The 49912-nt window shown below is 62.4% G+C and carries 64 protein-coding genes, 1 tRNA gene and 1 pseudogene (1 of these 66 running past the window's edge); 33 read left to right on the top strand and 33 right to left on the bottom strand.

The window, feature by feature from the left end:
• The 8 genes from grxD to leuC all read right to left on the bottom strand — a co-directional run.
• On the bottom strand, positions 1-221 hold the 5' portion of the coding sequence (gene grxD, locus GRI48_RS12835; protein ID WP_160677008.1) for a Grx4 family monothiol glutaredoxin. It extends 112 nt beyond the left edge of the window; 221 of the gene's 333 nt are visible here — the first part of the coding sequence; it begins with the start codon at positions 219-221; the stop codon falls past the left edge of the window.
• A 32-nt stretch (positions 222-253) separates the two neighbouring features.
• The gene (locus GRI48_RS12840; RefSeq protein ID WP_160677011.1) at positions 254-490 is read right to left on the bottom strand and encodes a BolA family protein; all 237 of its coding nucleotides are present in this window, start codon (positions 488-490) and stop codon (positions 254-256) included.
• A 10-nt stretch (positions 491-500) separates the two neighbouring features.
• Positions 501-824: a DUF1476 domain-containing protein gene (locus GRI48_RS12845; RefSeq protein ID WP_160677014.1), complete on the bottom strand. Its 324-nt coding sequence runs from the start codon at positions 822-824 to the stop codon at positions 501-503.
• Between the two features lie 73 nt (positions 825-897).
• Positions 898-1896 (bottom strand): NADPH:quinone oxidoreductase family protein, encoded by a 999-nt coding sequence (locus tag GRI48_RS12850; protein WP_160677018.1) that lies wholly within the window; start codon positions 1894-1896, stop codon positions 898-900.
• A complete protein-coding gene (gene leuD / locus GRI48_RS12855; RefSeq protein WP_160677021.1) occupies positions 1893-2495 on the bottom strand; it encodes a 3-isopropylmalate dehydratase small subunit in 603 nt (200 codons plus the stop codon). The genes GRI48_RS12850 and leuD overlap by 4 nt, the downstream gene beginning before the upstream one ends.
• On the bottom strand, positions 2495-3337 hold the full coding sequence (locus GRI48_RS12860; RefSeq protein WP_160677024.1) for an N-acyl homoserine lactonase family protein: 843 nt from the start codon (positions 3335-3337) through the stop codon (positions 2495-2497). Before GRI48_RS12860 ends, leuD begins: the two co-directional genes overlap by 1 nt.
• Before the next feature lie 22 nt (positions 3338-3359).
• The gene (locus GRI48_RS12865; protein WP_160677027.1) at positions 3360-3518 is read right to left on the bottom strand and encodes an isopropylmalate isomerase; all 159 of its coding nucleotides are present in this window, start codon (positions 3516-3518) and stop codon (positions 3360-3362) included.
• 51 nt (positions 3519-3569) lie between these two features.
• Positions 3570-5012: a 3-isopropylmalate dehydratase large subunit gene (leuC, locus tag GRI48_RS12870; protein WP_160677030.1), complete on the bottom strand. Its 1443-nt coding sequence runs from the start codon at positions 5010-5012 to the stop codon at positions 3570-3572.
• Positions 5013-5112: 100 nt separating this feature from the next.
• Between leuC and GRI48_RS12875 the strand changes: the two genes are divergently transcribed.
• Both GRI48_RS12875 and GRI48_RS12880 read left to right on the top strand, forming a co-directional pair.
• The gene (locus tag GRI48_RS12875; RefSeq protein WP_160677033.1) at positions 5113-5514 is read left to right on the top strand and encodes an acyl-CoA thioesterase; all 402 of its coding nucleotides are present in this window, start codon (positions 5113-5115) and stop codon (positions 5512-5514) included.
• Positions 5515-5528: 14 nt separating this feature from the next.
• Positions 5529-6050 carry a sterol desaturase family protein gene (locus GRI48_RS12880; protein WP_160677036.1) on the top strand — a complete coding sequence of 174 codons (522 nt, stop codon included), beginning with the start codon at positions 5529-5531 and terminating at the stop codon, positions 6048-6050.
• A gap of 13 nt (positions 6051-6063) precedes the next feature.
• On the opposite strand, the gene GRI48_RS12885 is transcribed toward GRI48_RS12880, so the two are convergent.
• The 10 genes from GRI48_RS12885 to GRI48_RS14210 all read right to left on the bottom strand — a co-directional run bounded on the left by GRI48_RS12885 (position 6064) and on the right by GRI48_RS14210 (position 9882).
• A complete protein-coding gene (locus tag GRI48_RS12885) occupies positions 6064-6414 on the bottom strand; it encodes a YbaN family protein (protein WP_237451960.1) in 351 nt (116 codons plus the stop codon).
• 12 nt (positions 6415-6426) lie between these two features.
• Positions 6427-6834 carry a SufE family protein gene (locus tag GRI48_RS12890; RefSeq protein ID WP_160677039.1) on the bottom strand — a complete coding sequence of 136 codons (408 nt, stop codon included), beginning with the start codon at positions 6832-6834 and terminating at the stop codon, positions 6427-6429.
• 26 nt (positions 6835-6860) lie between these two features.
• The gene (locus GRI48_RS12895) at positions 6861-7106 is read right to left on the bottom strand and encodes a hypothetical protein (protein WP_160677188.1); all 246 of its coding nucleotides are present in this window, start codon (positions 7104-7106) and stop codon (positions 6861-6863) included.
• A 31-nt stretch (positions 7107-7137) separates the two neighbouring features.
• Positions 7138-7419 carry a hypothetical protein gene (locus GRI48_RS12900; protein WP_160677042.1) on the bottom strand — a complete coding sequence of 94 codons (282 nt, stop codon included), beginning with the start codon at positions 7417-7419 and terminating at the stop codon, positions 7138-7140.
• The gene (locus GRI48_RS12905) at positions 7419-7757 is read right to left on the bottom strand and encodes a hypothetical protein (protein WP_160677045.1); all 339 of its coding nucleotides are present in this window, start codon (positions 7755-7757) and stop codon (positions 7419-7421) included. The genes GRI48_RS12900 and GRI48_RS12905 overlap by 1 nt, the downstream gene beginning before the upstream one ends.
• On the bottom strand, positions 7757-8068 hold the full coding sequence (locus GRI48_RS12910) for a hypothetical protein (RefSeq protein ID WP_160677048.1): 312 nt from the start codon (positions 8066-8068) through the stop codon (positions 7757-7759). The genes GRI48_RS12905 and GRI48_RS12910 overlap by 1 nt, the downstream gene beginning before the upstream one ends.
• 27 nt (positions 8069-8095) lie before the next feature.
• Complete coding sequence (gene pspC / locus GRI48_RS12915; protein WP_160677051.1) at positions 8096-8473, bottom strand: envelope stress response membrane protein PspC; 378 nt, start codon at positions 8471-8473, stop codon at positions 8096-8098.
• Entirely contained in the window at positions 8470-8772 is a 303-nt protein-coding gene (pspB, locus tag GRI48_RS12920; RefSeq protein ID WP_160677054.1) for an envelope stress response membrane protein PspB, read from the bottom strand. Before pspB ends, pspC begins: the two co-directional genes overlap by 4 nt.
• Positions 8773-8776: 4 nt before the next feature.
• A complete protein-coding gene (gene pspA, locus GRI48_RS12925; RefSeq protein ID WP_419956970.1) occupies positions 8777-9547 on the bottom strand; it encodes a phage shock protein PspA in 771 nt (256 codons plus the stop codon).
• Between the two features lie 137 nt (positions 9548-9684).
• A complete protein-coding gene (locus tag GRI48_RS14210) occupies positions 9685-9882 on the bottom strand; it encodes a hypothetical protein (protein WP_202389368.1) in 198 nt (65 codons plus the stop codon).
• Positions 9883-10000: 118 nt separating this feature from the next.
• Here GRI48_RS14210 and pspF point away from each other — a divergent pair, with 118 nt between their 5' ends.
• From pspF to rbfA, 8 genes are all read left to right on the top strand, one after another.
• Complete coding sequence (gene pspF, locus GRI48_RS12930; protein WP_160677060.1) at positions 10001-11032, top strand: phage shock protein operon transcriptional activator; 1032 nt, start codon at positions 10001-10003, stop codon at positions 11030-11032.
• A gap of 175 nt (positions 11033-11207) precedes the next feature.
• Complete coding sequence (locus GRI48_RS12935; protein ID WP_160677063.1) at positions 11208-12062, top strand: hypothetical protein; 855 nt, start codon at positions 11208-11210, stop codon at positions 12060-12062.
• Positions 12063-12271: 209 nt separating this feature from the next.
• Positions 12272-12844, top strand: a complete 573-nt coding sequence (gene rimP / locus GRI48_RS12940) for a ribosome maturation protein RimP (RefSeq protein WP_160677066.1) — start codon at positions 12272-12274, stop codon at positions 12842-12844.
• Positions 12844-14502 carry a transcription termination factor NusA gene (gene nusA, locus GRI48_RS12945; RefSeq protein WP_160677069.1) on the top strand — a complete coding sequence of 553 codons (1659 nt, stop codon included), beginning with the start codon at positions 12844-12846 and terminating at the stop codon, positions 14500-14502. The genes rimP and nusA overlap by 1 nt, the downstream gene beginning before the upstream one ends.
• Positions 14483-15259 (top strand): DUF448 domain-containing protein, encoded by a 777-nt coding sequence (locus GRI48_RS12950; RefSeq protein ID WP_160677072.1) that lies wholly within the window; start codon positions 14483-14485, stop codon positions 15257-15259. The genes nusA and GRI48_RS12950 overlap by 20 nt, the downstream gene beginning before the upstream one ends.
• 16 nt (positions 15260-15275) lie before the next feature.
• Positions 15276-17792: a translation initiation factor IF-2 gene (gene infB / locus GRI48_RS12955; protein WP_160677075.1), complete on the top strand. Its 2517-nt coding sequence runs from the start codon at positions 15276-15278 to the stop codon at positions 17790-17792.
• The gene (locus GRI48_RS12960) at positions 17789-18235 is read left to right on the top strand and encodes a PaaI family thioesterase (protein ID WP_337190835.1); all 447 of its coding nucleotides are present in this window, start codon (positions 17789-17791) and stop codon (positions 18233-18235) included. The genes infB and GRI48_RS12960 overlap by 4 nt, the downstream gene beginning before the upstream one ends.
• Positions 18235-18630, top strand: a complete 396-nt coding sequence (gene rbfA, locus GRI48_RS12965; protein ID WP_160677078.1) for a 30S ribosome-binding factor RbfA — start codon at positions 18235-18237, stop codon at positions 18628-18630. Before GRI48_RS12960 ends, rbfA begins: the two co-directional genes overlap by 1 nt.
• Positions 18631-18645: 15 nt before the next feature.
• On the opposite strand, the gene GRI48_RS12970 is transcribed toward rbfA, so the two are convergent.
• Together GRI48_RS12970 and GRI48_RS12975 are read right to left on the bottom strand one after the other, a co-directional pair.
• Positions 18646-19185: a YceI family protein gene (locus GRI48_RS12970; protein ID WP_237451961.1), complete on the bottom strand. Its 540-nt coding sequence runs from the start codon at positions 19183-19185 to the stop codon at positions 18646-18648.
• An 82-nt stretch (positions 19186-19267) separates the two neighbouring features.
• The gene (locus GRI48_RS12975; RefSeq protein ID WP_160677084.1) at positions 19268-20878 is read right to left on the bottom strand and encodes an AbgT family transporter; all 1611 of its coding nucleotides are present in this window, start codon (positions 20876-20878) and stop codon (positions 19268-19270) included.
• A 96-nt stretch (positions 20879-20974) separates the two neighbouring features.
• Between GRI48_RS12975 and GRI48_RS12980 the strand changes: the two genes are divergently transcribed.
• From GRI48_RS12980 to GRI48_RS13020, 9 genes are all read left to right on the top strand, one after another.
• The gene (locus GRI48_RS12980; protein WP_160677087.1) at positions 20975-21553 is read left to right on the top strand and encodes a thymidine kinase; all 579 of its coding nucleotides are present in this window, start codon (positions 20975-20977) and stop codon (positions 21551-21553) included.
• Positions 21546-22097, top strand: a complete 552-nt coding sequence (locus GRI48_RS12985) for a GNAT family N-acetyltransferase (RefSeq protein ID WP_160677090.1) — start codon at positions 21546-21548, stop codon at positions 22095-22097. The genes GRI48_RS12980 and GRI48_RS12985 overlap by 8 nt, the downstream gene beginning before the upstream one ends.
• 28 nt (positions 22098-22125) lie before the next feature.
• A complete protein-coding gene (locus GRI48_RS12990) occupies positions 22126-22809 on the top strand; it encodes a site-2 protease family protein (protein WP_160677093.1) in 684 nt (227 codons plus the stop codon).
• An 82-nt stretch (positions 22810-22891) separates the two neighbouring features.
• Complete coding sequence (locus GRI48_RS12995) at positions 22892-23278, top strand: hypothetical protein (protein ID WP_160677096.1); 387 nt, start codon at positions 22892-22894, stop codon at positions 23276-23278.
• Between the two features lie 48 nt (positions 23279-23326).
• Positions 23327-24328 (top strand): tRNA pseudouridine(55) synthase TruB, encoded by a 1002-nt coding sequence (truB, locus tag GRI48_RS13000; protein WP_160677099.1) that lies wholly within the window; start codon positions 23327-23329, stop codon positions 24326-24328.
• Positions 24329-24333: 5 nt separating this feature from the next.
• Entirely contained in the window at positions 24334-24603 is a 270-nt protein-coding gene (gene rpsO, locus GRI48_RS13005) for a 30S ribosomal protein S15 (protein ID WP_160677101.1), read from the top strand.
• A 177-nt stretch (positions 24604-24780) separates the two neighbouring features.
• Positions 24781-27087 carry a polyribonucleotide nucleotidyltransferase gene (gene pnp, locus GRI48_RS13010; RefSeq protein ID WP_160677104.1) on the top strand — a complete coding sequence of 769 codons (2307 nt, stop codon included), beginning with the start codon at positions 24781-24783 and terminating at the stop codon, positions 27085-27087.
• A 102-nt stretch (positions 27088-27189) separates the two neighbouring features.
• On the top strand, positions 27190-28260 hold the full coding sequence (locus GRI48_RS13015; RefSeq protein ID WP_337190836.1) for a sensor histidine kinase: 1071 nt from the start codon (positions 27190-27192) through the stop codon (positions 28258-28260).
• Positions 28247-28927 carry a spermidine synthase family protein gene (locus GRI48_RS13020; RefSeq protein ID WP_160677110.1) on the top strand — a complete coding sequence of 227 codons (681 nt, stop codon included), beginning with the start codon at positions 28247-28249 and terminating at the stop codon, positions 28925-28927. Before GRI48_RS13015 ends, GRI48_RS13020 begins: the two co-directional genes overlap by 14 nt.
• Here GRI48_RS13020 and GRI48_RS13025 read toward each other — a convergent pair.
• Positions 28924-29448: a DUF1993 domain-containing protein gene (locus GRI48_RS13025; protein ID WP_160677113.1), complete on the bottom strand. Its 525-nt coding sequence runs from the start codon at positions 29446-29448 to the stop codon at positions 28924-28926. The two genes, GRI48_RS13020 and GRI48_RS13025, sit on opposite strands and share 4 nt — an antisense overlap.
• Before the next feature lie 67 nt (positions 29449-29515).
• Positions 29516-30193: a GcrA family cell cycle regulator gene (locus GRI48_RS13030; protein ID WP_160677116.1), complete on the bottom strand. Its 678-nt coding sequence runs from the start codon at positions 30191-30193 to the stop codon at positions 29516-29518.
• 68 nt (positions 30194-30261) lie between these two features.
• On the opposite strand from GRI48_RS13030, the gene GRI48_RS13035 reads away from it, so the two are divergent.
• Entirely contained in the window at positions 30262-31158 is an 897-nt protein-coding gene (locus GRI48_RS13035) for an ABC transporter permease (RefSeq protein ID WP_160677119.1), read from the top strand.
• A 16-nt stretch (positions 31159-31174) separates the two neighbouring features.
• On the opposite strand, the gene hspQ is transcribed toward GRI48_RS13035, so the two are convergent.
• Positions 31175-31555 (bottom strand): heat shock protein HspQ, encoded by a 381-nt coding sequence (gene hspQ, locus GRI48_RS13040; protein WP_160677194.1) that lies wholly within the window; start codon positions 31553-31555, stop codon positions 31175-31177.
• A gap of 181 nt (positions 31556-31736) precedes the next feature.
• On the opposite strand from hspQ, the gene GRI48_RS13045 reads away from it, so the two are divergent.
• Positions 31737-31826, top strand: a tRNA-Ser gene (locus GRI48_RS13045).
• 390 nt (positions 31827-32216) lie between these two features.
• Here GRI48_RS13045 and GRI48_RS13050 read toward each other — a convergent pair.
• From GRI48_RS13050 to GRI48_RS14455, 5 genes and pseudogenes are all read right to left on the bottom strand, one after another.
• Entirely contained in the window at positions 32217-33788 is a 1572-nt protein-coding gene (locus tag GRI48_RS13050) for a recombinase family protein (RefSeq protein ID WP_160677122.1), read from the bottom strand.
• Positions 33788-34192 (bottom strand): DUF2924 domain-containing protein, encoded by a 405-nt coding sequence (locus GRI48_RS13055; protein WP_160677125.1) that lies wholly within the window; start codon positions 34190-34192, stop codon positions 33788-33790. Before GRI48_RS13055 ends, GRI48_RS13050 begins: the two co-directional genes overlap by 1 nt.
• Positions 34189-34482, bottom strand: a complete 294-nt coding sequence (locus GRI48_RS13060; RefSeq protein ID WP_160677128.1) for a DUF3489 domain-containing protein — start codon at positions 34480-34482, stop codon at positions 34189-34191. The genes GRI48_RS13055 and GRI48_RS13060 overlap by 4 nt, the downstream gene beginning before the upstream one ends.
• 216 nt (positions 34483-34698) lie before the next feature.
• Positions 34699-34803 (bottom strand): annotated as a pseudogene (locus GRI48_RS13065) (integrase core domain-containing protein); the annotation flags it as partial.
• A gap of 210 nt (positions 34804-35013) precedes the next feature.
• On the bottom strand, positions 35014-35145 hold the full coding sequence (locus GRI48_RS14455) for a hypothetical protein (RefSeq protein ID WP_272916765.1): 132 nt from the start codon (positions 35143-35145) through the stop codon (positions 35014-35016).
• A gap of 1 nt (position 35146) precedes the next feature.
• Here GRI48_RS14455 and GRI48_RS14530 point away from each other — a divergent pair, with 1 nt between their 5' ends.
• The 10 genes from GRI48_RS14530 (at position 35147) to GRI48_RS14460 (ending at position 43274) form a co-directional block, all read left to right on the top strand.
• Positions 35147-35317, top strand: a complete 171-nt coding sequence (locus GRI48_RS14530) for an AlpA family phage regulatory protein (protein WP_160677131.1) — start codon at positions 35147-35149, stop codon at positions 35315-35317.
• A 245-nt stretch (positions 35318-35562) separates the two neighbouring features.
• Positions 35563-36201, top strand: a complete 639-nt coding sequence (locus tag GRI48_RS13080) for a GntR family transcriptional regulator (RefSeq protein WP_160677134.1) — start codon at positions 35563-35565, stop codon at positions 36199-36201.
• 76 nt (positions 36202-36277) lie between these two features.
• A complete protein-coding gene (locus GRI48_RS13085) occupies positions 36278-36574 on the top strand; it encodes an alcohol dehydrogenase catalytic domain-containing protein (RefSeq protein ID WP_160677137.1) in 297 nt (98 codons plus the stop codon).
• Positions 36575-36621: 47 nt separating this feature from the next.
• Complete coding sequence (locus GRI48_RS13090) at positions 36622-37575, top strand: 3-carboxyethylcatechol 2,3-dioxygenase (protein ID WP_160677140.1); 954 nt, start codon at positions 36622-36624, stop codon at positions 37573-37575.
• The gene (locus GRI48_RS13095) at positions 37572-39383 is read left to right on the top strand and encodes an FAD-dependent monooxygenase (protein WP_160677143.1); all 1812 of its coding nucleotides are present in this window, start codon (positions 37572-37574) and stop codon (positions 39381-39383) included. The genes GRI48_RS13090 and GRI48_RS13095 overlap by 4 nt, the downstream gene beginning before the upstream one ends.
• Before the next feature lie 50 nt (positions 39384-39433).
• Positions 39434-40315, top strand: a complete 882-nt coding sequence (locus GRI48_RS13100) for an alpha/beta fold hydrolase (RefSeq protein ID WP_160677146.1) — start codon at positions 39434-39436, stop codon at positions 40313-40315.
• 29 nt (positions 40316-40344) lie between these two features.
• On the top strand, positions 40345-41100 hold the full coding sequence (locus GRI48_RS13105) for a 2-keto-4-pentenoate hydratase (protein ID WP_160677149.1): 756 nt from the start codon (positions 40345-40347) through the stop codon (positions 41098-41100).
• A complete protein-coding gene (locus tag GRI48_RS13110; RefSeq protein WP_160677152.1) occupies positions 41097-42041 on the top strand; it encodes an acetaldehyde dehydrogenase (acetylating) in 945 nt (314 codons plus the stop codon). Before GRI48_RS13105 ends, GRI48_RS13110 begins: the two co-directional genes overlap by 4 nt.
• Positions 42038-43090, top strand: coding sequence for a 4-hydroxy-2-oxovalerate aldolase (gene dmpG / locus GRI48_RS13115; protein WP_160677155.1), 1053 nt, complete (start codon positions 42038-42040; stop codon positions 43088-43090). The genes GRI48_RS13110 and dmpG overlap by 4 nt, the downstream gene beginning before the upstream one ends.
• A gap of 49 nt (positions 43091-43139) precedes the next feature.
• On the top strand, positions 43140-43274 hold the full coding sequence (locus GRI48_RS14460) for a hypothetical protein (RefSeq protein WP_272916766.1): 135 nt from the start codon (positions 43140-43142) through the stop codon (positions 43272-43274).
• Between the two features lie 77 nt (positions 43275-43351).
• Here GRI48_RS14460 and GRI48_RS13120 read toward each other — a convergent pair whose 3' ends face one another.
• The gene (locus tag GRI48_RS13120; protein ID WP_160677158.1) at positions 43352-43831 is read right to left on the bottom strand and encodes a hypothetical protein; all 480 of its coding nucleotides are present in this window, start codon (positions 43829-43831) and stop codon (positions 43352-43354) included.
• 320 nt (positions 43832-44151) lie between these two features.
• Between GRI48_RS13120 and GRI48_RS13125 the strand changes: the two genes are divergently transcribed.
• The gene (locus GRI48_RS13125; RefSeq protein WP_160677161.1) at positions 44152-44811 is read left to right on the top strand and encodes a hypothetical protein; all 660 of its coding nucleotides are present in this window, start codon (positions 44152-44154) and stop codon (positions 44809-44811) included.
• Positions 44812-44816: 5 nt separating this feature from the next.
• Complete coding sequence (locus GRI48_RS13130; RefSeq protein WP_160677164.1) at positions 44817-45326, top strand: hypothetical protein; 510 nt, start codon at positions 44817-44819, stop codon at positions 45324-45326.
• A gap of 24 nt (positions 45327-45350) precedes the next feature.
• Here GRI48_RS13130 and terL read toward each other — a convergent pair whose 3' ends face one another.
• From terL to GRI48_RS13150, 4 genes are read right to left on the bottom strand one after another with little or no spacing between them, the layout of a single operon-like run.
• A complete protein-coding gene (gene terL, locus GRI48_RS13135; RefSeq protein ID WP_160677167.1) occupies positions 45351-46901 on the bottom strand; it encodes a phage terminase large subunit in 1551 nt (516 codons plus the stop codon).
• Positions 46901-47392 carry a DUF5681 domain-containing protein gene (locus GRI48_RS13140; protein ID WP_160677170.1) on the bottom strand — a complete coding sequence of 164 codons (492 nt, stop codon included), beginning with the start codon at positions 47390-47392 and terminating at the stop codon, positions 46901-46903. Before GRI48_RS13140 ends, terL begins: the two co-directional genes overlap by 1 nt.
• 3 nt (positions 47393-47395) lie before the next feature.
• On the bottom strand, positions 47396-48715 hold the full coding sequence (locus GRI48_RS13145; protein ID WP_160677173.1) for a DNA modification methylase: 1320 nt from the start codon (positions 48713-48715) through the stop codon (positions 47396-47398).
• 54 nt (positions 48716-48769) lie between these two features.
• A complete protein-coding gene (locus tag GRI48_RS13150; protein WP_160677176.1) occupies positions 48770-49372 on the bottom strand; it encodes a hypothetical protein in 603 nt (200 codons plus the stop codon).
• Between the last annotated feature and the right edge of the window lie 540 nt (positions 49373-49912).

Raw genomic sequence — 49912 nt, forward strand, 5'->3', positions numbered from 1 at the left:
AGTTGCGGGATCGTCGGCCAGTCGGAATAGCTCTTGATGGCCTGGCGGATTTCCATGTCCTGCAGGACGTCGACGCTGTCGTAAGCGACGCCGCAATGGTCGAGGATGGCGACCGCACGGCTGGAAAAGCCGCACTGCGGGAAAAGTGGCGTGCCCTTCATGAACAGGACTACGTCGTTGGAACCGACGATATCGTCGATGCGGGTGGAAACGTCTGACATGGCTGGCCTCTCTTAAGGCGTGAACTGGTGCCTCAGGAGGTGGGAACGCCGGTGGTGAGTTGCAAGGCGTGAAGCGTGCCGCCCATCTTTCCGCCAAGCGCATCGTAGACCATCCGGTGCTGCTGGATCCGGCTCTTGCCCGCAAATGCAGGGGAGACGACATGCGCGGCGTAATGGTCGCCATCGCCTGCGAGGTCGCGGATTTCGACCTCGGCCTGCGGTAGCGAGGCCTTGATCATGCCTTCGATTTCTGAAGCCGACATTGCCATCGCGCGCGCCTTACGACTGTTCCATCAATTGGCGACGGGCCTGCACGGTCATCTCTTCGAGCTTGGCGCGGATATCGGCTTCGCTCACGTCGCATTCCGCAGCCGTCAGGTCGCCGAGCAGCTTGCGGATCACGTCCTCGTCACCCGCTTCCTCGAAGTCGGCCTGCATGACCGCCTTCTTGTAGGCGTCGGTTTCTTCCTCGGTCAGGCCCATCAGCCCGGCAGCCCATTCGCCAAGCAGGCGATTGCGACGCGCCGCCACCTTGAAGGCGGTTTCCTCGTCCATGGCGTACTTGGCTTCTTCGCCTTTGCGGCGATCGGTGAAATCGGTCATCGAATGCTCCCTTGTCTCGTACCTCTCGCGATAGGCCCGGCGGGCCTTCGCGACAAGGTGCGCGCGGCGATGGTCAGTCCATCGTCACGACGAGCTTGCCGACAGCCTCGCGATTCTCGAGCTTGGCGATCGCCTCGCCCCCGCGTTCGAGCGGGAAGGTCTCGGAAACCAGCGGGCTGATCCGCCCTTCCTTGAGCATGGTGAGCAACTCGTCGACCTGTGCGCGATACAGTTCCGGCTCGCGCGCCGTGAACGCGCCCCAGAACACGCCCGCGATGTCGCAGCTCTTGAGCAGCGTCAGGTTGAGCGGCATCTTCGCGATGCCCGCCGGGAAGCCGACCACCAGGAAACGGCCCTCCCAGGCGATCGAGCGCAGTGCAGGCTCGGAATAGTCCCCGCCGACGATGTCGTAGACGATATTGGCGCCTTCGGGTCCGCAGGCCGCCTTGAACGCGTTGGCGAGTTCCTTCGAAGTGTCCTTGTCGAATGGTGCGCGCGGATAGATCACGACCTCGTCCGCGCCGGCCTTGCGGGCGACTTCGCCCTTTGCCTCGGTCGAGACAGCGGCGACGACGCGCGCGCCGAATGCCTTGGCGAGCTCGACCGCCGAGAGGCCCACGCCGCCGGCAGCGCCGAGCACCAGGACGGTGTCGCCTTCCTTGATGTGGCCGCGATCCTTCAGCCCGTGGATCGTGGTCCCATAGGTCATCAGCAGCGATGCGGCCTGCTCGAACGAAACGCCTTCGGGGATCTTGAACACCCGTCCGGCATCCATCACGACCTTTTCGGCAAGGCCGCCGTTGCCCGTACCGCCGAGCACCTTGTCGCCGACCTGCCAGCCTTCGACGCCTTCGCCGACCGCTTCGACCACGCCCGCGATCTCGCCGCCGGGCGAGAAGGGGCGGGGCGGTTTGAACTGGTACATGTCGCGGATGATCAGCGTATCGGGGAAGTTGATCGCGCAAGCCTTCACGTCGACCAGCAGCTGGCCCTTGCCGGGCATGGGAACTTCGACTTCGTCGAGGGTCAGGGTTTCGGGTCCTCCGACCTCGTGGCTGCGCAGGGCTTTCATGCGGCTTTCTCCGTTGCATCGGCGATCCAGGGATAGCTGGCCGCCTGTGTGTGTTCGTATTTCGTGATAGCTTCGTCACGCGCGAGCGTGAGGCCGATTTCGTCCAATCCCTCGATCAGGCATTGCTTGCGGAAGGGATCGATTTCGAATGTGAAGCGGTCCTGGAAGGGGGTGGTGACGGTCTGGCTCTCGAGATCGATGCTGACCGGATCGGTCTGCGCCACCTCCATCAATCGGTCGATCGCTTCCTGCGGGAGGGCGACGGTCAGAACGCCGTTCTTGAAGGCGTTGCCCGAAAATATGTCCGAGAAGCTCGGCGCGATGACCGCTTTCACGCCCATGTCGAGCAGCGCCCAGGCGGCGTGCTCGCGGCTCGATCCGCAGCCGAAATTGTCGCCCGCGATCAGGATCGGCGCGCCGGCGAATTCGGGATCGTCGAAGATATTGCCCGGCTCGCTGCGGACCGACTCGAACGCTCCCTTGCCGAGACCTTCGCGGGTGATGGTCTTGAGCCAGTGGGCCGGGATGATGACATCGGTATCGACGTTCTTCGCGCCGTAGGGGATGGCGCGGCCATCGATGGTGGAGACTGGGGTCATTACTTCGCGGACTCCGGGAATGCGGGCAGCCGGTCGATATGGCGCGGATCGTGCTGGATGACGACGGTGGCATCAAGCGCGCCGGCCATGCTATCGAATCGGGCCATCGATGCGAGCGTGTCCGCACGGTCGGTATTGAACTGGGGCACGCCGCGGTTCTCGATCTGCTCGACGAAATGGTAGAGGTCGCCGGTCAGCAGCACGTCGCCCTTCTGCGGCAGGCGCACCAGCAGCGAACTGTGACCCGGGGTGTGGCCCGGCGTGGACTTGATGACGACGCTGCCATCGCCGAACACGTCGTGGTCCTTGGGATAGGTCGTCAGTTTGGGTTTTTCGGCGGTCGTCCACGCAGCGAAAATGGCCGGATCGGCGACCGGACCGGAGGCGGGCGGATTGGTGACCGCCTGCAAGTCACGCTCGTTGATCAGCAGCGTCGATTGCGGAAAATCGGGCAGCTGGCCGATGTGATCGAAATGGTAGTGGCTGACACCGACGTAGTCGATATCGGCAGCCGTCAGGCCGAGGTCGCCGAGCTGGTCGACGATCGAGCGCTTCACGGTGACTGTGAAGGGGCCTTGGGTCATGCTGTTGCCGACCAGCGCGCCGGGCAGGCCCGCATCCCACACCATGTAATCCTCGCCGTGCCGGATCAGGTAGCAGCTGTCGGTAAGCGTACGGGGCTGGCCATCGTAGAGATGCGCGTCGGAAAAGCTCTCCGCATCGCTCAGCTGCAGTTCGCCGCAGCCCAGCCGCCACATCTCGAGGTCGGGCGTAGTGGCATCCTGCGCGAGAGCGGGCACGGCCAGCGCCAGCGCAACGGTTCCGATCGCGAATCTCAGCATGATGTCTCTCCCCTCGTGACCTCTAGTCGGTTTCGGGTGGTTCGCCCGACGGGATCGGTCCGGGCTGCTCCGGAGCGTTCTTTTTCTTGCGCGAGCCCGCATAGAGCAGCGCGGCGGCAATGGCAGCGGATCCGATGGCAGCGCCGGCGAGGGCGGCCTTTCCGGCAAGGTTCTTGGTCATGCGCTTACCATGGTTCGGCGCTCGCGCGCTGGCAAGGGGTAGCTGAAGCGATCAGCCATCGACCGGGGTTAGCGTTCGCACATCGGCGAGGCGTCCGGTCACCGCGGCGGCCGCGGCCATTGCGGGCGAGACGAGGTGCGTGCGCGCACCCGGGCCCTGCCTCCCGACGAAATTGCGATTGCTGGTCGAGGCGCACCGCTCGCCCGGCGGAACCTTGTCGGGGTTCATGCCGAGACAGGCCGAACAGCCCGGCTCGCGCCATTCGAAACCGGCGTCGAGAAAGACCTTGTCCAGCCCCTCGGCCTCTGCCTGCCGCTTGACGAGCCCGGAGCCGGGGACGGCGATCGCCCATTTGACGTTCGCCGCCTTGCGCCTGCCCCGCAGGACATCGGCGGCGGCTCGCAGATCCTCGATCCGGCTGTTGGTGCAGCTGCCGATGAAGATATTCTCGACCGGGATCTCGGCGATCTTCTGGCCTGGCTCGAGCCCCATGTAATCGAGACTCTTGCGGGCGGCCTGCTGCTTGCTCGGGTCGGCGAAACTTTCGGGCGCGGGGACCACGCCACCGATCGCGACCGTGTCTTCCGGACTGGTGCCCCAGGTCACCGTGGGTTCGATCTCGCCCGCGTCGATGCGCAGGACCTTGTCGAACGCCGCGCCCGGATCGGTCATCAGCGTCTTCCAGTAGGCGACGGCCGCATCCCACTCGGCTCCCTTCGGCGCCATCGGACGGCCTTTCAGATAGGCGAAGACCGTGTCGTCGGGCGCGATTAAACCGGCCCTCGCGCCCGCCTCGATGCTCATGTTGCAAACCGTCAGCCGACCCTCGACGCTCATCTGTTCGAACACCTTGCCGCGATATTCGATGACATGGCCGGTGCCGCCTGCCGTGCCCAGCGCGCCGACGATGTGCAGGACGAGGTCCTTGGGCGTGATGCCGGGGCCGAGATCGCCGGTGACCTCCACCGCGAGCGTCTTCGATTTCTTGAGCAGCAGCGTCTGGGTGGCGAGGACATGCTCGACCTCGCTGGTGCCGATCCCGAAAGCGAGAGCGCCGATACCGCCGTGGGCCGCGGTATGGCTGTCGCCGCACACGATCGTGGTGCCGGGCAGGGAGAAGCCCTGTTCCGGCCCGACGACATGGACGATGCCCTGCTCGGCATCGGTCGCATCGATGTAGCGGACGCCGAAATCGGGCGCGTTGCGCTCGAGCGCTTCGAGTTGCGCCGCGCTCATCGCGTCTTCGATCGGCAGGCGATTGCCCTGCGCATCCACCCGGGGAGTGGTGGGGAGATTGTGATCGGGGACGGCCAGCGTCAGGTCGGGGCGGCGCACTGGGCGGCCTTGCTGCCGCAGCGATTCGAAAGCCTGCGGGCTGGTGACCTCGTGGACGAGGTGCCGGTCGATATAAATCAGGCTGGTCCCGTCGTCGCGGGTTTCGACGACGTGGGCATCCCAGATTTTTTCGTAGAGCGTGCGGGGCTTGCTGGCCATGGGCGCAAATGTGCCGCTCGCTGGCGATGCGCGCAAGAAATTGCGGGGTAAGAAAAAGCTTGTCACGCTATGGAAAGGTTTTCATGGCTAACTGACACTCATGTCAGCAAAACCATTTGCCTTTCCGATTCAGGTCGCCCCTGAAGATATCGACTTCATGGGCCACGTGAACAACGCGCGCTACCTCAACTGGGTGCAGGACGCCGTGCTCGCGCACTGGCGCAAGCTCGCGCCTGCCGACGAGGTCGCGACCAAGGCGTGGGTCGCGCTGAAGCACGAGATCACCTATCGCCGCCCCGCGTTCCTCGAGGACGACGTGATCGCGCAGACTGTGCTGGAGAAGTTTCACGGCGCGCGCGCTTTCTACTCCACCGTCATTCGCCGCGGAGAGGAAGTGCTGGCGGAAGTCCAGTCCAGCTGGTGCTGCATCGATGCCGAGACCCTGCGCCCCGCGCGGATCGGCGAACATCTGCGCGCCTTCTTCCTTCCCGACGGCGAGTAGCCTATATTCCGGGCATGCCCGACTGGTTCGTCCCCCTGCTGATCGTAATCGCCACCATCCTCGCGATGGAATGGGTCGCGTGGGCGAGCCACAAGTACATCATGCACGGCTTCGGCTGGGGCTGGCATCGCGACCACCACGAACCGCACGACAATCTGTTGGAGAAGAACGATCTCTACGCCATCGTCGGCGCGGCGATGAGCATCTCGATGTTCGCGCTCGGCAGCGAATGGGTGATGGGCACCGACGCCTGGTGGCCGGCGACGTGGATCGGCCTCGGCATCATGGGTTACGGGATCATCTATACGCTGGTCCACGACGGCCTCGTTCACCAGCGTTATTTCCGCTGGGTGCCCAAGCGTGGTTACGCCAAGCGGTTGGTCCAGGCGCACAAGCTCCACCATGCGACCATCGGCAAGGAAGGCGGGGTCAGCTTCGGCTTCATACTCGCGCGCGAGCCGGCCAAGCTGAAAGCGGAACTCAAACGCCAGCGCGAAAGCGGCGTGGCCGTGGTCCGCGACGCCGCCGGAATCTGACGATCGCCGCGGCTCATTCGTTGCGGGTGGTGATCCAGCTCCCGGCGATCACCAGGATCGCGATCGAAATGTAATACCACGGCTCGCCGAGCGTCATGTAGGTAAACACCGCGCCCACCGCCATTGCGCCGATCGCCATGAGCTTGGCCGGGCGAGAGATTGCCCGCCGCTCGTTCCAGTCGCGCACCTGCGGTCCCCAGTGCGGATGGTCGAGGATTTTCTTCTCCCACTTCGGATTGCTCCGCGCGAAACAATAGACCGCGACGAGCAGGAAGGGCACGGTCGGCATGATCGGCAGCACCGCGCCGATTGCGGCCAGGACGACCGCGAATACCCCTCCGGCAAAGTAGAGCTGGCGCATCATGGGACGATGGGTTCAGCTGGCAGCCAGTCGCGCGGCGTGTTCCTGCACCAGCGCGATCATGTTGGGCACGCCTTGCGTCCGGTTGGACGAGAGCTGGTTCCTGAGGTCGAAGGGTTCCAGCGCGGCCGGGACATCCATCGACGCCACTTCGGCGGCGGGCCTGTCCTGCACCGCGGCGATGACCAGCGCGACGATCCCCTTCGTGATCGCGGCGTTGCTGTCGGCGAGGAAATGCAGGGTTTCGCCCTGTTCGGTGGGATAGACCCAGACGCTGGCAGAACATCCGCGTACCAGCGTCGCATCGGTCTTCAGCGCGTCGGGCATCGGATCGAGCTCGCGGCCCAGTTCGATCAGCAGGCGATAGCGCTCGTCCCCTTCGAGGAATTCGTATTCTTCGGCAATGTCGTCGAGGCTTCGCATATCTCGCGCCACTTAGGCGTTGCGGCTCACAAATCCACCCCGCTCGCGATGGCTTCGAGCTTGCGGATGCGTTCTTTCAGGTCGGCAAGTTCGATGCGGGCTGCGCCGACGCTCGATCCGCCCTGCATTTCCGGCTCCATCTGGCGGGGCCGCTGCTCGATTTCCTCTCGCTTGAGAGCGAGCCAGCCCTGCCAGGCGCGCAGCAGGGCGGCGCTGACGATGACGAGGCCGACGATGGCCGCGCTGGCGATGATGATGGTCGGTTCGAACATTTCCCTCATGTCCTCCTGATGCCTTGACCTGTCAGCTGTCCTGCTTGTCGCGCAGGGCTTCGATCTCTTCGGAAATCCGCCGCGTCTCGCGCGCGTCGAGCGAGTTGCCGTCGGTTGCGATCTTCTCGAGGACCGCGATCCGTTCGCGCAATTGCTCGATTTCGCGCTGTGCCTCGCGGTCGCTCTTGGGCACGGCCGTCTCGTTGCCGACCATGTCGCGCGTGATGCCGTTTTCGGCACGGTGGCGCGACTTGATGATCTCCGCGACGGCAATGATGCCGACGATCAGTACGATGGCAGTCCAGAAGCTCATCAGTTCGCCTCCTGCCGATCGCGCAGGCGGTCGAACTCGTGGGTGAGCTGGAAACCGCTGTCGGTGACGATCCGTTCGACGTTCGCGAGACGATCCTTCATCGAGCCGATTTCGGCGCGGAGTTCGGCGTTCTCCTGCGTCAACAGGCGCACGCGTTCAGTGGTTTCGCCGTCGGACGACGGGCGCAGCGACTGCCCCCACATCCCTTCGAGCGGATAACCGTGCTTGATCTTGAGGCGTGTCGTATGGATCCAGCCGAAGATACCGAGCGCTCCTACGCCCAGCGCCGCGCCGATGATCCAGGGCAGGTGCGGGAAAATGACGGCAGCTTCCTCCATCACACGCGCTCCTTGCGATCCATCGACAGCGGCACGCCGCTATCGTCCTCGTCCACGCGGCGGGTGTCGCGTAGCGCCTCGATCTGGGTGGCGACGTTGTAGCCGCTGTCGGTCACGATGCGTTCGAGCACCTTGATGCGATCTTCCAGTTCGCTGATCCGCGAGGCATGACGCACCGCTTCTTCCGCGGTCATCGCCGCCGTGGCGCTGAGGCGCTTTTCTTCCAGCTTGCGCTGGTTTGCCATCCAGACGATCGCGACCACCATGATGAACGGGGCCAGCGGGATCATCAGTGCAAGAATGCCTTCCATTTCGAATTCCCCTTTGTTCGTGTCGCGTCAGCGCAGGCGCTCGATCTCGGCGTTCAGGCGCGGATTGCTGGTGACGTAATAGGTTTCCACGTCCGCCAGGCGGCGATCGATGTCACGCATCCGGCCGCGGATTTCACGGGCCGTGCGCTGCGGGCTCTGCCGCACGCGCTGCCAGTACTTCTGCTCTTCGTTGTCGACGTAGAGGTGCGCGGGCTTCTTGTTCAGCAGCAGTCCGGCGATGAAGTAGAACGGAATGGTCATCCCGCCGCTCATGAAGGTCAGCCCGATCATGCCGAGGCGGATCCAGATGGCGTTGACGCCGGTGTAGTCCGCGATGCCCGAGCAAACGCCCATGAGCTTCGCATTCTGCTTGTCGCGGTAGAGGGTCGTGCGGGGGCTGTTCACGGGCGGGTTCCTTTCTTTTCGGCGAGCAGGCGATCGAGCTCGCGCAGTTGCTGGTTGTCGACTTCGCTGTCGTGGACCAGGCGGGCCGGCTTGAAATCCGGGTTGTCGCTGGCGACCAGGCGTTCGACGGTGTCCATCCGGTCATCGAGGCGCTTGGCGAGTTGATAGAGCTCGTCGAGCAGGACTTCGTCGTCGGTGGTGATCGTCGCCGCCGTCTTCCAGCGGGTCATGTAGTGAAGGACGAGCCAGGGCAGCCCGATGAACAGGGTCGCCACGACCAGTACGGTTTCGAAATCCATTTGCTCAATCCTCCTTGTTCGGCTCGTCGGTCATGCCGAGTGCGCGTTTCATCTGTGCGAGTTCGTCGTCGATCGCATCGGCGCCTTCGAGCGCGGCGATCTCGTCGGAAAGGCTCGGCTTGCCCGAACCATCGGCGATGCTGAGCGCGTCGGCCCGCCCTTCGGCGTAATCGACGCGGCGTTCGAGCTGGTCGAAGCGCGACAGCGCCTCGTCGGTCCGCTCGGTGCTCATCAGCGTGCGCAGCTTCACCCGGTTCTCCGCGCTTTCGAGCCGCGCGGCGATCGCCGTCTGACGGCTGCGCGCTTCGCGCAGGCGATTCTGCAGTTTCTGGATGTCCTGCTCGTAGGCACGCAGCGCGTCGTCGAGCACGGCGATTTCCTGCTTGAGCTGGTCGGACATGTCGGCAGCCTTCTTGCGCTCGACCAGCGCGGCGCGGGCGAGGTCTTCGCGGTCCTTGCTGAGGGCGAGCTGCGCCTTCTCGCCCCAGTCGGCCTGGAGCTTGTCGAGCTTGACGGTGTGGCGGTGCATTTCCTTCTGGTCGGCGATGGTGCGCGCGGCGCTGGCACGGACTTCGACCAGCGTTTCCTCCATCTCGAGGATGATCATGCGGATCATCTTCTGCGGGTCGTCCGCCTTGTCGAGCATGTCGTTGAAATTGGCAGCGATGATATCGCGGGTACGGCTGAAAATGCCCATCAAGGGTGCTCCATAGGTTGTCCGGGTACGGTCGCCAGCATCAGGCCGCGACTGGGTCGGGGTAGGGCTCTTGCGCAAACGCTCGATTTCTTCGTCGAGCCGCGAGAGACCTAGCCGGGCCGGAGCCTCGCGGCCGGTCGGGACGGAACCGGCGCGAGGGGGACTGTCGGGGTTGCGAGACCCCGGCCCGAAAGGATCGGAAGGCGTTGGCTTGGTCACGCCAGTTCCAGATGGCCACAAGCTATCTCGATCGCCGGGCAGGCTTGCGCCGCATGTGCGGGCGTCGCCTGGATCTGGCTGCTGAGCGCGACAAATGCCGCCATGACGAACGTACTGACCGCTGCGGCCTTACCGAGCTTCGTCTGCATGAACTGGCGATCGAACATCATTTCCTCCGTTGTGTTGTTCACCATTCAGCAAGGGGCGTGCCAAGTTAAAAATACAGTGTAATATCAGTGGATTAGTGCAGCCGTCGCCGCGTCAGTATGGTGTCTATTGCCAGCAGTTGGTGATTTTCACTATAGGTTGGCAATGGAGCGGGACAATCAGTTCATCGGGCAATCGACCGCCTTCCTCGATTCGGTCGAGCGGGCCAGCCGCGCGGCCCCGATGCGCCGTCCGGTACTTGTCATCGGCGAGCGCGGAACGGGCAAGGAACTCATCGCCGAACGGCTCCATCGGCTGTCCGAGCGGTGGGGCGAGCCGCTGGTCACCATGAACTGCGCCGCGTTGCCCGAAACCCTGATCGAGGCCGAGCTGTTCGGCCACGAGGCGGGCGCCTTCACCGGCGCCACGCGCGCTCGCGCCGGGCGGTTCGAGGAAGCCGACAAGGGCACCCTGTTTCTCGACGAACTCGGCACGCTATCGATGGCGGCACAGGAACGCCTGCTGCGCGCGGTCGAATACGGGGAGGTGACCCGGATCGGCTCTAGCCGCCCGATCAACGTCGATGTGCGGATCGTCGCTGCCACCAACGAGGATCTTCCGGCCAAGGCCGAACGCGGCGATTTCCGTGCCGACCTGCTCGACCGGCTGAGCTTTGAAGTGATCACCCTGCCGCCGCTGCGCGTTCGCGAAGGCGACATCGCGGTGCTCGCCGACTATTTTGGCCGGCGCATGGCGGCAGAGCTGCGGTGGGATCGCTGGCCCGGTTTTGCCGAGCACGTCGCAAAGCAGCTCGAAGAACACCCGTGGCCGGGCAATGTGCGCGAACTGCGCAATGTCGTCGAGCGTGCGGTCTACCGCTGGGACAACTGGGAAGCGGCGGTCGGCCATGTCCAGTTCGACCCGTTCGACAGTCCGTGGAAGCCGGTCGAAACCAACCTTCCCAGGCGGGCGCAGTCGTCGTCGGAAAGCCCTGAAGCTCCCGCCCGGGCGCAGGAACTCGATGCGGTCGACGACTTGCGCGCAGCGGTCGACGCGCACGAGCGGGCGATCGTCGAGCAGGCCCTTGGCCGGCACCGGTGGAACCAGCGGCAGACCGCAAAGGCGCTGGGCCTCAGCTACGACCAGCTGCGGCACTGCATCCGCAAGCACGGGCTCATGGAAGACGACGCGGCCTGACGCTCGAATCGCCCTGTTTGTCGCAGGCGAACAAATGAGCGTTCACATTCGCGTTGATCGGGTTAATCTGCATCCACTTGTCCGGCGCTCGCCATATCTTGAGCGTCGGGAAGGGATCGCGCCGCGAGGACGAGGGACACGGGAAGCCCGGCGGCCTTTTGGAGGGACTGACAAAATGACACTGAAGAATCGCTTCCTTGCGGGTGCAACAGCCGTAGCCGCCATCGCCGCCGCCGGTCCGGCGCTGGCCGACCACGCCTGGTCGAACTACCACTGGTCGACGCCCGATGGTGTCGTGACCATTCCGGTGGTCGACAACACGACCGGCGACTGGCGCCCGCGCGTCCAACTGGCGGTATCCGACTGGAACAAGTCCGCGCATATCGACAGCGCGTACGATCCGAATGGCACGAACAACAATCGCCGCTGTTCGATGATCCAGGACACGATCCAGGTCTGCAATTCTGCGTATGGCAACACGGGCTGGCTCGGCATCGCATCAATCAGCCTGTCGGGCGGCCATATCGTCGCCGGCACGACCAAGCTCAACGACACCTATTTCGCTTATCCGCAGTACAACAACGAGGCGGACAAGCAGCTCGTCACCTGCCAGGAAATCGGTCACGACTATGGCCTCGGTCACCAGAACGAGGATTTCAACACCGACGCGACCGATTCGTGCATGGAATATACGAGCGATTCGACCAACAACACGCAGCCGGACTTCCATGACTACGCCATGCTCGACCTGATCTACGGGCACAATGAAGGCGGCACGACCGGCGGCGGTGGCGGGGATCCCGCGCCGTGCAAGGGCCGCGGCTGCAAGGGCAAGAGCCTGGGCTTCGGCGTCGGCAATACGCAGGCCGAGTGGGGGCGTGCAGTGGGTTACGATGCGCAGAATCGCCCCAACGTCTTCAAGACGAATATCAACGGCTACGAAGTCGTCACGCACGTCACCTGGGCTCCCGATGCGCGGCGCAACACCGACCCGGGCAATCCCCACGACCACGACGATCACACCCATTAATCCGCTGGTGTACTGACGTGGATAGGGGCGCTGTGGCGCCCCTTACTTTTGCCGGAAGAGCGCGCGCGCGAGGCGGGCTTGCTTTTCGCAGGACTCGTGCCTATCTGCCTCTCATCCCGACATTGTCGATACAAGGTTGAGATGCTGGCGCCTCCGGGGGCCGGCCCGACACCGGTTTGTCACGGCAATGCGGTAAAAACGGAGATGGAATGGCGGATATCGCGCGACTGACCGAAGTGATCGAACCCGAGGCGCAGGCCCTGGGATTCGAACTCGTGCGCGTGAAGATGATGCCGTCCGAAGCCGGCGACGGCGGCCAGGCGCTGCAGATCATGGCGGAAGACCCGGCGACCGGGCAGCTCCTGATCGAACAATGCGCCGCGCTGTCCCGCCGCGTGTCGGACCAGCTCGATGCGCTGGAAGAAGCGGGCGAAGTGCTCGTGCCTGGCGCTTACCACCTCGAGGTTTCGAGCCCGGGTATCGACCGCCCGCTGACCCGCGCGAAGGATTTCGCCGACTGGGCAGGGCATGAGGCCAAGGTCTCGCTGACCGAGAAGGTCCACGGCAGCAAGAACCTCAAGGGTAACCTTGTCGGCATCGACGATGCGGGCGAAATGGTCACCATCGAGGACAAGAAGGCGGGCGAGGTTTCCTTCCCGCTGTCGCTGATCCATTCCGCCAAGCTCGTCCTCACCGACGAGCTGATCGCGGCAACCCAACCGCTCGACACCGAAGGTGCCGAGGAAGTACTAGAAGACACAGAAGAGAAGGCTGACGACTGATGGCCAGTGCAATTTCCGCCAACAAGGCCGAGCTGCTCGCAATCGCGAACTCGGTCGCTTCGGAAAAGATGATCGACAAGGCGATCGTCATCGAGGCGATGGAAGAAGCGATCCAGAAGAGCGCGCGCAACCGCTACGGGGCGGAGAACGACATTCGCGCCAAGCTTGATCCGGTCACCGGGGACCTGCGCCTGTGGCGTGTCGTCGAGGTGGTCGAAGAGGTCGAGGACTACTTCAAGCAGGTCGATCTCAAGCAGGCCCAGAAGCTCGAGGACGGCGCGCAGGTCGGTGACTTCATCGTCGATCCGCTGCCGCCGGTCGATCTCGGCCGCATCGACGCGCAGAGCGCGAAGCAGGTGATCTTCCAGAAGGTCCGCGATGCCGAGCGCGAGCGCCAGTACGAGGAATTCAAGGATCGCGCGGGCGAAATCATCACCGGCGTTATCAAGTCGGTCGAATTCGGCCACGTCATCGTCAATCTCGGCCGCGCCGACGGCGTCATCCGCCGCGACCAGCAGATCCCGCGCGAAGCCGCCCGCGTCGGCGAGCGTACCCGCGCCCTGATCATCAAGGTCGAACGCAACAACCGCGGCCAGCAGATCTTCCTCAGCCGCGCGCATCCCGACTTCATGAAGAAGCTGTTCGCGCAGGAAGTGCCCGAAATCTACGACGGCATCATCGAGATCAAGGCCGCCGCCCGCGACCCGGGCAGCCGCGCCAAGATCGGCGTGATCAGCCACGATAGCAGCATCGATCCGGTCGGCGCCTGCGTCGGCATGAAGGGCAGCCGCGTCCAGGCGGTCGTGCAGGAATTGCAGGGCGAGAAGATCGACATCATCCCCTGGAGCGAGGATACCGCGACTTTCGTCGTAAACGCGCTCCAGCCCGCGACCGTCACCCGCGTCGTTCTCGACGAGGAAGAGGGCCGCATTGAAGTGGTCGTCCCCGACGACCAGCTCAGCCTTGCGATCGGTCGCCGCGGCCAGAACGTGCGCCTCGCCAGCCAGCTCACCGGTCACCAGATCGACATCATGACCGAAGAGGAAGCGAGCGAGAAGCGGCAGAAGGAATTTGCCGAACGCTCCAAGATGTTCGAGGAAGAACTCGACGTCGACGAGACGCTGTCGCAGCTGCTGGTCGCCGAAGGGTTCCAGGAACTCGAGGAAGTCGCTTACGTCGAACTCGACGAACTCGCTTCGATCGAGGGCTTCGACGACGAACTGGCCGAAGAACTCCAGAGCCGTGCGCTCGAGGCGATCGAGCGGCAGGAAGAGGCATCGCGCACCGAACGCCGCGAACTCGGTGTCGAGGACGCTCTCGCCGAGCTTCCGCACCTCACCGAGGGAATGCTGGTCACCCTGGGCAAGGCGGGCATCAAGACGCTCGACGACCTCGCCGACCTCGCTACCGACGAGCTGATCCAGAAGAAGCGCGAAGCGCCGCGTCGCCGGACCAATCCGGAAGCCGGCCCGCCGATGCGTCGTCCCTCCGTCCGCGAACAGGACAAGGGCGGAGTGCTGGGCGAATACGGGCTGAGCGAAGAGCAGGGCAACGAGATCATCATGGCGGCCCGTGCACACTGGTTCGACGACGACGAGGCCGCCCCGGCTGCCTCGGCAGACACTCAGGAGGCCGCCGATGCGGACTCCACCCAATGAGCGCCTGAGTTCCGACATCGGTAAAGGCCAGAAGGCTCGGACTGGCAAGTCCGCGCCCGACCGGTCCTGTCCAGAACGCCGCTGCATCCTGTCCGGCGAGCATGGCCCGCGCGAGCGGTTCGTCCGCCTCGCCATCAGTCCGGAAGGCCTCGTGCTGCCCGATCCGCTCGCCAAGGCGCCGGGTCGCGGCGCGTGGCTCGGCTGCGACCGGGCGACACTCGAAGAAGCGATGGCATCGAGGAAGCTGCGCGGGGCTCTCGCGAGAGCTTTCAAGGGTGCCGACCTGACCGTGTCCGACACGCTGCCCGAGCAGGTTGAAACGGCGCTGGTGCGCACGTTGCTCGATCGGCTGGGGCTTGAAATGCGGGCCGGTCATCTCCTTCTCGGGAGCGACCGGATCGCGCAGGCCGCGCGGATGGGCGGCGTCGATCTGCTGCTTCACGCCAGCGATGCCAGCGAGGATGGATCGAGGAAGCTCGACCAGGCCTGGCGGGTCGGTCGCGATCGCGAAGGAACCGGCGAGCAGGGAATCCGCTTGCCACTGGACCGGGCGGCTCTGTCTGTGGCATTGGGCCGCGACAATGTCGTCCACCTGGCGCTCGCCGATGGATCGGCGGCCGGGCGGGTCGAGGCGGCACTTACCCGCCTGCTGCATTTTCAGGGGCTTGCGAGCCCTGAATCCGATGCCGGAATGGACGCCCACGAAGATGATGGCGCGCTGCCCGATGCAGCTGCGCAAGATGAATTGAACGCCTGAAGGAAATACGAGTTTTATGAGCGATACTGACAAACCCGCCCGCACCCGCAAACCGCTTGGCCTCAAGCGGTCGGTGGATGCCGGCGAGGTCAAGCAGACTTTCAGCCACGGCCGCACCAACAAGGTTGCGGTCGAGGTCAAGCGTCGCCGCAAGCTCGTGAAGCCCGGCGAAGAGGCTGCTGCACCTCCGCCGCCGCCCCCGCCGCCCCCGCCGGCTCCTGCGCCAGCGCCCGCTCCGGCCCCCGCGCCGAAGAAGCCCGCGCCGTCGGACGAGACGCCTCAGGAACGCGTCGCTCGCCTGCAGCGCGAAGCCGAGGAAGCGCGTCTTGCCACGCTGGCGGAGCAGACCGCCCGCGAGACCGAGGAAGCGCGCCAGGCTGCGATCGACGAGAAGAAGCGCGCCGAAGACAATCGCAAGGCGGAAGAAGAAGCCGCAAAGCGTGCCGAGGAAGAGGCCAAGGCTCCGCCGCCTGCGGAAGAAGCCGCTGCCGAGGAACCGGCAGACGAAGCACCGGCCGAGGCCGGATCGCCCGCACCTGCGCCGCGCAAGTTCACGCCGGTCGCACGCCCCGAGCCCAAGCGCCCTGAGAAGAAGCGCGAGGAAAAGCCGAAGCGCGGTGCAGCCGAGCGGCCCGACAAGCGTCGCGCCGGCAAGCTGACCGTGACCAAGGCGCTCAACGAGGACGAAGGGCGTCGTGCGCGCTCGCTCGCCGCGCTCAAGCGTGCGCGCGAGAAGGAGCGCCGGATGCAGGGCGGCGGTTCGAACCAGCCGCGTGAAAAGCAGGTCCGCGACGTCGTCGTCCCCGAGGCGATCACGGTCGGCGAACTGGCCAAGCGCATGGGCGAGAAGGGCGCCGACCTGGTCAAGGAACTCTTCAATCTCGACATGATGGTCACCGTCAACCAGACGATCGACCAGGACACCGCAGAGCTGCTCGTCGAACAGTTCGGCCACAACATCCAGAAGGTTTCGGAAGCCGACGTCGACATCAAGGTCGAGGAGGACAACGATCCCGAAGAGACCAAGCAGCCGCGTCCGCCGGTCGTCACGATCATGGGCCATGTCGACCACGGCAAGACCTCGCTGCTGGACGCGCTGCGTGGCACCAATGTCACCAAGGGCGAAGCCGGCGGCATCACCCAGCACATCGGCAGCTACCAAGTCACGACCAAGGATAAGCAGAAGATCACCTTCCTCGACACGCCGGGTCACGCCGCCTTCACGGAGATGCGTGCGCGTGGTGCCAATGTGACGGACATCGTCGTGCTGGTGGTCGCCGCGGACGACGGGATCATGCCGCAGACGATCGAGGCCATCAATCACACCAAGGCCGCCGGCGTTCCGATGATCGTCGCGATCAACAAGATCGACAAGCCGGAAGCCGATGCGCAGAACATCCGCAACCGCCTGCTCGAGCACGAGGTCGTCGTCGAAGAGATGTCGGGCGACGTCCAGGACGTGGAAGTCTCCGCGACCAAGGGTACCGGTCTCGACGAGCTGCTGGAAAAGATCGCGCTGCAGGCCGAGCTCCTCGAACTCAAGGCGCGTCCGGATCGTCCGGCAGAGGCGACCGTGATCGAGGCACAGCTCGACAAGGGCCGTGGCCCGGTCGCGACCGTGCTGGTGACGCGCGGAACGCTCAAGCGCGGCGACACCTTCGTCGTCGGCACCGAGAGCGGCCGCGTGCGCGCGCTGGTCAACGACCAAGGCAAGCAGATCAAGGAAGCCGGCCCCTCGATGCCGGTCGAGGTCCTCGGCCTCGGCGGCGTGCCGGGAGCGGGCGAGCAACTCACCGTCGTCGAAAACGAGCAGCGTGCCCGCGAGGTCGCATCCTATCGCCAGGAGAAGGCGACCGAGAAGCGCACCGCGCTCGCGCCGACCAACTTCGACACGATGTTCAACACGCTCGCCAGCAACGTCATAGAATGGCCGGTGGTGGTGAAGGCGGATGTGCAGGGTTCGGTCGAGGCGATCGTCAATGCGCTGCACAACCTGTCGAACGACCTCATCAAGGTCCGCGTCCTGCATGCGGGCGTAGGTGCGATCACCGAAAGCGACGTCACGCTGGCGGCGGCTTCGAATGCGCCGATCATCGGCTTCAACGTGCGTCCGAACCCCAAGGCTCGCGACCTCGTCAAGAAGGACGATGTGCGGATGATGTACTACGACGTCATCTACCATCTGACCGAGGAAGTGGCCAAGGAGATGGCGGGCGAGCTGGGTCCGGAGCGGATCGAGAACGTGGTCGGCCGCGCCGAGGTCAAGGAAGTCTTCAAGTCCGGCAAGAAGGACAAGGCGGCCGGCCTGCTGGTTGTCGACGGGACGATCCGCAAGGGGCTGTTCGCACGTCTCACCCGGGACGATGTCATCGTTTCGGCGACGACGATCGCCTCGCTTCGCCGTTTCAAGGACGATGTCGACGAAGTCCGCGCAGGGCTCGAATGCGGCGTCGTGCTGGAGGACACCAACGACATCAAGCCGGGCGACCAGCTCGAAGTCTTCGAAGTCGAGGAGCGTGAGCGGACCCTGTGAGCGAAACGGTTGCAGACATGGTGAGCGGCGGCGACGAATCGCCGCACACCACCCTCCTGGGGTCCGAATTCGTCGGGTACGACGCCGAAACGCAGACCGCGACGATGCGCTTCACGGTGAAGCCGGAAATGTGCACCTGGCGCGGCGGCGTGCAAGGCGGTCTCGTCGCGGGCTATCTCGACGACGTCATGGGCTATGCCTATGTCGCCGCGACCGAGGGGCAGGGTGCGCCGCTCAACCTCGACCTGTCGATGTCCCTGCTCAAGCTGATCCCGGTCGGCGCAACGATCATCGGTAAGGGCAGGGTGGTGCGCGCCGGTCGCAAGGTCATCTTCCTCGAAGGCGAGCTGCTGGGCGAGGACGGTACGCTCTACGCCCGCAGCACCTCGACCGCGCTGCCGACCCCGCGCCCGAGCGCCAGCCAGACGGGCATGCCGTCCTGATGGCGAAGCGCGAAGCCTATACCTCCGAGCAGCAATCGGTCCGCGTCCTCAAGGTCGGCGAGCGGGTCCGCCATATCCTCTCCGAACTGCTCGCCCGGCAGGAAGTGCACGACGAGACGGTCAGCGCGGCGAACATCTCGGTCACCGAAGTCCGCATGACGCCCGACCTGCGGAATGCGACCGCTTACGTCAAACCGCTGCTGGGCAAGGACGAAGGCGAAATCGTCAAGGCGCTGCGCCAGAACACGGCCTTCCTCCAGCGCGAGGTTGCCAAGCGCCTGGGGCTGAAATTTGCGCCGAAACTGAAATTTCGACCTGACGAAAGCTTCGAGGAAGCCGACCGGATCGAGGCGCTGCTGCGCGATCCCAAGGTCGCCCGCGATCTGGACGACTGATCGCGCAGGCCCGCATCAGGCGGGTATCATTCGCGCCGTCAGGCGGATGTCGACGGTTCTCCCGACGATCAGGCTATAGGCCGTCATGCCGTATTCGCGCCGGTCGATCTGCATCCGGCCGCTGAGCGTGATCGGCTGGCCTCCCGTGGCCTGCGCAGGCGGGCGCTCGAACGTCACGAGCAGGGTTTCAGGGCGGGAAACTCCGCGCGCAGTCAGCGTGCCCTTGATCTCGCCGCGCCTCGCATCGCGCATCACGAGGCGTTCGCCGGTGAACCGGACCGTCGGATAGCGTTCGACCCAGAAGAATTTCTCGCCTCTCAGGCGTTCGAGCGTGACCTTGTCGGGCGCCGTGAGGGCGCGCGCGTCGAGAACGACGTCGATCTTCGCCAATCCCGGATCGTCCGGCACGATGCTGACAGATCCGCTCATGCGCGGGAAACCCGCGGTCTTGCTCGCGATACCGATGAAGGCGACCTTGGCCGTCACCTCGCTCGCCCTTGTATCGAGCCGGTAGGCAAGCGGGGCGTTGGCGAGCAACAGCGCCGCGGCGAACATCAGCGATACAAGTCGGCTCAGTCGCATCGATTGCAAACTCCGGCCCCGTCCGGACCCGTGATGTGCGCAAGCGGCGATCGGGTCAAAGGCTTTCCGCAGGCCCGGTCGGATCGACGGCCGTCGGCGGCTCCATGAATACGTCCGCGCCCGGCCCCAGGGGCAAGTCGAACACCACCCAGCCGATCGTCATGGCAACGCCGGCGATCATCAGGCCGATGGAGAACGGCAGCATGGTCGCGGCGAGGCTTCCGAGGCCGAAATTGCGGTCCCAGCGCTGGGCGAAGATGAGGATCAGCGGGAAGAAGGTCATCAGCGGGGTTATGATGTTCGTCGCGCTGTCGCCGACGCGATAGGCCGCGGTCGCCATTTCGGGCGTGATGCCCAGCAGCATCAGCATGGGGACCAGCACCGGGCCGAGCAGCGCCCACTTGGCGCTCGCGGAGCCGACGAACAGGTTGATGAAGCTCGACACCAGGATGATGGCGGCGAGCAGCGCCCAGGCAGGCAGTCCCGAAGAGCCGAGGAAATCTGCGCCGCCGACCGCGAGGATCAGGCCGAGGTTCGACCACGCGAACATCGCCACGAAATGCGCGATCGCGAAAGCCAGGACGAGGTAATAGGCCATGTCCTCCATCGACCCGGTCAGCATCTTCACCAGGTCGCGGTGGTTCGCGATCTTGCCCGCAGCCTTGCCGTAGGCCCAGCCTGCAGCGAGAAACATGATGAAGAAGAAGGCGACGAGGCTCTGGTAGAAGGGCAGCAGGCGGCCCTCGGGCGCGGCCTCCTGGTCGATCAGCGGCGTGCCCGGTCCGAACACGAAGATCGCCCAGGCTGCGCAGACCGCCAGCACGGCGAGACCCGCCCAGCGCAGACCCTTGCTCTCGCCTTCGGTCAGCGGCCGGTCCTCCTGCGGGGTGGCGAGCTTCTCGTCGGCGTATTGCGGGTCCCAGGTGCCGAGCCGCGGTTCGATGATGCGGTCGTTGACGAACCAGATCACCGGCAGGAAGATGAAGGTCATCCCCGCGATGAAATACCAGTTGCCCGCGATGTTGGCGGTGTAGTCGCCAAAGACGGTCTCGACCGATGCTTCGGTGATGCCGAACAGCAGCGCGTCGAGCTGGCCGGGGATGAGATTGGCCGAAAAGCCGCCCGATACGCCCGCGAAGCCGGCTGCGATCCCGGCGATCGGGTGGCGACCTGCGGCGTGGAAGATGATGCCGGACAGCGGGATCAGCACGACGTAGCCCGCATCGGCGGCGTGATTGCCCATCATGCCGACGAACACGACCAGCGGCGTCAGCAGCTTCTTGGGCGCGTTGCGCAGGCCGGCGCGCATCGCGGTGCCGAACAGGCCGGCGCGTTCTGCGACGCCTGCACCCAGCATCACGACGAGGACGTAGCCGAGCGGATGGAAATGGGTGAAGGTCGCCGGCATCTCGACCCACAGCTTGCGGATGTTCTCGGCCGACAGGAGGCTCTGCGCGGCGATCACGCGCGGCGCGCCGGTTTCCGGATCGACTTCCGCCGGGTGGACCGCGTCGAGGCCGATCAGGCTGGCGAGCACGCTGATCGCGACCAGCGCCAGGATCAGGTAGAAGAACAGGAAGACCGGGTCGGGCAATCGGTTGCCTGCCCGCTCGATCACTCCGAGAAATCCGCGCGATTGCTCGGCAGGTGCCGCAGTTTCCGCCATCGTGTCCCAACTCCCTTGTCGCACGAAGGGCTAACATCCCCAGTCGCGGATGTCGCCCCGCTTTGCAGGGCAATCACCAGCCGATAGGAACGGTCGATGGCCAAGCTCTATTTCTACTATGCGAGCATGAATGCGGGGAAGAGTTCGACCCTGCTGCAGGCGGCGTTCAATTACGGCGAGCGCGACATGCGCGTCTCGCTCTGGACCGCCGCGCTCGACGACCGGCCCGGTTTCGGCGCCATTTCCAGCCGCATCGGCCTGTCCAGCGATGCCCATCGCTTCGACGAGAATACCGATATCGAAGGCCACGTGCTGCGCGAGCATGCCGAGCACCCGTTCGCTTGCGTGCTGGTGGACGAGGCGCAGTTCCTTACCGCGGACCAGGTCTGGCAGCTGGCGCGGCTGGCCGACCGGGCCGGAATCCCGGTGCTCTGCTATGGCCTGAGAACCGATTTCCAGGGCGCGCTGTTTCCCGGCTCGGCCGCCCTGCTGGGCATCGCGGACAGCCTGGTGGAGCTGAAATCGGTCTGCAAATGCGGCCGCAAGGCGACGATGAACCTGCGGGTCGACGACGCGGGCAGGGCGGTGAAGCAGGGCGCGCAGACAGAGATCGGCGGCAACGATCGCTACGTGGCACTGTGTCGCAGGCACTTCAGCGAGGCGTTGGGTGGCTGACCCCCGACAGGAGGCGCTGCGAACCACGCTCGAGGACGGGCCGGTGCGGCTCGAACCGTTCGCCGAACGTCACTTGGAGCCGCTGCGCGCCGCCTGCGACGAAGACCGGGAAATCTGGGACATCTATCCCGTCAACATGCGGGGCGAAGACTTCGACATCGCGATGGCGCGGTTCCACTCCCTCCAGAACTACGTCCGGTTTGCCGTCATCGATGCGCGCGACGACAGGCTTGTCGGCTGCACGAACTACATCAATCCCGATCTTTGGGGCGTGGTGGAGATTGGTGGAACCTATCTCGTGCCGCGCATGCGCGGCTCGGGCTTCAACAGGACTAAAAAGACGCTGATGATCGAGCACGCCTTTGCCTGCGGGTTTCACAAGATCGAATGGCGCGTCGATACCCGCAATACGCGCTCGATGGCGGCTGTCCTGAAGCTCGGCGCGCAAAAGGAAGGCGTGCTGCGGCAGAACCGCGTCACCTGGACGGGCTTTCGCCGGGATACCGCCGTATTCGGATTGCTGCGCGACGAATGGGCTGGCTGATCGGATCAACGCTGCCTATCTTCCGGCGATGTCGGAAACGCTACAACTCATCGTCGTCCTGGTGCCGGCGCTCATCATCGCGATCGTGTTTCACGAGGTCGCCCACGGCTGGGTCGCGCTGGCACTGGGCGATCCGACCGCAAAGGAGCAGAAGCGGCTGACGCTCAATCCCATACGCCATGTCGATCCGGTCGGCACATTGCTCGTGCCGGGATTTCTCGCGGTGGTGGGCGGGCCGATTTTCGGCTGGGCCAAGCCGGTGCCCGTGCGCAAGGACCGGCTCGACAATCCGCGTTTCGGGATGATGGCGGTGGCGGCCGCCGGTCCGGGGACCAATTTCCTGCTGGCGGCGATCGGGGCGATCCTGCTCGGCCTGTTCGCGCCGCAGCTGACGCCTGAGGCCGGGATGCAGCCGGGGCTCGTCGCGCAAGGGCTGTTCTACTTCATCCTGATCAACATCTTTCTCGCGATATTCAACCTCCTGCCGATCCCGCCGTTCGACGGTTCGCACATCGTCGAAGGCGCGATGCCGCGCCGCTGGGTCCATATCTACGAGAAGCTGCGCCCATTCGGCATGCTGCTGTTCGTCGGCCTGATCGCGGTGACCTGGTTTGCGCCCGACCTAGGTGTGCTCGAGAATACCGTCGGCGTGCCGGTCAACTGGGCGCTGGAGAAATATCTCGCGCTCGCCTCTGCAGTGGCGGGCGAGTGACGGGGCCGACCCCTCCGGGATGCGGCTGCGTTCAATGCGGGTTCAGTGGTCCTGCCCCATTACCGTGAGCTGGGAGATCGATATGAACGCACGTCACTGGATTCTGGCCTCGGCCCTCGCTGTGTCGCCCGCACTTGCTGCGGCGGCATCGCTGCCCGGCGTGTCCGACAAGGAGACGACGATCCGTTCGGGCGAAATCCGCGAGCTTCACCCCGGCACCGGCGACGTCCTGTTCGTGCGCGACCGGGAGAACAAGTGGTATCGCGTCGCCCTGAACGAAGGCTGCCTCGACGGACTCGCGACCATCCCGACCGCGAGCTTCCTGTCCCGCGATGTCACCGGCAGGATCGACCTGTTCGCGACGGTCGTGATCGAGAACGGCGGGCAGCGCCGCTGTGCGATCGAATCGATCCGTCGTTCGGTCGCTCCCCCGCAGGTCGACAGCAAGAGCCCGATCACCCTCGATTGAACGGCGAGAGGCATGGCGCGGTGCGCACTCACCGGCTAGGGGCGCTCCGTGACCGATAGACTGAAGCCTGCTCCCCACGGTTGGATCATCCTCGACAAGCCGCGCGGACTTGGCTCGACGCAGGCTGTCGGTGCGGTCAAGCGCAACCTGCGCGAAGGCGGCTATGCCAGAACCAAGGTGGGCCACGGCGGCACGCTCGACCCCCTTGCCGAAGGCGTCCTGCCGATCGCGCTGGGCGAGGCGACCAAGCTTGCCGGGCGGATGCTCGACGCGAGCAAGATCTACGAATTTACCATCCAGTTCGGCGAGGAAACCGAAACTCTCGATACCGAGGGCGAGGTCGTCGCCAGCAGCGACCGGCGGCCGCCGATGGCAGCGATCGCCGCCGTGCTCGACCATTTCACCGGGCCGATCAAACAGGTCCCGCCGGCCTATTCGGCGGTCAAGGTGGACGGCAAGCGCGCCTACGACAGGGCGCGGGCGGGCGAAGATGTCGAGATGACGACGCGCCAGGTGACAATTCACTCGCTCGACTTTGCGCATGACCGGACGGACCCGGCCCTCGATTCCGCCTTTGCGACCACGACCGGCCGGCCCGACCCGTACGATCCGGGCGCACCGCTCGAACTGGCGGACGCCGTTACCCTGACCGCGCATGTCAGCAAGGGAACCTACATCCGCTCTCTTGCACGGGATATCGCACGCGCACTTGGAACATACGGGCACGTTACCTATCTCAGACGTATCAAGGCTGGCCCCTTCCGCGAGGAACAGGCGATTTCGCTGGACAATCTGAACGAAATCGGTAACGGCGCGCCACTTCAAGACCTACTCCTGCCGCTCGAGGCGGGGCTGGACGACATCCCGGCTCTGCAACTCGATCCTGACAGCGCGCAGGCGGTCCGCCAGGGCCGGGTCCTGTCAGAACTGCCCCACACCGACGGGCTCTATTGTGCCAGGCTGGGCGATGTCCCGGTGGCATTGATGGAACTCGAAGGGGGGACGGCAAAGGTCGTCCGGGGCTTCAACCTACCCGATGTCGCGGAGTAAAATGCATGTCGGTTACCGCCGAGAAGAAACAGGAAATCATTCAGGACAACGCCCAGGCAAAGGGCGATACCGGTTCGCCGGAAGTCCAGGTGGCGATCCTCACCGAGCGTATTCGCAACCTCACCGACCACTTCAAGGATCACCACAAGGACAACCACTCGCGTCGTGGTCTCCTGCAGATGGTCAACAAGCGTCGCAGCCTGCTCGCCTATCTTAAGAAGAAGGACGTCGAGCGCTACAACGCCCTGATCCAGAAGCTGGGTCTCCGCAAATAAGAGTTACCGGGGGGCGGCTCAAACGGGCCGCCCTTCGTCTATCCGGCACCCGCGCAATCCGGCGTGGGCGCAGGCCAATGGGGGCGCGAATAGCCCCGCACCGGACCGGGACGGATTACCCGGCACTTGTAGGCCCCGCACCGCAATAAGGCCGTGCGGGTCATTTTAGGAAAATACATGTTCGACAAGAAAACCGTATCGATCGAGTGGGGCGGAAAGACCCTCACCCTCGAAACCGGCCAGATCGCCCGTCAGGCTGACGGCGCCGTGCTGGCTACTTATGGCGAAACCGTGGTGCTGTGCGCCGTGACCGCCGCCAAGAACGTCAAGGAAGGCCAGGACTTCTTCCCGCTGACCGTTCACTACCAGGAAAAATTCTCCTCGGCCGGCCGTATTCCGGGTGGCTTCTTCAAGCGCGAGCGCGGTGCGACCGAAAAGGAAACGCTGACCAGCCGCCTGATCGACCGTCCTGTCCGTCCGTTGTTCCCCGAAGGTTTCTACAACGAAATCAACGTCATCGCGCAGGTCTTCAGCTATGACGGCGAGTGCGAGCCCGACGTGCTGGCGATGATCGCCGCGTCCGCAGCTCTCACGATCTCGGGCGTTCCCTTCATGGGCCCGATCGGCGCTTGCCGCGTCGGCTTCGAGAACGGCGAATACATCCTCAATCCGAAGCAGTCGACGGCGCTGGCCGAAGACGGCCGCCTCGATCTCGTCGTCGCCGCAACCGGCGATGCGGTGATGATGGTGGAATCGGAAGCCAAGGAACTGACCGAAGCCGAAATGCTCGGCGCGGTGGCCTTCGCCCACGACAACATCCGCCCGGTGGTCAATGCGATCATCGATCTGGCCGAACAGGCCGCCAAGGAGCCGTGGGACGTCGCCTCGCAGGACGGCAATCCCGACATGAAGTCCTCGATCAAGGCAATGATCGGCGACGACATCGCTGCCGCCTACAAGCTGACCGACAAGTCGGCCCGTTCGGAGGCGCTCAACGCCGCCCGCGACAAGGTCAAGGCACACTACGCCTCGGACGAGTTCGACGGTCAGCAGCGCATGACCGCGATCAAGCTGACCAAGAAGATCGAAGCGGACATCGTTCGTGGCGCCATCCTGAAGGACGGCACCCGCATCGACGGCCGCAAGCTCGATCAGGTTCGCCCGATCGAAGCGATGGTCGGCGTGCTGCCGCGCGCGCACGGTTCCTCGCTCTTCACCCGTGGTGAAACGCAGGCGCTGTGCTCGACCACGCTCGGCACCAAGGACAGCGAGCAGATGATCGACGGTCTCGAAGGCCTGTCGTACGAGCGCTTCATGCTGCACTACAACTTCCCGCCCTATTCGGTCGGCGAAGTGGGCCGTTTCGGCGCTCCCTCGCGCCGCGACACCGGCCATGGCAAGCTGGCATGGCGTGCGCTGCACAACGTGCTGCCGAGCCATGACGACTTCCCCTACACGATCCGCGTCCTGTCGGACATCACCGAGTCCAACGGCTCGAGCTCGATGGCGACGATCTGCGGCGGCTGTCTGTCGATGATGGACGCAGGCGTTCCGATCGAACGGCCCGTGTCGGGTATCGCGATGGGCCTGATCCTCGAAGGCGACGACTTCGCGGTCCTGTCGGACATCCTGGGTGACGAAGATCACCTCGGCGACATGGACTTCAAGGTCGCTGGCACCGAGCAGGGCATCACCACGATGCAGATGGACATCAAGGTCGCCGGGATCACGCAGGAAATCATGCAGAAGGCGCTCGAGCAGGCGAAGGCCGGCCGCGCGCACATCCTGGGCGAAATGACCAAGGCTTTGTCCTCGTCGCGTTCGGGTGTCTCGCAGCATGCCCCGCGCATCGAGACGATGCAGATCGACAAGTCGAAGATCCGCGACGTCATCGGCACGGGCGGCAAGGTGATCCGCGAGATCGTCGCCGAAACTGGTGCCAAGGTCGACATCGACGACGAAGGCGTGATCAAGATCTCGTCCTCGAACGCCGACGAAATCGCGGCTGCCAGGGCGTGGATCGAAGGCATCGTCGAAGAGGCGGAAGTCGGCAAGATCTACAACGGCAAGGTCGTCAACATCGTCGACTTCGGCGCTTTCGTGAACTTCATGGGCGGCAAGGACGGTCTCGTCCACGTCAGCGAAATGAAGAACGAGCGCGTCGAGAAGCCGACCGACGTCGTGTCGGAAGGCCAGGAAGTGAAGGTCAAGGTCCTCGAGATCGACAACCGCGGCAAGGTCCGCCTGTCGATGCGCGTGGTCGACCAGGAAACCGGCGAGGAGCTGGAGGACACCCGTCCCCCGCGCGAACCGCGTGGTGACCGGGGCGATCGCGGCGACCGCGGCGGCGACCGCCGTGGCCAGCGTGGCGACCGTGGCCGTGGTCGTGGCGGCGATCGTGGCGGGCGTGGCCCGCGGCGCGATGGCGGCGACAACGCCGACGGCGGTGGCGAAGCCCACGTGCCGGACTTCCTGAAGGACTAACAGCTTCAGTCCGCAGGACTTTTGCAAAACGGGGCCGCGAGGGTATGGACCTTCGCGGCCTCTTTTGAATGGCAGGCTGGAACGACATGACGGACTGTGAACGTGCCCGATAGCAGAGCCCTCGGCCAGATCCCCGGAGCGGGGCAGACGCTGCTGCAGCGCCTGCCGCTGGCGCGCTCGCGTCCCTGGATCGGCTATGGCGTGGCCATCGTCGCAAGCCTTACGGGGCTGTTCGTGCGGTGGTTCGTGGCCGACACCCTGCCGGAAGGCTTTCCCTACATCACCTTCTTCCCGGCGGTTATCCTGACCGCGTTCTTCTTCGGCGTCGGGCCGGGGATCCTGTCGGCGGTGCTCTGCGGCCTGCTGTCATGGTATTATTTCATCGCCCCGGTGGAGAGCTTCGCGCTACCCTATCGCGCGGTGGTCGCGCTCGGCTTCTACCTGTTCATCGTCACGGTCGACATCGCGCTCGTCCACTGGATGCAGCATGCCAACCGCCGCCTGGTCGTGGAACAGCGACGCTCCGCGGAACTCGCCGACACGAGGGAGATGCTGTTCAAGGAGCTGCAGCACCGCGTCGGCAACAATCTCCAGATGATGTCCTCGATCCTCAGCCTGCAACAACGCGGCGTGCGGGACGAGGAAGGCAAGGTGGCGCTTGCGGATGCCTCGCGGCGGATCGGGCTTGTCGGCCGGTTGCAGCGCACGCTGTACAGCGCGGACGGCGCGCAATTGTCGCTCGCCAGCTACATCGAGCGCATCGTGCGCGACACGCTCGAGGCATCGGGCCGCGACGACGTGTCGTTCCTCTTCGACGCGCAGGTCAGCGGATCGCTTCCGTCGGAAAGCGCCATCCCGACGGCACTGGTCGTCGCCGAGGCGGTGAGCAACGCGATCGAACACGCCTATTCCGACAACGGGGGCCCGATCGACGTGACACTGGTCGACGGCGAAGAAGATTGCTTCATCATCTGTATCCAGGACGAAGGTGACGGGTTGCCCGAGGATTTCGTACTGGAGGGGGCGACGAGCCTGGGTCTGCGAATCGCCAATACACTGGGACGTTCGCTCGGCGGTGAGTTCACGCTCGCCAACCGGCAGGATGGCCAGGGCGCGATCGCCCGGCTGGTCATCCCCCACGCATCGGAGGATACCGTCAATGCTGCCGCGTGAAGAAATTGCCAAGGCACGGATTCCCGGTGGCGACACGCTGACGCTGATCAGCCACGGGCGCGATTTCGTCATCATGCTCGGCCGTGACGAGCTGATGGGTACGCGCATGCAGTTCAGCGAACAGCAGCTTGCCGAACTGACGCTCGCGCGCCTGTCCGCACCGCGTCCGCGCGTGCTGATCGGGGGCTACGGAATGGGTTTCACCTACCGCGCCGCGCTCGACCACCTGCCCGATGGAGGCAGCGTCACCGTGGCGGAACTGGTGCCTGAAATCCTGGAGTGGGCGGAAGGCCCGCTGGCGCATCTGACGGGCGAGAGCCTCGACGATCCGCGCGGGGAGGTCGTGCTGGCCGATGTGCGTGCCCTGATCGACGATGCGATCGACGGCACTACGCGGCGTTACGATGCGATCCTGCTCGATGTCGACAACGGACCCGACGGGATCGTCCATGACGGGAACGAGCGGCTCTATACCAGGACCGGGCTGGGCAAGGCGCGCGATGCGCTCAATCCCGACGGCGTGCTGGCAGTCTGGTCGGCTGCGCCCGATCACAAGTTCACCGGCAGGTTGAAGGACGCCGGCTTCCACGTCGAGGTCCAGACCGTGCGTGCCCGGCCCAACAACAAGGGCCCACACCACACGATCTGGTTTGCGAAAAAGCGCTAGCTGGCGACGACGCGCGGCCGGCCCATGAAATCGCGCTTGCCCACGGGCGCCCCCTTCATGCGCAGGATGTCGTAAGCGGTCGCGCAGTGGAAATAGAAGTTCGGCTGGCTGAAGCTGAGCAGGAAGTTCTCGGCAGTGAAGTCCATGCCGTTGCCCTTGAACTCGAAGCGCATCGGCTGGCCCATGAAGTCTTCCATCTCGTCTTCGGTGAGCGCTTCCATCGCCTCCACCGCTCCGGCGATCTTCTTGCGGAGCGCATCGAAGCTGGTCGGCGGCGGATCGAGATCGGGCGAGTAGACGCCCGCTCGGACGCCCTCGATCGAACCTTGCGTGTGCTCGGCGACACATTTCACTTGGTAGCACCAGGGCAGCATGTCCTCGTAGATGCGCGCGCCGATCAGTTCGGCTTCGCTTGTGCCGGTCTCTCCGCACCATTTTTCGGCAGTGTCGATCAGATGGCGGGCGGTGCCCAGCATCTGCAGGGCGCTGGGGACATAGGCTGCGTGCAAGGATAGCGGCATCGGTTTCTCTCCCAAGAAAAAGGCCCGGGCGTCGCATGGGACACCCGGGCCGGAATTGTTGTGTAGCTCAGCGAACCCGCGGTCCGCCGAAAGGCAGCGGCGGAGGGGGACGGCGCGCGCCGCGCGGCAGCTGTGCCTGGTAGGCCCGCCCGCAATGTTCGACGCAATAGGGGAAGCCGGGGTTCACCGACTCGCCGCAGAAATGGAAGTCGGGCTCGCCGGGATGGCCCATCGGCCAGCGGCAAACCTTGTCCGACAGGTCCAGCAGGCTGGTCTTGTCGGCGATCGAAGGGTCGGGCTTGGCCGGAACGAGACGACGCGGCGGGGCGGGCGGGATCGGCGCCTGCTGGTCGCCCGGGCCCTGTCGCTGGAAACCGCCCGGACCGATCGAGACGATCTTGGGCAGGTCGGGTATCTTGTTGGGGATGGGCTGGCTCTGGTTGACCGGACCTGCCGCCGCCTGGGCAGGCGGAGCCGAAGCAGGCTTAGTTGCCGGCGTTGCCGCCACGGGCTTGGGCGCGGGTTTCTTCGCGACGGGCTTGGCCGGCGCCTTGGCCTTGGCCTTGCCCTTCGGCTTCTCGTTCGCCTTTACCGGCGAGGGGCGCGACTTCAGGCCGAGCCGATGCGCCTTGCCGATCACCGCGTTGCGGCTGACCCCGCCAAGCTCGTCGGCGATCTGGCTCGCGGTCGATCCGCTTTCCCACATCTTCTTCAGCGTGGCGATCCGTTCGTCAGTCCAGCTCATTGAATTCCTGTTCTCGTCATTTGGTGCGCGGGTTGCTCTTGCCGCGACCAGTCATTACTCGGACCGATATGGTGGATCGATCCAGTCCGGCAACCCCAGCGGGGTTTGCATCGCCTTCCGCGGCGCAGAATGCAACGGCGAAACGCGCTTTTCCCGAGCGCGGCGTGCCCGTGATCGTGGGTATCAACCGGATCGGTCTGTGGAGCCTCTATATGAAGGAGGTGCGCCGCTTTCTCAAGGTGCAGACGCAGACGATCTGGGCGCCGGCAGTAACAACCCTGCTGTTTCTGGTGATCTTTACGGTCGCGCTCGGCCGATCCGGCCGCGAAGTGCTCGGCGTGCCTTTCGCGACCTTCGTCGCACCCGGGTTGATCGTGATGGGCATGATGCAAAATGCCTTTGCCAATTCCTCGTTCTCGCTGCTGTCTGGCAAAATCCAGGGGACGATCATCGACTTGCTGATGCCGCCGCTCTCGAACGGAGAACTGATGGCCGGCATCGTGCTCGCCGCCATCACGCGGGCGATAGCCGTCGGCTTCACCGTGGCCATCGCCATGGCGCTGTGGCCGGGCGTCTCGCTGGGCGCGGCACATCCGTGGGCGATCGTCTGGTTCGGCCTGATGGGCGCGACCATGCTCGCCCTGCTTGGCCTCGCGACCTCGATCTGGGCGGAAAAGTTCGACCACAACGCAGCGATCACCAATTTCGTGATTGCCCCGCTGTCGCTTCTCTCGGGCACCTTCTACGTGATCGACAATCTCGCGCCAGCATTCCAGGCGGTCAGCCGCCTCAACCCGTTCTTCTACGTGATCTCGGGCTTCCGGTTCGGCTTCTTGGGAGAAAGCGACATCGGCAACACAAACATGGCGGTGATCCACAGCGCCATCGGCATGGGGGTCTTCAACCTGTTGCTCGGCTACGTGACTTACCGGCTGCTGAAGTCCGGCTGGAAGATCAAGAACTAGGCGCGCGCGCCGTCGCTCAGTGCGTCAGCTTGCGGCGCACGCGATAGCGTCCTGCCTCGAATTCCTCGAACATCTGCGGGATCTCGGGGTGGCCCACTGGACCGTTCGTGCCGTCGGCCAGCAGGTTCTGCTGACTGACGTAGGCAACGTAGGAGCTTTCCTCGTTTTCCGCGAGGAGGTGGTAATAGGGCTGGTCGCGATCGGGGCGGATGTGTTCGGGGATCGACTGGTACCATTCCTCGCTGTTGGCGAAGACGGGGTCGATGTCGAAGATCACGCCGCGAAAATCGAAGATGCGGTGGCGGACGACGTCGCCGATGCCAAACCGGGCGCTGGCATTGCGCGGGACGTCGATCGTGCGGCCTGCCTGGGCCGAGAAGAACTGGCTACGATCCATCATGGGCATGATATGGCCTTTCGCACCTGCAAAACAAGCTGCCCGCGCGAACGATCCCCGAATGTGTCGCGAAAGAGGGTTTTGAGGGCTTGGCAAGGCGGGGGCGTTCGGCTAACCGGCGCGCTTCCCGACAGGGCCTCATGCTGAAACGGGCGTTTCGAACGCCCGCCTCGCATACCGCGGAGAGGTGGCAGAGAGGTCGAATGCGCCGCACTCGAAATGCGGTATACGGGCAACCGTATCGTGGGTTCGAATCCCACCCTCTCCGCCATCTATCTCATTGATATTTCTCGTGTTTCCCAGCTTCCCTGCAAGCCTGTGAATTCCCGCGGTTAGTTCGCGGCAAGCCGTCACTAGTGCTGGAAATCGCCATCGTCTCCGCGCCTCATTGAGGCGTTTTGGCGGGGCAAGTCTCCGCGCCAAGCAAACTCGGTGCGGTTTCCCTGTTTATCAGGGAATCTACAGGGAATTTGTCAGTTTTGGGGCGGTTTTGCGCATTCCAGGCATTGATCAGCGCTGTGCAAACCTTCAGAATTGCTGGAGTTTTGGGATCGAGCCAATCCCAAATTCCCTGGACGACAAAGCAGGGAATTTATTCGCAGGTGCAGGGACGCAATTGCCTGCGAGCAGCGAATGGCGTGATGACGTCTTGCCATCACAATCAGGCGTTCCATCCCAGCGTCTCGCGCTGGGCGTTCCAACCGATCGGAATGGCGATGGCCTTGAGCGCTTCGAGGGTGAGCGTCGGCGGTTGACGGCCGGCGAGAATGTCGGCCTGGAGATCGGGCGCGAGCAAGGCCAGACGCAGGATCTGGCGATTATAGATCGATGCCGGCGAGGCGTCGAGCGAAGGCATGCCCTTAGACCAGGCGAGCATGCGGTGCGCATTTCGTAGCGCTGCGTTGAGGGCCTGGTCCGGTCTTGCCGGTCGCTGCGATCCGGCGATGACCAGCCGCTTGCCCCCGCGTAGCGGCAGCGCAAGCGGAACGGCGATGCGCAAGGTTCCCTGGCCCGAATGGAGGATCGTCTCTCCGCTGCCGAGATTGAGTGTGATGTCCTTGGCTGCTGCTTCTTCGAGATCAATCAGCAGTCCGTCGCTCTTAAGCCGGATAGCAAAGATGTAATCGAGCGGCTTTGCTTCATTGGGCAGCCAACGCGCGAGCAGCTCGCCTAGTGTCTTCTCCAGATCGCTGGCTGAGATACGCTGGAGGATGTCGTTGCTTGGCTTTGCGCCTTGCTGAAGCGAGGCCGAGACATAGTAGCGATAGAGCGTGCCGTGCCGGTTGCGGGTGTGGACCGGGGTCATTGCTTCACCTGTCGCGTCGAACAATCTGCCGGTCAGGTACGACTTGGCATTGGGCGATTTGCGTCGGCGTCTTGGAGCATGCTCGACAAGCGATAGCTGGACGCGATCAAATGTCTGCTCATCGATGATCGCGTCGTGCCCGCCCTCGTGGATGATACCCTTATGACGAATCTTGCCGAGATAGATCGGGTTCTTCAGCAGGTGAAACAGCGCGCCGCGATTGAAGGGGACGCCCCCCACAATGTTACCTTTGCTTGTCGTCCAGCGCTTGGAAGTGACGCCGCGCCGAGCAAGGTCGCGCTGCAGCTTATGGACCGAGCCGAGCTCAATGTAGCGCGCAAAGACATGGCGCACGGTCTTGGCCTCCGCCTCATTCACCTGGAGGATGCGGGAACCGGCCGCAGGCAGATCATAGCCCAGAGGTAGGACGCCGCCCATCCACATGCCCTTGGCCTTGGAGGCAGCGATCTTGTCGCGGATCCGCTCGCCGGTGACCTCGCGTTCGAACTGGGCGAAGGAGAGCAGGACATTGAGCGTCAGCCGCCCCATGCTGCTGGTGGTGTTGAACGATTGGGTGACCGAGACGAAGCTGATTTCTTTGGCATCGAAGCGTTCGACGATCCGGGCAAAGTCGGGGAGCGAGCGCGTCAGCCGGTCGATCTTGTAGACCACCACGACATCGATGAGGCCAGCATCGACATCACCGAGCAGCTTCTGCAGCGCCGGGCGCTCCATGCTTCCGCCGGAGAAGCCGCCATCATCATAGAGTGTGGGGACCACCTGCCAGCCTTCATGAGCCTGGCTTTTGACATAGGCCTCGCCGGCTTCGCGCTGCGCATCGAGGCTGTTGAAGTCCTGTTCAAGCCCTTCGTCCGAACTCTTGCGGGTGTAGATCGCGCAGCGCAGCCCTTTCCTATCCTTCGGCATCAGGCATCTCTCAGGCCGAAGAAGCGCGGCCCGTTCCACTGCGACCCGGCAATAGCGGTGGCCGCGGCCGACAGGCTCGGAAAGAGCTGGCCCCCAAACCGGAAGCCATCCTCTTCCACGATCACCTCGATTGCTCTGCCCTTCCAGTTGCGCGTGAGCCTTGCGCCAACGCCCAGTTCGAGGCCCTCGGCCATTGGCGCGCCCTTCCTGGCCAGCGCCCGCTGCGTGTGCGTGTCTATTCCACCCAGGCCATCAGCCTGCACGCGCCATGCGAGCAGCATGCGCATGAAAGGTTCGGAGCGCAGCGGTGGGGGAGGGCCATAGCGCCTCCTCCACTCGCTGCGCAGCCCGACAAGATCCATCGCTTCGATCTCGGCGATGGCTGTTTCGAGGTCGGTACTCATTGTGCTGGGGCCGTTGCCTGGTAGCGCCGCACACCTTCGATCTTCTCAGATGTGATAGCGAGGCCGCGCTTCTTGAGCGCACCGGCCAGCGCGCCGCGCACCGAGTGCTGCTGCCACCCCGTCGCTTCGACCATTTCAGAAATGCTGGCTCCGCCCTCGCGCGTAATCAGTTCTTGCAATTGATCGAGCCGGGTCGGGCCTTTGCTCTTGAAATTTGGCTTCGTTCCAGCCTTGATGGGGGACTTTTGGGCGGCCTTGCTGCTGGCCTTCTTTTTCTCAGATGTCGTCATTGGTGTTCTCCGGTTGGGCAGCGCCACAACGGTCGCTGCTACCGGAGCAAGCCCGGCTGACCGGGCACGCACCACCAATGCTCAGATCTCCACACTAGTCCAGTCGATTGTCGGTCAATACGGGACGAAGCCGGGATTCTTTTTGGTGTCGGGATTGCGCCCCATGATCGGTCATTCACTCCAGTTGCTTCAACTACTGAAAGCGGACGCGGCTGAGGTCGCGAACAGCGTCTCGTTGTGGCACTCGTCGCGCAGGCGGCCATTTAAGCTTTTCACGAAACCGTTCTGCATCGGCTTGGCCGGCGCAATGTAATACCACTCAGCTCGTTGTTTCTGCGACCAATGCAGCCTCGGCCAAGCCTTGCGTATTCTCGCCGCACGTGGCGTCGCGCCGCACCCGCATTTGCTCCTATTTCTTTTGAGCCCCGGCGGTCACGCGATCGCGTGGCTGACATCGGACCTCGCGCAGTTATTCGAGGACTTCTCCGGCAAACTGCCATCAGTGCTCGAATGGGTCTTAGGCAAGCAAGTTCACGATCTGAAGCCGCGATGGGTCAAGTCACCGCCCATCGTGTTGCGCGACTGCTTTCCGACCACATCGATGAGCTCGAACGCAAGGATGTCTTGATTAGCGACGTCTTCGCTGCTGCCGAAAGAGGTCACCGTGGGTGAGGAAATCGAAAAGGGAGCGACTGAAACCTGCCACGTCGTTCGGCTCAATCGTTTCGCGGGGCTGCGTCACCGCGTCGGTCATGGTCATTCTACGATCTACCGTCGGATGGCCGAGGGCAAGTTTCCGAGGCAAATGCAAGTGGGCGGGGATGCTGTTGCATAAGAGGAATGCGAAATAGAACAATATATTGCCGCAAAGCTCAATTGAGCCAATCCCCTGCGTCCGTTATTGGTGTCTCGCAACTCAGCAAAAAGTGCGCGGAGAGGCTGTTAGTTATCGATTTTTTGGCCAAGATGTTCAACGAGTGAGCTGGCCGCTGGCCCTCAGCCATTGGCTGAGGAAAACTCACACGTTGAAATGACCTGCAATCAACCCTAGCATGCTAGAGTGTTAATGGGGCTTTGGTGATGAGTAAAAGCAAGAAGGATCAGGTTTACGATACGATCATTGATCGGCTTGTCAAAAAGGAATATCGCTTCGGACAGAATATCCTGGTCAAGGAACTCGCGCAGGAAATCGATGCAAGCCGACAACCAATCATGGCTGCGCTCACTGCGCTAAGCACGGACGGATTCGTCAAGATCATTCCGCAAGTTGGTTGTCAGGTAATCCAGCCTTCAAAAACTGATATTAGCGATTTCTATCTGATGTTTGCAAGGTTGGAGGGTCTCTTTGCAGAACTTGCAGCAATCCGCAGAAGCGCTCGGAGCCTCGCTCGCCTAAAGGCAATAAATCTGCAAATTAGGCACGAACTCTTTGATGGGAATGGTGAAGACTATCGAACACTCAACCACGAGTTCCACCGCGAGATGCATAAGATGGCCAATTCGGAACTGCTTGGAGCGAGGCAGGCGGTCAATTTTGCGATGTCCGATTTCATCATAGCGCAGGTGACGAGTTTCAAGCCGCACTTGAGCGAGGCCGTTGATGAACATGAAGCCATCATTGAGGCCATTGATCGGGGGGACGGAGTGGCAGCAAGGGCGGCAGCTGAAGCGCACATCTTCGCTGTTTCTGCCAGCGTACTCGAGAGCATGAAGGCCTGATCACGCGGCCAAGCTCAAAGTAGCCCTTGCCAAATCATACTAGCATGCTAGTGTGCCGAAAAATGGGAGAGATTGAATGTTGATGAAGGCCGCTCGCCTCCACGACGTGGGAACAAGTTTTCGTATAGAGGACATCGAGCGTCCTGAACCTGGTCCGGGCGACGTTCTCGTGCGCGTGCACGCATGTGGCATAATTCCAAACATGAAAAACGTCATGGCGCACTATGCGGAATGGTTTCCCTATCTGCCCCTCCTCCCTCTTCCAGCGATCTATGGCCTTGATTCGGCTGGTGAGGTCGTGGCTGTCGGAGACCGAGTTCACGGAGGGACAGTTGGAGAGCGGGTGTACATCACCATTGGCTACGAATTTTAGACATGAAGGTCCCAGCCAACACCCACCTTCTGATGGAGGCTTGAGCCATGCTCGCTCTGGCTTGCGCATCTCATTCACCCCTCATGCCAAATGGCCCGGCTGACGATAAAACTCGTCAGTCGGTCGCTGAAGGCTTCTCCAAACTCGGATCATTCATTGAGGACTTTGCGCCCGATTTGGCGATCGAGTTTGCACCTGATCATTTCAATGGTTTCTTCTATGATTTGATGCCGATGTTCTGCATCGGCTTAGAGGCACATTCGGTTGGCGACTGGGGAACCAAAGCGGGGCCGCTGAGGGTTCCAGGCCAAGTCGCCGGACCTATGGCTGAACACCTTGTAAATAAGGGCTTCGATGTCGCCGTCTCCCATCGAATGAATGTTGATCACGGGTTCGTGCAATTCTGGGAAAATACAGTCGGCAGCGCTTCGCAAATCCCTGTCGTTCCAGTTTTCGTCAATTGCGCGGCGCCGCCATTGCCCACATTCAAGCGAGCACGATTGCTCGGCGAAGAAATCGGCAGATTTGCGGCGGATCTCGGCAATCGAGTCCTGATCGTCGCTTCAGGAGGGCTGAGCCACGATCCACCGACGCCTCAATTAGATGAAGCAAATGGCGAGGTCCGCGAGCGCCTGATTGCGGGTCGCAACCCTCCTATCGAGGTGCGGCAAGCAAAGGAGGCTAGGATCCTCCAGATTGGCGAAGCGGCAGCAAAAGGCGATGCCGGCATCCTCCCTGTCTCTCGAGAATGGGACGAACGCTTCTTGTCTCAATTGGCGGGACAGAATTTGCAGTCGTTTGACGACCTATCAATGAAAGAGGTGGTTGCAGAGGCTGGACGCGGAGGACCGGAAACTCTCTGCTGGGTGGCAGCGATGGCTGCTGCATCTGCGCAAGGCCCGCTCCAAACCGAGCTGTACCATTATTCTGACACGCAGGGCTGGATTGCCGGGATGGCAATTCTTTCAGGTCACAACATTTCCGAGCCGGGGTCCCAATGAGCGAAAGGTTTGACACAGATGTACTGGTTGTTGGGAGCGGCCCAACCGGTGCGACAACGGCGCTTGCGCTAGCGACCTATGGCATACGTGTGCAGATCGTAAGCCTGTGGAATTGGCTTGCTCACACTCCTCGCGCCCATATCACAAACCAGCGAGCCATGGAGGTGTATCGTGATCTCGGTATAGAGGAACAGGTGCACGAACAGGCAACGCCCTGGGAATTTATGGGCGATACTCCTTATGCCACGAGCCTTGCTGGCGAGGAACTGGTGCGGCAGCGTTGCTGGGGTACCGGTGACAAACGGAAGAGCGATTACTTGGTCGCGAGTCCTTGTGGTCTGGTTGACCTAATCCAACCAAAAATCGAACCGATACTCCTCAAGAATGCGTCGGAGCGTGGCGCAACCTTTACCTTCAATACCGAATATCTTCGCCACGACCAAGATGACACTGGAGTGACGGTCTTTCTGCGCGAGAGGCTTTCCGGGAGAGAATACTCAGTTCGAGCACGATTTCTTGTCGGCGCCGACGGGGCAAGGTCCAAGATTGTCGACGAGTTGGAATTGCGCGTGACGGGTGAGTTGGCTCGAGCAGGCACCGTTTACACAATCTTCGATGCAGATCTTGCGCAATACGTTGAACATCGCCCGAGCATCCTGAACTGGATCGTCAATCCGAACACCAGCTTTGGGGAGATCGGAATGGGATTGCTCCGCGCCGTCAATCCGTGGACCCGCTGGATTGCTGGTTGGGGCTTCGACCTAAGCAAAGGCGAGCCCAATCAGTCGCCCGAATTCGTCAAACAGCAAATCAAAACCATGATTGGTGATCCGGATATTGAGCCGGAAATTATCGAGACTTCCCTCTGGTACGTGAACCAGGCGTACGTGCCGCAATGGTCCGTGGGACGTGTGTTCTGTGGTGGGGACGCGGTCCATAGGCACCCTCCATCAAGTGGACTCGGTCTCAACACGTGCGTCCAAGATGCACACAACTTGGCTTGGAAGCTCGCCTACGTGATCCACGGCTTTGCCGGCCTTGAACTGCTGGAATCGTATTCGGTTGAACGGTCTCCGGTAGGGAAGCAGATCGTCGAAAGAGCCAATCTCTCACGTGCTGAGTACGCCCCCCTCCATGCGTGTCTGCGGGTCGATGGTGCATCCCAACCAGTTGCCGAGGGAATTCGGCGGTTTAGAGACCCTGGACCCGAAGGCCAGGCTGCGCGAGCGGCGATGCTGGACGCTATCAGACTCAAGGACACTGAGTTCAATGCTCTCGGTGTCGAATTAAATCAGAGATACGAGTCTACAGCGGTCATCGCTGATGAGGACCTGAAGCCCGAGAAATTCTCAAAGGATCCGGTTCTCTATCATCAGGCGACGACGCGACCTGGTGCGAAGATTCCCCATGTATGGTTGGTCGATAAGGGCGGACAAAAGGTGTCGACGCTCGATATCACCGGCAAGGGCATGTTTACTCTCGTTACCGGCCTAGGCGGGCAATGCTGGAGCGAAGCGGTCAATGCTTTGGACTTCCCTTATTTGAAATCGGTGATGATCGATAGCGCTGGCGCGCGCGACCTCTACTGCGATTGGCAGGAATTACGCGAAATCGAAGAGTCTGGCGCTCTGGTGCGGCCGGACGGGGTAGTCGCGTGGCGCCATCAATCCGCTCCCTCTGATGCGTGCGAGGCCGAGAACCTTTTGGCTTCGGCACTTGGACGAATTCTGGGCATCGAGAAAGGGGCAATAAGCCAATCGCGGCAGCATCAGTTTGCGCCAAACTTCGGGCCGCACCTGTTCGCATAGGAATTACTCCGCGAACCGCTGGTAAAGATGATGATGTGGGATCAATGAATATGTCTGATGAAAAGCCAATGAATTTTGCTAGCGTGTGGGCGGATCTTCGCGGCGTAGAGTTTGCGCAGAGATTTATCGATGTCGATGGAATTCGGACACGTCTGATTGAGTCCGGCGATCGTTCCAAGCCGCTGGTCTTGGCGCTCCATGGGGTCGGTGGACATGCTGAAGCATATTCCCGCAATTTTGGCGCTCATGGAGCGGAATTCTGGTTTGTCGCCATCGACATGCTCGGTCATGGATGGACCGACAAGCCGGCTATTGACTATCAGGTCAAGGATTACGCTGAGCACGTTCTCGGCGTTCTCAAGGCTCTCGGGCATGAGAAGGCCTCGATTTCAGGAGAGTCCCTTGGCGGTTGGGTCGCGACCTATCTTGCCGTTCATCATCCGAAATCAGTTGAGCGACTGGTGCTTAACACATCGGGTGGCTGGACAGCCCACCCGGAAGTCATGACTCGGCTCAAGAAACTATCGGGCGAAGCAGCTTCCGATCCTAGCTGGGAGCGAATTCGTGCGCGCCTCGAGTTTCTGATGTTCGACAAGTCGAAGGTGTCAGACGATCTGATCGAAACGCGGCGCGCTATTTATGCTCAACCCGGATTCGCCGACACCATGAACAGGATCATGTGCCTACAGGACATGGAAATTCGACGACCAAACATGATCACAGAGGAGCAATATCGCTCCATAAGTGCTCCCACGCTGGTCATCTGGACTTCGCACGATCCGACGGCGACACCTGATGAAGGAAAGCAAATCGCAGATATGATTCCTGATAGTCGCTATGTAGTCATGAACGAATGCGGACATTGGCCGCAATTCGAAGACCATGCGCAATTCAATCAATTGCACACGCAATTCCTGCGAGGTGAATTGTGATTCCAAACGATTTGGAAGAGGCTGCAAGAATGTTGCGCGCGGCCTACGCGGGAACACCCATTCCCCCTTTACGCGCTTTTCTCGAACCCACTGATGCTGCTGGTGCCTATGGCGTGCAAGAGATCAATACGCGCTACTGGGAAGCGCAGGGCCGTTGCATCGTCGGACGCAAGGCCGGACTGACAGCCGAAGCGGTGCAGAAGCAGCTCGGCGTCGACCAGCCCGATTTCGGAGTTCTGTTCGACACAATGAGGGTGGCCGACGGCGGCGATCTCGATCCGGCGAAGTGCCTGCAGCCCAAGGCCGAAGCGGAGATCGCCTTCGTGCTTGGCGCTGACTTGCCCTCTGCGGAGACCTCAGCGGAAGACGTCGCTGATGCAGTCGCCACTGTGCACGCCGCAATCGAGATTGTCGACAGCCGCATCGCAGACTGGAAGATCACCTTTGCCGATACCGTGGCAGACAACGGTTCTTCCGCCTTTTTTGTCCTCGCCGATGAAGGCCTCCCGCTCGAAGGTCTCGATCTCGAAGGCGCGCCCATGGACATGCAGGTTAATGGCGAGACAGCCTCTACCGGTATCGGCAAGGCAGCGCTTGGCAATCCGCTCAACGCCGCTGCGTGGCTAGCCCGCACGCTCGCCGAACGCGGAGAGCCGCTGAAGGCAGGCGACATCCTGCTCGCTGGTGCGCTTGGCCCGATGGTCGCGCTGTCCCCGGGAGATAAGGTCCACGCCAAGGTCGGCGGGATCGGCGAATGCAGTTTCAGCTATGGGCACGCCAAATGAGCGGCAAGACCAAGGTCGCGATCATCGGATCGGGGAACATCGGCACCGATCTGATGATCAAGATCATACGCCTTTCCGAAGTTCTCGAAATGTGCGTGATGGTCGGTATCGATCCGGAATCCGATGGCCTCGCCCGCGCCAGGCGCATGGGGGCCGCTGCTACGCATGAAGGAATCGAGGGGCTCGTCGCGATGCCCGAGTGGGACGACATCGAAATCGTGTTCGACGCCACCAGCGCCAGCGCGCACAAGCGCAACAGCGAGATAGTGCTGGCGGCGGGCAAGCGCATGATCGATCTGACCCCCGCCGCAATCGGACCCTACACGATCCCGCCGGTGAACGGCGATGGCAACCTCGACGCCGCCAACGTCAACATGGTCACCTGCGGCGGGCAGGCGACGATCCCGATCGTTGCCGCGGTCAATCGTGTCGCGAAGGTGCACTACGGCGAGATCGTCGCCTCCATCGCCAGCAAAAGCGCCGGCCCCGGCACCCGCGCCAACATCGACGAGTTCACCGAAACCACCAGCCAGGCGATCATGGATGTCGGCGGCGCGACGCGCGGCAAGGCGATCATCATCCTCAATCCCGCCGAACCGCCGCTGATCATGCGCGATACCGTGTATTGCCTCTGCGACGACGCCGATCAGGACGCTATCCGCCAGTCGATTGACGACATGGTTGCCGAAGTGCAGAGCTATGTCCCGGGTTATCGCCTGAAGCAGGCGGTACAGTTCGAGCATATCGGTTCTAACCGACCGCTGCGCATCCCGGAAATGGATGCTGAATTCACCGGCCTCAAGGTCAGCACCTTCCTCGAGGTGGAAGGCGCGGCACACTACCTGCCTGCTTATGCCGGCAATCTCGACATCATGACCTCGGCCGCGCTCAAGACTGCTGAGAAGATCGTCACCCGCATGCATGAAGGAGGCGCAGCATGAGCTTCGATCCGGCTACCGACAAGCTCTACATCCAAGATGTCACCCTTCGCGACGGAATGCACGCCATCCGGCACCAGTACGGGATCGATCACGTCAAGGCGATCGCGAAGGCGCTCGACGCGGCCAAGGTCGATGCCATCGAGGTGGCACATGGCGACGGGTTACAAGGCTCCAGCTTCAACTACGGCTTCGGCGCCTACACCGACTGGGACTGGATCGGGGCAGTTGCAGAAGAGCTCGAGCATTCCGTGCTCACCACGCTGCTGCTGCCTGGCATCGGCACCGTGCACGACTTGAAACACGCCTGCGAAATGGGCGTCAAATCGGTTCGTATTGCCACGCATTGCACCGAAGCTGATGTCAGCAAGCAGCATATCGAAGCGGCGCGCAATCTCGGCATGGACGTCTCGGGCTTCCTCATGATGAGCCATATGACCGATCCGGAATCGCTCGCGCAGCAGGCGCTGCTGATGGAAAGCTACGGTGCGCATTGCGTCTATGTCACTGACAGCGGCGGCGCGATGAATATGGACGAATATGCCGGGCGCCTGGAGGCCTATGACCGCGTGCTGAAGCCCGAAACGCAGCGCGGCGTTCATGCACATCACAACCTGTCGCTCGGCGTCGCCAATTCCATCGTCGCGGTGCAGAATGGCGCGGTGCGCGTCGATGCCAGCCTTGCGGGCATGGGCGCAGGCGCGGGAAACGCACCGCTTGAAGTCTTCATCGCCGCGGCCGACCGATACGGTTGGAACCACGGCTGCGACCTTTATGCCGTGATGGATGCCGCCGAAGACCTTGTGCGCCCGTTGCAGGACCGCCCCGTCCGGGTGGATCGCGAAACGCTAACGCTGGGATATGCCGGGGTCTATTCGAGCTTCCTGCGTCACGCCGAAAAGGCCGCGCAGGACTATGGCATCGATACCCGTTCGATCCTGGCGGAAGTGGGCAAGCGCAAGATGGTGGGCGGTCAGGAAGACATGATCGTCGATATTGCGCTGGATCTGTCTCAAGATAATTCGGTCAGGGGCCGGATCGTAAATTCCTAAAATGAAAGCGAAAATGACATGAATGTGATGCCTCTTCTTGAGATCGAACATGGCCGAAGCGCACCACATCAACAAACCTGAACAATTCGTCACCGATCTGGGGCTCGTCGAAGCATGGCGCGAAGGCGGCGATTGTAGCGAATTCTGCCATCCGGCTCCGGAGATGGAAGTCGCCTGCAAGTGAATGACCGAAAAGGGCGGTTGCGGAAAGTCCGCTTCCTGCACTCGAACTCCAAAAGCAAACCGGCCGTTAACGGCCCATCACCAGTCATCCTTGTTCGACCTGTCGGCGAGAACGCATGCTGCAACCGAATTTGCAGAGGCGATGTAGGCTTGTTCGGCCTTCTTCCATTGGGAGCCAGTCCACTTGCCAATAGGAGCCCAGCCGCCGGCATACTCATTGAACCTCTCAAGGTTGGTTTGGCTTATGCGGAACCTTCCTTCTCGTGCTTCGAAGGTGAACCGGCTGCGGATCTGCCACTTGGGTAAGCTGCCATAGGTAATGGCACTCCGCGCCACGATCATTCCGCCTTCGATATCGCTGGTGATGATAAGAGGCGCGTTGACGGTGCCTGGCGCAAGATGCTGCGCAATGCAGGTTTGCGCGCGCGCGGCGATCTCGGCTGGTGATCCTGCGGTCTGATACACTTCACTGACTACTTCGGTCAGGTATTCCCGAGCGTTTGCAGGACTAGCCGAAACTGCGGTTAGGGCGATTGCAAGGCTGGCATATCTTACCATCGGCTCAAGTCCTCCTCTCAAGGCCTGTAGGTTGCTGCGAAGCCGGCCCCTTTCAATCACAATGACTTAACTGATCGGGCAATGCTGACAAGTTCGCACTTGTCTTCCTGGTCCATTTGAGCAAGTTGGCTGCGCTCCCCGTGAAAGCCGGGGAGCGGGGCGTAGAAACTCCTTCCGCAGATCGCTCGGCCGTTTATCGGCCGGGTGGCATGCGCGCATGTCCAGCCGGCAACGGTAAAGGCGTATGCGCCTGCTCTACGGACAGGTTTCTAACACCCGGCTTCGGCCGTCGCCCCGAGAGGACATAGGAGCGACGAGAGATGCGAAGCCGGATCACTTCGAGATTGGTAGCATGCACATGCCTGCTTGGCATTGCGCTCAATGCGGGAACGGTTCCTGCCTCGGCGCAGGCGGTCACGGGCTGGACCGACAAGCAGCAGGCGAAACGCGCCGAGCAATTCGCGAGGCTCACACCTGAGCATTTCGCGCGCACCGCGGAAGCGCATGATGACGAGCTTGAGGTCGTTGCCACAATCGACACTCAAAAGGGGCACCGCTTCAAGGGCGCCTTCAAAGACCCCGTTCGCACCGACACGTTTTTGCGCGCGCTCGTAAACAAGCGCAGTGGTGCTGCGCTCTACCAACTCTATGCGAGCCTGACCTACACCGGCGAGTGGCGCACTTTCACCAGCGCGACCTATGTGGGTAGCGAGGGGCCGGTGAGCGCACCCCTGAAAGTGATTAGGCGCGACGTCGACTGCCAATATGGCGGATGCATCTATGTCGAGCATGTCGCCATTGAGATTTCAGGAGTCTTGCTCGAGGAACTGGCTACCAGAGCTGCGGAACGACCGGTCAAGCCCTGGCGCTTTCGCTTCAAAGCGAGGAACGGGCAGGACTGGACCGATGATATGGCGCCTGCCGAGGCAGCCGGTCTGCTGCTCGCGGTCGAGCGCTACAGAGCAAAAACGAGCGAGTAGGCGTGATGGCCGCTCGCGACATGACTCCAGGAAGCAAAACAGTCGACGAGACACACGTGTCGCCAAACCGTTCTGCTGCACTGTTTGCGACCGAGGGTTCGGCAAGGGAGTGGCTCTGCCGCGCCGATCCGAGAGTACGCATTCCCACTTCGTCGCAGCGCCGGGCATTGATGATCAGCTTTGCCGAACGCGGCATCGCGCTGGTCGCAAGTGCGTTCGAAGCGGTGCGGCTCGATGGCGAGGTCGATCTCGACGATTCGTCTGACATCACAGCCCATGCCGATGGCGTCACCCTGATCGAGATCAAGTCGACCAATCAAGCGAAGATTGGCGCGGATCTGGCCGGATATTTCTTCAACATCACGGCTGCCGAACTGCTCACCGCGCAGACGCTCGGCGAGCACCACCGCTTCGCATTCGTCAACACGGCGCGAGGCGAGTGGCAGGAACTCGGCATCCGCGATATCCTGGCGAAGGCCAAAGCGATGTACCCTGCCTTCCATATCCGTTTCTAGCCGCGGGTGCCCCCGGATAGCTCGTCAATAAAGCCCGCTCCATGGGTCGCCGTCAAAGGCATCGATCCCGTGTTCGTTGAAGATCTCGGCATCCTCGCCATAGGCCTTGACGCTGCCGTCCGCTTCCAGCGCGAAAACGGTACCGCCGGCGGGCGCTGCTGTTTGCATCGACCATCTGCGGCGAACATAGTCCAGGAGCTGGGTGAAGGCGTCGACCTGGTCGTCGTGTCGGGCATTGGGAAAACCGAGGAGTTCGGATTTGAACTCGGCCAGCCAATGCGCTTCGGCCGGCAGGAAGAGCTGACCTGCCTCGACCATTGAGCTTACGCCTTGTGCGCGGGCGAACTTGTCGAGCGTGGGCGTGCGAGGAATGGGCAGGGGTACGCCTTGGTTGTGCTCGGAGCGCAAGGTCTGGATCATTTCTTCTCCTGAACCCTTGTCTTCGACGAGCAGCGTTCTCGCCATGTGCAAGCGCGCAAGCTCGACCAGCTTGCGCCTGAGGTCCGGAAATTCGCGCCGACCGCGCCAGACATCGATGATGTGGATCTCTTTTTGGCGCAGCAGTACAGTGATGCAGACCGAATAGTCGTTGCGCTGCCCGGTCTTCTTGGCGGTATCCCAGGACTGGATGATCTCGCCAAAGCCGTATGGTTCGAGATCTGGCGGAGAGGTCCTGAGCCAGTCGTGCTTGAACACATTGCCTTCGGCAGGGATCGGATCCTGGAGATACTGCGCGGCAAAGGCGGATGAACCCATCTGGGCGCGCTGGTCCTCAAGCGTGGCAAGCGACTCGCGTTCTGGGTGAAGAATATCGCCGGGCTTGCGTGTGTGCAGCTTTCCGCCAAGCAGAGGGAGCCGTGCATCCTCGGGCGCTATCGCGGGTAATGAGAGATGATCCCATCCACCTGTCTCCAACAACATGCCACAGATATCGTATTGATGGAGCCGCTGCATGACGCAGATGATCGCGCCTGAGGACTTGTCGTTGAGCCGCGACACCAGTGTCGAGCGATACCATTCGTTGACCGCTTCGCGCACGACCTCTGAATTGGCATCCTCGGGCTTGATGAGATCGTCGAGCACGAGGATATCCCCGCCGCGCCCCGTCAGCGTGCCCTGGACCGAGGTCGAAAGGCGACCGCCGCCACGCGTGGTCTCAAAGTCATAAGAAGCTGAGCGCCTCTGCGATATGACGGTCCCGGGAAAGAGTTCGCGGTACCAGGCCGATTGTATCAGCGAGAGACAGTCGCGCGCCAGTTTGCCCGAAAGCTCGTTTGAATAGCTGACGCAGACAAAATTAAGCGTGGGGTCGCGCCCGAGCATCCAGGCGATCCATGCGATCGAGATAATGATCGACTTGCCGTTCCTTGGCGGCAGGTTGACCATCAACCTTCGCGTATCCCCTGCGGCAACGCGGTGGAGTTGATAGCCGATCGCCGCAATGTGCCAGTTGGGGGATAGGAGCTGGCCGCCGCGTATGTGCAGCCAGGCGCGATCGAGAAAGGCGAGAAAGTCGTGGCGCTGGAGTTCCTTGAGGAACGCTGGCGGATCTTCGGGTGTAGGAAGCTGCGCCATTACTTGTCTCCCCCGCTATCGTCGAGGTCTTCCAGCTGCTTTGGCGCGGTATCCTCGCTTGATGTCTCACTCGAGATATCCGGCCCGCCAGAACCCTGCCGTTCGAGCCAGCGATCGAGCAGTTGCTTGTCGAGCGGGGAGAGCTTCTCCTCACCGGCGCCGCGATCACCGGGGCCGAAGATCGCCAATACGAGATCCGTTAGCTGCCTATTAGCGCGCATATCGCCGCTCGCTGCGCGCAAAGCCAAAGTGAGCATCGCATGGGCCTGAGTAGTGTCCTTGCGGTGCTTGCCATTGACGTTGATCGTGATGCGTTCTTTCAAGGCCTGGTCGAGATCCTGCTTGAGGCCGCGCGAGCCCTTCTTGCGGCCTTTCGGGTTGCCCGATTGGCCCTTGGCCCAGCGAGAGTGCTTGGGCGGCTTGCCATAGCCAACCTCGTAGTCGCCGCCGCCCGGGCCGCCTGAGCCGCTATTCTTGCCTGTATTTGCCATGGATCAGTCCTCCTCGCGCTCGGAGAGTCGCTCGGCGGCGATCTCGGAGAAGGTGCGGCCATCACCTGCGAGAACAGGTTCGATGCCGGTCACGCCCTGGAGCCGCTTCAAGGCGGTATCGACATAGAGCGGATCGATTTCCATGCCGGCGCCCCTGCGCTTGGCCTTGTGCGCGGCGATCAGCGTGGTGCCCGAGCCAAGGAAGGGATCGACCACCAGGTCGCCGCGGTTCGAACAATCGAGCAGGAAGTCGACCACCATTGCGGTCGGCTTGACGGTCGAATGCGCGGCCAGATCTGCCTCACGGCCTTTGCGAAACGTGTTGCAACCAGGATATTCAATAACATTCGTGCGGTATCGCCCGGTCTCGCCCAGCCCGAAGTTGTTGACGTGCTTGGCCTTGCCCGACTTGAACGCCAATACGAGCTCGTGCCGGCTGCGATAGAATGTTCCCATCCCTCCCGTACCCTTGTCCCACACGAGGAGTTGCTTGAACTCACCGTAGACACCATCGGCGGCATCGAGGATCTCGCGGATGTGGCGCCAGTCAATGCATTGATAATGGATCGAGCCCGAGCGTGAGAACCGAACGCAGTTCTTGAACACCGAGCGCAGGAAGTGGGTGAACTCGGCCGGAGACATCTCACCGCTCGCAAATGCGAACTCACGGTGGCGGCCGGTGCCTGAGACGTGGCCATTAATGGGCACGTTGTAGGGAGCGTCTCCAAAAACGATGTCAGCCCGTTCGCTGGCGAGCAGTGTGTCCCAGCTCGCACTATCGCGTGCATCGCCGCAATAGGCCTTGTGCGGACCAATGAGCCATAGATCGCGTGGGCGCGTGACAGCGATTTGATCAGGATCGGGCAGCTCGACTTCTTCGGCTTTGCCAGCCTTGTCGGGTTCAACCTCCTCGACAACCGAAAAGTCGAGGTCGGCGGTTGAAAAGCCCAGCTCGGTAATGTCGAACCCGGCTTCGAAGAAGAACTCCAGTTCGACGCTGAGCGCATCCTGGTCGAACTCGGTGAGCGAGGAGATCTTGGCATCGGCGAGCGAATAGGCGCGGCGCAGCTCATCGCTGGCAAAGCTTTCGCGCAAGACCGGGACTTCCGCCTTGTTGAGCTTGAGTGCAGCAAGATACCAGTCTTCGCCCGCTACGATGGTGTAGTCGTCGGATACGAGGATCGGCGGGATAAAACCGTGGCGCCGGATCATCTGCGCGCGCAGTTCGACCAACTTGTCGGTGAAAACGATGGTGCCATTGGGATTGCGCTTGGGCAACGAGATCGGCGCGATCTCGATCTGCGGGTGGTTGGGTAGTTTCATTGGTCTGCTCCTTCAAATTCGAGGGAACAAACCAGCTAGAGCAAAATTCCCTGCTCAGGGTGCAGGTCTTCGACCCTGATTTAATTTCCGCCTTCGCGATACAATATTGCGCATCTGGCCAAGCGAGGGCGGATCAAACTCCCACTTGGTCAGAAGATCGCTAGTCATTTTCAGAGCGCGCCGACTGCGACCTTGTTCCATTTGGGGAACCTCGATCTGACCGATGACAGGGTGGGTCACCGATCTGTTTCCGTCCTGAAGCGCGTAGAGTTCACGGTGAAGGCCAACAATCAAATTGTCGCGATGTTGCCGCATGATTGTGTTGTGCATGCCAATTTGAGCCTCAAACTCGCTTCGCCCTTCTATCGATCCCAGCCGATGTGCCAAAGCTTCAAGGAAGCCTCGCGGGATACCTGGCTGGTTAATCTGCAGCACTGCGCGCGTCAGCTGCGTGCGCGATGGCAATTTGCCAGGCGGCCGGCCACGCTTGCGGACAAGCACGCGCCTGACTGCCTCCGTTTCAATCTGTGAAAGCGGTGAAGGACAGATCTGATCGAACGCTTTCAGCAGCATCTCGTCACTGGGACGGCCACGCCTGGCCGCGAAACGTGCGACTATTGCTGGTGAGGTCACCGAGTAATGCGCGAAGTCGGCCATTTGGATGCCTTAGCAGATCTAGCTCGTTGGCCGAAAGGCAGGGTTGCAAAGGGTTTTCCCCGCAATCACCACCTTTACATAATGGCGGTTCTCCGCGCCGAAATTTCGAGCGTCGGAATGATAATGCGATGTATGTGAAATCTTTGGCTGAGCTGAGTTCGCGCTAGGCTGGCGGCGCCGTTTGGACCATCCCGGCAAAGAAAATGAAGATGCGTAAGTCTCACCAGGTCCCCCTCTCGCGACAGTCATTGGCGCTGCTGGAAACTCTGCAATTGATCACCGGTCCCGATGGGTACGTCTTCCCATCCATTCGCGATCTCTCCCGTCCTATGAAAATACTGTCAACGCTGGCCTGCGGCGGATGAGCTACGCCAGCCATGAAATGACCGCGCATGGTTTTCGGGCGATGGCATCCACACTCGTAAACGAAAATGGCACCCCTACGCAATCGAACGCACCTTGGTGACCTTCCCCCAAGAAAGTGGTCCATTTTGAGAGTTAGAGAACCGGCTATTTACGGCTTGAAAGGAGCTGCTGAAT

The organism is Qipengyuania oceanensis (genome assembly GCF_009827535.1).
GTDB lineage: Bacteria > Pseudomonadota > Alphaproteobacteria > Sphingomonadales > Sphingomonadaceae > Qipengyuania_C > Qipengyuania_C oceanensis.

Coding starts and splice junctions, on each gene's coding strand:
- GRI48_RS14210 (WP_202389368.1), bottom strand. CDS start 9,882: ATGGTGAACAACACAACGGAGGAAATGATGTTCGATCGCCAGTTCATG.
- GRI48_RS13050 (WP_160677122.1), bottom strand. CDS start 33,788: ATGCCGAAGGATAGGAAAGGGCTGCGCTGCGCGATCTACACCCGCAAG.
- GRI48_RS13025 (WP_160677113.1), bottom strand. CDS start 29,448: ATGCCGCTATCCTTGCACGCAGCCTATGTCCCCAGCGCCCTGCAGATG.
- terL (WP_160677167.1), bottom strand. CDS start 46,901: ATGGCGCAGCTTCCTACACCCGAAGATCCGCCAGCGTTCCTCAAGGAA.
- GRI48_RS12890 (WP_160677039.1), bottom strand. CDS start 6,834: ATGCGAAGCCTCGACGACATTGCCGAAGAATACGAATTCCTCGAAGGG.
- GRI48_RS13090 (WP_160677140.1), top strand. CDS start 36,622: ATGCTCGCTCTGGCTTGCGCATCTCATTCACCCCTCATGCCAAATGGC.
- pspB (WP_160677054.1), bottom strand. CDS start 8,772: ATGGATTTCGAAACCGTACTGGTCGTGGCGACCCTGTTCATCGGGCTG.
- GRI48_RS13110 (WP_160677152.1), top strand. CDS start 41,097: ATGAGCGGCAAGACCAAGGTCGCGATCATCGGATCGGGGAACATCGGC.
- nusA (WP_160677069.1), top strand. CDS start 12,844: ATGGCCAGTGCAATTTCCGCCAACAAGGCCGAGCTGCTCGCAATCGCG.
- infB (WP_160677075.1), top strand. CDS start 15,276: ATGAGCGATACTGACAAACCCGCCCGCACCCGCAAACCGCTTGGCCTC.
- GRI48_RS13145 (WP_160677173.1), bottom strand. CDS start 48,715: ATGAAACTACCCAACCACCCGCAGATCGAGATCGCGCCGATCTCGTTG.
- GRI48_RS13055 (WP_160677125.1), bottom strand. CDS start 34,192: ATGAGTACCGACCTCGAAACAGCCATCGCCGAGATCGAAGCGATGGAT.
- GRI48_RS13130 (WP_160677164.1), top strand. CDS start 44,817: ATGGCCGCTCGCGACATGACTCCAGGAAGCAAAACAGTCGACGAGACA.
- leuC (WP_160677030.1), bottom strand. CDS start 5,012: ATGGCCAGCAAGCCCCGCACGCTCTACGAAAAAATCTGGGATGCCCAC.
- rimP (WP_160677066.1), top strand. CDS start 12,272: ATGGCGGATATCGCGCGACTGACCGAAGTGATCGAACCCGAGGCGCAG.
- GRI48_RS12845 (WP_160677014.1), bottom strand. CDS start 824: ATGACCGATTTCACCGATCGCCGCAAAGGCGAAGAAGCCAAGTACGCC.
- GRI48_RS13105 (WP_160677149.1), top strand. CDS start 40,345: ATGTTGCGCGCGGCCTACGCGGGAACACCCATTCCCCCTTTACGCGCT.
- GRI48_RS12900 (WP_160677042.1), bottom strand. CDS start 7,419: ATGAGCTTCTGGACTGCCATCGTACTGATCGTCGGCATCATTGCCGTC.
- GRI48_RS12875 (WP_160677033.1), top strand. CDS start 5,113: ATGTCAGCAAAACCATTTGCCTTTCCGATTCAGGTCGCCCCTGAAGAT.
- GRI48_RS13095 (WP_160677143.1), top strand. CDS start 37,572: ATGAGCGAAAGGTTTGACACAGATGTACTGGTTGTTGGGAGCGGCCCA.
- pnp (WP_160677104.1), top strand. CDS start 24,781: ATGTTCGACAAGAAAACCGTATCGATCGAGTGGGGCGGAAAGACCCTC.
- GRI48_RS13085 (WP_160677137.1), top strand. CDS start 36,278: ATGTTGATGAAGGCCGCTCGCCTCCACGACGTGGGAACAAGTTTTCGT.
- GRI48_RS13120 (WP_160677158.1), bottom strand. CDS start 43,831: ATGGTAAGATATGCCAGCCTTGCAATCGCCCTAACCGCAGTTTCGGCT.
- hspQ (WP_160677194.1), bottom strand. CDS start 31,555: ATGGATCGTAGCCAGTTCTTCTCGGCCCAGGCAGGCCGCACGATCGAC.
- GRI48_RS12935 (WP_160677063.1), top strand. CDS start 11,208: ATGACACTGAAGAATCGCTTCCTTGCGGGTGCAACAGCCGTAGCCGCC.
- GRI48_RS12990 (WP_160677093.1), top strand. CDS start 22,126: ATGTCGGAAACGCTACAACTCATCGTCGTCCTGGTGCCGGCGCTCATC.
- GRI48_RS12975 (WP_160677084.1), bottom strand. CDS start 20,878: ATGGCGGAAACTGCGGCACCTGCCGAGCAATCGCGCGGATTTCTCGGA.
- GRI48_RS13020 (WP_160677110.1), top strand. CDS start 28,247: ATGCTGCCGCGTGAAGAAATTGCCAAGGCACGGATTCCCGGTGGCGAC.
- GRI48_RS12910 (WP_160677048.1), bottom strand. CDS start 8,068: ATGGAAGGCATTCTTGCACTGATGATCCCGCTGGCCCCGTTCATCATG.
- rpsO (WP_160677101.1), top strand. CDS start 24,334: ATGTCGGTTACCGCCGAGAAGAAACAGGAAATCATTCAGGACAACGCC.
- GRI48_RS14460 (WP_272916766.1), top strand. CDS start 43,140: ATGGCCGAAGCGCACCACATCAACAAACCTGAACAATTCGTCACCGAT.
- GRI48_RS13060 (WP_160677128.1), bottom strand. CDS start 34,482: ATGACGACATCTGAGAAAAAGAAGGCCAGCAGCAAGGCCGCCCAAAAG.
- GRI48_RS12980 (WP_160677087.1), top strand. CDS start 20,975: ATGGCCAAGCTCTATTTCTACTATGCGAGCATGAATGCGGGGAAGAGT.
- GRI48_RS13035 (WP_160677119.1), top strand. CDS start 30,262: ATGGTGGATCGATCCAGTCCGGCAACCCCAGCGGGGTTTGCATCGCCT.
- GRI48_RS12905 (WP_160677045.1), bottom strand. CDS start 7,757: ATGGAGGAAGCTGCCGTCATTTTCCCGCACCTGCCCTGGATCATCGGC.
- GRI48_RS12950 (WP_160677072.1), top strand. CDS start 14,483: ATGCGGACTCCACCCAATGAGCGCCTGAGTTCCGACATCGGTAAAGGC.
- dmpG (WP_160677155.1), top strand. CDS start 42,038: ATGAGCTTCGATCCGGCTACCGACAAGCTCTACATCCAAGATGTCACC.
- GRI48_RS12840 (WP_160677011.1), bottom strand. CDS start 490: ATGGCAATGTCGGCTTCAGAAATCGAAGGCATGATCAAGGCCTCGCTA.
- GRI48_RS13030 (WP_160677116.1), bottom strand. CDS start 30,193: ATGAGCTGGACTGACGAACGGATCGCCACGCTGAAGAAGATGTGGGAA.
- GRI48_RS12995 (WP_160677096.1), top strand. CDS start 22,892: ATGAACGCACGTCACTGGATTCTGGCCTCGGCCCTCGCTGTGTCGCCC.
- leuD (WP_160677021.1), bottom strand. CDS start 2,495: ATGACCCCAGTCTCCACCATCGATGGCCGCGCCATCCCCTACGGCGCG.
- GRI48_RS12970 (WP_237451961.1), bottom strand. CDS start 19,185: ATGTTCGCCGCGGCGCTGTTGCTCGCCAACGCCCCGCTTGCCTACCGG.
- GRI48_RS12880 (WP_160677036.1), top strand. CDS start 5,529: ATGCCCGACTGGTTCGTCCCCCTGCTGATCGTAATCGCCACCATCCTC.
- GRI48_RS12860 (WP_160677024.1), bottom strand. CDS start 3,337: ATGCTGAGATTCGCGATCGGAACCGTTGCGCTGGCGCTGGCCGTGCCC.
- pspF (WP_160677060.1), top strand. CDS start 10,001: ATGGAGCGGGACAATCAGTTCATCGGGCAATCGACCGCCTTCCTCGAT.
- GRI48_RS12850 (WP_160677018.1), bottom strand. CDS start 1,896: ATGAAAGCCCTGCGCAGCCACGAGGTCGGAGGACCCGAAACCCTGACC.
- GRI48_RS12865 (WP_160677027.1), bottom strand. CDS start 3,518: ATGACCAAGAACCTTGCCGGAAAGGCCGCCCTCGCCGGCGCTGCCATC.
- GRI48_RS12885 (WP_237451960.1), bottom strand. CDS start 6,414: ATGATGCGCCAGCTCTACTTTGCCGGAGGGGTATTCGCGGTCGTCCTG.
- GRI48_RS13150 (WP_160677176.1), bottom strand. CDS start 49,372: ATGGCCGACTTCGCGCATTACTCGGTGACCTCACCAGCAATAGTCGCA.
- rbfA (WP_160677078.1), top strand. CDS start 18,235: ATGGCGAAGCGCGAAGCCTATACCTCCGAGCAGCAATCGGTCCGCGTC.
- GRI48_RS13100 (WP_160677146.1), top strand. CDS start 39,434: ATGTCTGATGAAAAGCCAATGAATTTTGCTAGCGTGTGGGCGGATCTT.
- GRI48_RS13080 (WP_160677134.1), top strand. CDS start 35,563: ATGAGTAAAAGCAAGAAGGATCAGGTTTACGATACGATCATTGATCGG.
- GRI48_RS13140 (WP_160677170.1), bottom strand. CDS start 47,392: ATGGCAAATACAGGCAAGAATAGCGGCTCAGGCGGCCCGGGCGGCGGC.
- GRI48_RS13125 (WP_160677161.1), top strand. CDS start 44,152: ATGCGAAGCCGGATCACTTCGAGATTGGTAGCATGCACATGCCTGCTT.
- GRI48_RS12895 (WP_160677188.1), bottom strand. CDS start 7,106: ATGTTCGAACCGACCATCATCATCGCCAGCGCGGCCATCGTCGGCCTC.